General features: G+C 72.5%; 42 protein-coding genes (1 of these 42 running past the window's edge). 14 read left to right on the forward strand and 28 right to left on the reverse strand.

Annotated elements, in window-relative coordinates:
• Nucleotides 1–171: 171 nt before the first annotated feature.
• The 3 genes from ACFY0K_RS41460 to ACFY0K_RS41470 all read right to left on the reverse strand — a co-directional run bounded on the left by ACFY0K_RS41460 (nucleotide 172) and on the right by ACFY0K_RS41470 (nucleotide 2,989).
• A complete protein-coding gene (locus ACFY0K_RS41460) occupies nucleotides 172–948 on the reverse strand; it encodes a GNAT family N-acetyltransferase (RefSeq protein WP_390644229.1) in 777 nt (258 codons plus the stop codon).
• A 73-nt stretch (nucleotides 949–1,021) separates the two neighbouring features.
• A complete protein-coding gene (locus tag ACFY0K_RS41465; RefSeq protein ID WP_390644231.1) occupies nucleotides 1,022–1,876 on the reverse strand; it encodes a GNAT family N-acetyltransferase in 855 nt (284 codons plus the stop codon).
• A gap of 450 nt (nucleotides 1,877–2,326) precedes the next feature.
• A complete protein-coding gene (locus ACFY0K_RS41470; protein WP_390644232.1) occupies nucleotides 2,327–2,989 on the reverse strand; it encodes a chaplin in 663 nt (220 codons plus the stop codon).
• A 307-nt stretch (nucleotides 2,990–3,296) separates the two neighbouring features.
• Here ACFY0K_RS41470 and ACFY0K_RS41475 point away from each other — a divergent pair, with 307 nt between their 5' ends.
• Nucleotides 3,297–4,928: an alpha/beta hydrolase gene (locus ACFY0K_RS41475; protein WP_390644234.1), complete on the forward strand. Its 1,632-nt coding sequence runs from the start codon at nucleotides 3,297–3,299 to the stop codon at nucleotides 4,926–4,928.
• Between the two features lie 7 nt (nucleotides 4,929–4,935).
• Here ACFY0K_RS41475 and asnB read toward each other — a convergent pair whose 3' ends face one another.
• Both asnB and ACFY0K_RS41485 read right to left on the reverse strand, forming a co-directional pair.
• Entirely contained in the window at nucleotides 4,936–6,774 is a 1,839-nt protein-coding gene (gene asnB / locus ACFY0K_RS41480) for an asparagine synthase (glutamine-hydrolyzing) (RefSeq protein ID WP_390644235.1), read from the reverse strand.
• Nucleotides 6,775–7,098: 324 nt separating this feature from the next.
• A complete protein-coding gene (locus ACFY0K_RS41485) occupies nucleotides 7,099–7,878 on the reverse strand; it encodes an alpha/beta fold hydrolase (RefSeq protein WP_390644237.1) in 780 nt (259 codons plus the stop codon).
• Between the two features lie 168 nt (nucleotides 7,879–8,046).
• Between ACFY0K_RS41485 and ACFY0K_RS41490 the strand changes: the two genes are divergently transcribed.
• Both ACFY0K_RS41490 and ACFY0K_RS41495 read left to right on the forward strand, forming a co-directional pair.
• A complete protein-coding gene (locus tag ACFY0K_RS41490) occupies nucleotides 8,047–9,141 on the forward strand; it encodes a chemotaxis protein (RefSeq protein ID WP_390644239.1) in 1,095 nt (364 codons plus the stop codon).
• A 66-nt stretch (nucleotides 9,142–9,207) separates the two neighbouring features.
• Nucleotides 9,208–10,233, forward strand: coding sequence for a Gfo/Idh/MocA family protein (locus tag ACFY0K_RS41495; protein ID WP_390644240.1), 1,026 nt, complete (start codon nucleotides 9,208–9,210; stop codon nucleotides 10,231–10,233).
• On the opposite strand, the gene ACFY0K_RS41500 is transcribed toward ACFY0K_RS41495, so the two are convergent.
• Together ACFY0K_RS41500 and ACFY0K_RS41505 are read right to left on the reverse strand one after the other, a co-directional pair.
• Entirely contained in the window at nucleotides 10,223–12,256 is a 2,034-nt protein-coding gene (locus ACFY0K_RS41500; protein ID WP_390644242.1) for a phosphocholine-specific phospholipase C, read from the reverse strand. The two genes, ACFY0K_RS41495 and ACFY0K_RS41500, sit on opposite strands and share 11 nt — an antisense overlap.
• 140 nt (nucleotides 12,257–12,396) lie before the next feature.
• Nucleotides 12,397–12,810, reverse strand: a complete 414-nt coding sequence (locus ACFY0K_RS41505; protein WP_351960993.1) for an SsgA family sporulation/cell division regulator — start codon at nucleotides 12,808–12,810, stop codon at nucleotides 12,397–12,399.
• 348 nt (nucleotides 12,811–13,158) lie between these two features.
• On the opposite strand from ACFY0K_RS41505, the gene ACFY0K_RS41510 reads away from it, so the two are divergent.
• The gene (locus tag ACFY0K_RS41510; RefSeq protein ID WP_390644243.1) at nucleotides 13,159–14,580 is read left to right on the forward strand and encodes a PP2C family protein-serine/threonine phosphatase; all 1,422 of its coding nucleotides are present in this window, start codon (nucleotides 13,159–13,161) and stop codon (nucleotides 14,578–14,580) included.
• Nucleotides 14,581–14,660: 80 nt separating this feature from the next.
• On the opposite strand, the gene ACFY0K_RS41515 is transcribed toward ACFY0K_RS41510, so the two are convergent.
• Entirely contained in the window at nucleotides 14,661–16,157 is a 1,497-nt protein-coding gene (locus ACFY0K_RS41515) for a hypothetical protein (protein ID WP_382730105.1), read from the reverse strand.
• Nucleotides 16,158–16,422: 265 nt separating this feature from the next.
• Between ACFY0K_RS41515 and ACFY0K_RS41520 the strand changes: the two genes are divergently transcribed.
• Nucleotides 16,423–17,562: an aminoglycoside phosphotransferase family protein gene (locus ACFY0K_RS41520; protein WP_351960990.1), complete on the forward strand. Its 1,140-nt coding sequence runs from the start codon at nucleotides 16,423–16,425 to the stop codon at nucleotides 17,560–17,562.
• A 275-nt stretch (nucleotides 17,563–17,837) separates the two neighbouring features.
• Nucleotides 17,838–19,856 carry an N-acetylmuramoyl-L-alanine amidase gene (locus ACFY0K_RS41525; RefSeq protein ID WP_390644244.1) on the forward strand — a complete coding sequence of 673 codons (2,019 nt, stop codon included), beginning with the start codon at nucleotides 17,838–17,840 and terminating at the stop codon, nucleotides 19,854–19,856.
• A 6-nt stretch (nucleotides 19,857–19,862) separates the two neighbouring features.
• Here ACFY0K_RS41525 and ACFY0K_RS41530 read toward each other — a convergent pair whose 3' ends face one another.
• The 8 genes from ACFY0K_RS41530 to ACFY0K_RS41565 form a co-directional block, all read right to left on the reverse strand.
• Complete coding sequence (locus tag ACFY0K_RS41530) at nucleotides 19,863–20,360, reverse strand: hypothetical protein (RefSeq protein ID WP_351960988.1); 498 nt, start codon at nucleotides 20,358–20,360, stop codon at nucleotides 19,863–19,865.
• A gap of 259 nt (nucleotides 20,361–20,619) precedes the next feature.
• On the reverse strand, nucleotides 20,620–23,295 hold the full coding sequence (locus ACFY0K_RS41535; RefSeq protein ID WP_390644246.1) for an ATP-binding protein: 2,676 nt from the start codon (nucleotides 23,293–23,295) through the stop codon (nucleotides 20,620–20,622).
• Between the two features lie 131 nt (nucleotides 23,296–23,426).
• Nucleotides 23,427–24,326, reverse strand: coding sequence for a universal stress protein (locus tag ACFY0K_RS41540; protein ID WP_390644248.1), 900 nt, complete (start codon nucleotides 24,324–24,326; stop codon nucleotides 23,427–23,429).
• Between the two features lie 157 nt (nucleotides 24,327–24,483).
• Nucleotides 24,484–24,726 (reverse strand): DUF397 domain-containing protein, encoded by a 243-nt coding sequence (locus ACFY0K_RS41545; RefSeq protein ID WP_351960985.1) that lies wholly within the window; start codon nucleotides 24,724–24,726, stop codon nucleotides 24,484–24,486.
• 83 nt (nucleotides 24,727–24,809) lie between these two features.
• Nucleotides 24,810–25,976 (reverse strand): thiolase domain-containing protein, encoded by a 1,167-nt coding sequence (locus ACFY0K_RS41550; protein ID WP_390644249.1) that lies wholly within the window; start codon nucleotides 25,974–25,976, stop codon nucleotides 24,810–24,812.
• Complete coding sequence (locus ACFY0K_RS41555; RefSeq protein ID WP_390644251.1) at nucleotides 25,973–27,019, reverse strand: thiolase domain-containing protein; 1,047 nt, start codon at nucleotides 27,017–27,019, stop codon at nucleotides 25,973–25,975. Before ACFY0K_RS41555 ends, ACFY0K_RS41550 begins: the two co-directional genes overlap by 4 nt.
• Nucleotides 27,019–27,960 (reverse strand): Zn-ribbon domain-containing OB-fold protein, encoded by a 942-nt coding sequence (locus ACFY0K_RS41560; RefSeq protein WP_390644252.1) that lies wholly within the window; start codon nucleotides 27,958–27,960, stop codon nucleotides 27,019–27,021. The genes ACFY0K_RS41555 and ACFY0K_RS41560 overlap by 1 nt, the downstream gene beginning before the upstream one ends.
• A 138-nt stretch (nucleotides 27,961–28,098) precedes the next feature.
• On the reverse strand, nucleotides 28,099–28,899 hold the full coding sequence (locus tag ACFY0K_RS41565) for a crotonase/enoyl-CoA hydratase family protein (RefSeq protein ID WP_390644253.1): 801 nt from the start codon (nucleotides 28,897–28,899) through the stop codon (nucleotides 28,099–28,101).
• 210 nt (nucleotides 28,900–29,109) lie between these two features.
• Here ACFY0K_RS41565 and ACFY0K_RS41570 point away from each other — a divergent pair, with 210 nt between their 5' ends.
• Nucleotides 29,110–30,723, forward strand: a complete 1,614-nt coding sequence (locus ACFY0K_RS41570; protein WP_390644254.1) for an acyl-CoA synthetase — start codon at nucleotides 29,110–29,112, stop codon at nucleotides 30,721–30,723.
• A gap of 118 nt (nucleotides 30,724–30,841) precedes the next feature.
• On the opposite strand, the gene ACFY0K_RS41575 is transcribed toward ACFY0K_RS41570, so the two are convergent.
• The 4 genes from ACFY0K_RS41575 to ACFY0K_RS41590 all read right to left on the reverse strand — a co-directional run bounded on the left by ACFY0K_RS41575 (nucleotide 30,842) and on the right by ACFY0K_RS41590 (nucleotide 35,619).
• Complete coding sequence (locus ACFY0K_RS41575) at nucleotides 30,842–31,678, reverse strand: alpha/beta fold hydrolase (RefSeq protein WP_390644256.1); 837 nt, start codon at nucleotides 31,676–31,678, stop codon at nucleotides 30,842–30,844.
• A gap of 63 nt (nucleotides 31,679–31,741) precedes the next feature.
• Nucleotides 31,742–32,461, reverse strand: a complete 720-nt coding sequence (locus tag ACFY0K_RS41580; RefSeq protein ID WP_390644257.1) for a class I SAM-dependent methyltransferase — start codon at nucleotides 32,459–32,461, stop codon at nucleotides 31,742–31,744.
• Nucleotides 32,462–32,470: 9 nt separating this feature from the next.
• A complete protein-coding gene (locus tag ACFY0K_RS41585; RefSeq protein WP_390644258.1) occupies nucleotides 32,471–34,024 on the reverse strand; it encodes a metallophosphoesterase in 1,554 nt (517 codons plus the stop codon).
• A gap of 92 nt (nucleotides 34,025–34,116) precedes the next feature.
• Nucleotides 34,117–35,619 (reverse strand): acyl-CoA synthetase, encoded by a 1,503-nt coding sequence (locus tag ACFY0K_RS41590; protein ID WP_390644260.1) that lies wholly within the window; start codon nucleotides 35,617–35,619, stop codon nucleotides 34,117–34,119.
• 345 nt (nucleotides 35,620–35,964) lie between these two features.
• On the opposite strand from ACFY0K_RS41590, the gene ACFY0K_RS41595 reads away from it, so the two are divergent.
• The 3 genes from ACFY0K_RS41595 to ACFY0K_RS41605 all read left to right on the forward strand — a co-directional run bounded on the left by ACFY0K_RS41595 (nucleotide 35,965) and on the right by ACFY0K_RS41605 (nucleotide 41,541).
• Nucleotides 35,965–37,452 (forward strand): cytochrome P450, encoded by a 1,488-nt coding sequence (locus tag ACFY0K_RS41595; RefSeq protein WP_390644261.1) that lies wholly within the window; start codon nucleotides 35,965–35,967, stop codon nucleotides 37,450–37,452.
• A gap of 31 nt (nucleotides 37,453–37,483) precedes the next feature.
• Nucleotides 37,484–38,476 (forward strand): (-)-alpha-amorphene synthase, encoded by a 993-nt coding sequence (locus tag ACFY0K_RS41600; protein WP_390644262.1) that lies wholly within the window; start codon nucleotides 37,484–37,486, stop codon nucleotides 38,474–38,476.
• 155 nt (nucleotides 38,477–38,631) lie between these two features.
• Nucleotides 38,632–41,541 (forward strand): ATP-binding protein, encoded by a 2,910-nt coding sequence (locus tag ACFY0K_RS41605; RefSeq protein ID WP_390644263.1) that lies wholly within the window; start codon nucleotides 38,632–38,634, stop codon nucleotides 41,539–41,541.
• A 27-nt stretch (nucleotides 41,542–41,568) separates the two neighbouring features.
• Here ACFY0K_RS41605 and ACFY0K_RS41610 read toward each other — a convergent pair whose 3' ends face one another.
• The 6 genes from ACFY0K_RS41610 to ACFY0K_RS41635 all read right to left on the reverse strand — a co-directional run bounded on the left by ACFY0K_RS41610 (nucleotide 41,569) and on the right by ACFY0K_RS41635 (nucleotide 50,027).
• Complete coding sequence (locus ACFY0K_RS41610; protein WP_390644264.1) at nucleotides 41,569–43,122, reverse strand: acyl-CoA synthetase; 1,554 nt, start codon at nucleotides 43,120–43,122, stop codon at nucleotides 41,569–41,571.
• Nucleotides 43,119–44,228 carry a nitronate monooxygenase gene (locus tag ACFY0K_RS41615; RefSeq protein WP_390644266.1) on the reverse strand — a complete coding sequence of 370 codons (1,110 nt, stop codon included), beginning with the start codon at nucleotides 44,226–44,228 and terminating at the stop codon, nucleotides 43,119–43,121. Before ACFY0K_RS41615 ends, ACFY0K_RS41610 begins: the two co-directional genes overlap by 4 nt.
• A gap of 88 nt (nucleotides 44,229–44,316) precedes the next feature.
• Nucleotides 44,317–45,888, reverse strand: a complete 1,572-nt coding sequence (locus ACFY0K_RS41620) for a phytoene desaturase family protein (RefSeq protein WP_390644267.1) — start codon at nucleotides 45,886–45,888, stop codon at nucleotides 44,317–44,319.
• 172 nt (nucleotides 45,889–46,060) lie between these two features.
• Entirely contained in the window at nucleotides 46,061–48,295 is a 2,235-nt protein-coding gene (locus ACFY0K_RS41625) for a tetratricopeptide repeat protein (RefSeq protein WP_390644268.1), read from the reverse strand.
• A gap of 60 nt (nucleotides 48,296–48,355) precedes the next feature.
• On the reverse strand, nucleotides 48,356–49,153 hold the full coding sequence (locus ACFY0K_RS41630; protein ID WP_390644324.1) for an oxygenase MpaB family protein: 798 nt from the start codon (nucleotides 49,151–49,153) through the stop codon (nucleotides 48,356–48,358).
• A 304-nt stretch (nucleotides 49,154–49,457) separates the two neighbouring features.
• Nucleotides 49,458–50,027 (reverse strand): TetR/AcrR family transcriptional regulator, encoded by a 570-nt coding sequence (locus tag ACFY0K_RS41635; RefSeq protein ID WP_390644270.1) that lies wholly within the window; start codon nucleotides 50,025–50,027, stop codon nucleotides 49,458–49,460.
• Nucleotides 50,028–50,296: 269 nt separating this feature from the next.
• Here ACFY0K_RS41635 and ACFY0K_RS41640 point away from each other — a divergent pair, with 269 nt between their 5' ends.
• Nucleotides 50,297–51,670 carry a carboxypeptidase regulatory-like domain-containing protein gene (locus ACFY0K_RS41640; protein WP_390644272.1) on the forward strand — a complete coding sequence of 458 codons (1,374 nt, stop codon included), beginning with the start codon at nucleotides 50,297–50,299 and terminating at the stop codon, nucleotides 51,668–51,670.
• 561 nt (nucleotides 51,671–52,231) lie between these two features.
• Here ACFY0K_RS41640 and ACFY0K_RS41645 read toward each other — a convergent pair.
• The gene (locus tag ACFY0K_RS41645) at nucleotides 52,232–53,107 is read right to left on the reverse strand and encodes an LLM class F420-dependent oxidoreductase (protein ID WP_390644273.1); all 876 of its coding nucleotides are present in this window, start codon (nucleotides 53,105–53,107) and stop codon (nucleotides 52,232–52,234) included.
• A gap of 183 nt (nucleotides 53,108–53,290) precedes the next feature.
• Entirely contained in the window at nucleotides 53,291–53,434 is a 144-nt protein-coding gene (locus tag ACFY0K_RS41650; protein WP_390644274.1) for a hypothetical protein, read from the reverse strand.
• 895 nt (nucleotides 53,435–54,329) lie between these two features.
• Here ACFY0K_RS41650 and ACFY0K_RS41655 point away from each other — a divergent pair.
• The 3 genes from ACFY0K_RS41655 to ACFY0K_RS41665 form a co-directional block, all read left to right on the forward strand.
• A complete protein-coding gene (locus ACFY0K_RS41655) occupies nucleotides 54,330–55,025 on the forward strand; it encodes a response regulator transcription factor (RefSeq protein ID WP_390644275.1) in 696 nt (231 codons plus the stop codon).
• 6 nt (nucleotides 55,026–55,031) lie between these two features.
• On the forward strand, nucleotides 55,032–56,375 hold the full coding sequence (locus ACFY0K_RS41660) for a sensor histidine kinase (RefSeq protein WP_390644277.1): 1,344 nt from the start codon (nucleotides 55,032–55,034) through the stop codon (nucleotides 56,373–56,375).
• 703 nt (nucleotides 56,376–57,078) lie between these two features.
• Nucleotides 57,079–57,671: the 5' portion of an FAD:protein FMN transferase gene (locus tag ACFY0K_RS41665; protein ID WP_390644278.1), read on the forward strand. It continues 352 nt past the right edge of the window; the window shows 593 of its 945 coding nt (coding positions 1–593); its start codon is at nucleotides 57,079–57,081; the stop codon falls past the right edge of the window.

Genomic DNA, 57,671 nt, shown 5'->3' on the forward strand with positions numbered 1-57,671 from the left:
AGGTTCCAGTTGGTTCACCACTGAGCCCGGCGCCCGCGGGGGGTGGCGGCAAAACCCCCACCACGGGGGCCCCGGGGGGGGGGCCGGGGGCCCGGGGGGGGGGGGGGCCCCCCCCGGGGGGCCCCCCCCCGCCGCGCGGGCGCGCCCGGGACCCGGTCGTACCTCCTGCCGCTACTCCGGGGAGAGGTACGGCGTGGTCGTGGTCAGGGCGTGGAAGCCCAGCCGTTCGAGGATCGGCCGGCTCGTGGGCAACGCGTCCACCTGGAGGTACCGGCAACCGTGAGCGGCGGCGACCCGGGCCCGGTGGGCCACGAGGGCACGGTACACACCGCGTCCGCGCCACTGGGCCACCGTGCCGCCGCCCCACAGACCGGCGAACCTCGCCCCGGGCACCAGCTCCACCCGGGCGGCGCTGACCGGCTCGTCCCCGGCGAGCGCGACCAGGGCCACCATGCTGTCCGGCTGGTGGGCGAGCCGCGTCAGCAGCTGGTGGCGCAGCTGCGAACCGTCGGTGCCGAAGGCCTTCTCGTGCACGTCCACCACGAGTTCGATGCCCGCCCGGTCGGTGGCGGGCACCACGCGCACGCCGTCCGGCAGTTCGGCGTCCAGGCTCAGCCGGGCGACCTCGCCGATCATCAGCGTCTCCTGCGGCTCCGGCCTGAACCCGGCCGCGGTCAGCCGGTCACCGAGGTCCGACGGCAGGTCGTGACCGTAGACCTTCCACTCGAACTCCTGCCCGTGGGCGGCGAAGAACTCGACCTGCCCGGCGATCGCCCGGTCCGCGGTCGCTTCGTTGAGGTCCGACCAGAGCACGCCGTTCCATCCCCCGGCGTCCGAGACCTGGCGCACCACCGCGCCCACGCGTTCGACCCGGTCGCCGGGCCCGTCGGGCCGGGCGCCCTCGCGCATGTCACGGTCGTACAGGGCGAGTACGGCTTGGTGATCCATCCGAGCACTCCACCATCCGGGCGCGACGGCGGCAACACCTTTTCCCGTGGCGCCGGGTGCCCGGGCCCGCAGGTCAGCCCAGTTCGAGCGTCGTCACCCCGAAGACCCGCTCGCGGGCGTGGTCGCGCACCGGGCCGGTGTACATGCGGGCGGTCTCGAACGAGGGCGCGAACCCGGCCTCCTCCACGAGGGCGACCCCCGCCGTGCTGATCTCGGGTACGTCGATGGCGACCTGGCCGCCCGCCGCCTCGGCGGTGAGGGCGGTGAACAGGGCGCGGGCGTCCTCGGCGGTGTCGGCGAAGAGGGGGCCGATGCGCAGCGTGTCGCGGCCGGGGCGGATCACGCCGTAACCGGTGAGGCGCTCGCCGTCGTGGCGCACGAGCGCCCGGTGCCCGGGGGTGGTGAGCCACGCGGCCACGAAGCGCGGCCGGTCGGCCGGGCAGCAGGCGCTGTCGTACGACGTGACGGCGGCCAGGTCGGCGGCGCGCGCGGGCCGGACGCCGGTCGGGGTCCCGGCGGCGCGGGCCTCGCCCACGAACCGGGCGGTGCGGTAGGCGAGTTCGAAGCCGGACTGGCGGTAGTTGTCCTGCTGGGCCACCACGCCGTCAAGGCCGACGGTGCGGTTGCCGGCGTGGGCGAGTGCGGTCTTCCAGGTGGTGAGGCCGTGCCCCTGGCCGCGCAGGTCGGGGCGGACCAGGTACCAGCCCAGGAAGGCGTAGTCGGCGCCGTGGTTGACGACGGAGATGGCCGACACCGGTTCGCCGTCGACCCGGCCGACGAAGAACCCGTCGGGGTCCTGGGCGAAGAAGGCGGCAGTGTCCGACAGCCCGGGGTTCCAGCCCTCGTCCGCCGCCCAGCCGACGATCACCGGCCAGTCGTCGGGCGTGGCCCGGGTGACGACGAGGTCCTGCGGGGCCGGAGAGGTCATCGATGCGCTCCATTCCGTCACGGTGTCCGCTCGCGCGGCGACCGGCGCCGCGCGCCCGCAGCATCCTTCCCGATCACCGGGCGCCGCGCCACGACGGGATCAAGCCGTTGACGTACTACGTGGGCTTCGGGTCTGCCGGGCTGCTGACAGCCGCTTTGCCGGACAGTCGCTTTGCCGGACAGCCGGTCTGCCGGACAGCCGGTCTGATCTCCCGATCTGCCGGGCTGCCGGCCTGTCAGTCTGCCGCCCTGCCGGGCTGCCGGGGCTGCCCGGTCTGCCGGGCTGCCCGGTCTGCCGGGCTGCCGGTCCGCCGGTCCGCCGGTCCGCCGGTCCGCCGGCCGAATGCTCGGCGCCGGTGCCCCGGGGAAACGGCGGAGGCCCCACCGGTCATGTCCGGTGGGGCCTGCCGGTGCGCGGTGCGTCAGTCCGCCCCCGTATCACGCCGGCCGGTCAGCGCGTCCGGCCCGGGCGGAAGCGCCGGTGCAGGGCGGTCCCGGCGAGCAGCAGCGCCGCGCTGCCCGCCGCGGCGGCGCCGGTGAGGTCCGTGCCGGTGTGGGCGAGGGTGGCCTGGGCCGGCGGCACGGCGGGGTGGTGCGCCTTGGGCTCCGTGTGAGTCTTCGGCGGGGCCGGCGGCTTGACGGTGGGCGGCTCCGGGGTGGTCTTCGGCGGGCTCGGGTGGTCGCCGGAGGTGTCCACCGAGGTGTTGCCGGTGGCCGGGTTCAGGGCGCCGACCACGTTCACGCTGTTGCCGCTGACGTTCACCGGGAGGTCGACCGGCAACTGGATGCCGTTGCCGGAGATCACCCCGGGCGAGCCCTCCTCGGCTCCCTGTGCGGTCGTGCCGCCGGGCGCGCCGTCGGTGGCGTCGCCGCCGCCCTCGTTCGCGCAGGTGTTGCCGGCCGCCGGGTTCAGGAGCCCCACCACGTTCACGGTGTTCCCGCACACGTTCACCGGGAGGTCGACCGGCAACTGGATGCCGTTGCCGGAGATCACCCCGGGCGAACCGGCCGCGGTACCGTCCGCGCCGGCGTCGGCCCAGGCCGGAACCGCTACGGCCATCGCCCCGGAGGCGGCAGCGACGGCGATCACACCGTTTCGGGTAACCCGTTTCATAGGTTCCCTGCCTTCCAGACATGATTGCGGGCGCTCGCCCGCAACGGTTAAAACGCAGGCGAACCATGTGAGTTATGGCTTATCCACATTTCACCCCATCGAGCGACACTGATCTCGAACCGTCAGTAAAAGTATGCAAGGGCATCGAAAGGGGGCGGCCCCGCGGAGGCCAGGCGCGGACAGGCGGAGAGCAGGGCAACCCGGCCCGGCCCGGCCCGCTCGCCGGGAGGCGGGTCCCGCGGAGCCCGCTTATGGTGAGCGAAAGCCCTGTACCCGGTCCGCCACGGAGCGTCCCTGGAGGCCCTCGATGCCTGCCGTGCCCCGTACCCGGCCCGCCCTGCGGCGCTGCGCAGGCGCAGGCGCGGCAGCGCTGGCACTGCTGGGCGGCGGGCTGCCCGCGACCACGGCGGCCGAGGGCGGCGGGGAGCAGCCGGACCTGGCCCTGTTCTACCGGCAGAAGGTCAGGTGGGCGGCGTGCAAGGACGTGGAACTGCCCAAGGACATGCAGTGTGCCAGGGTCACCGTCCCCCTCGACTACGCACGGCCGGCCGCGGGCACCCTCGATCTGGCGCTGGCCCGCTACCGGGCGACCGGGAAGTCGCGGGGCTCGGTCCTGCTGAACTTCGGCGGCCCGGGCGGCTCGGGCGTCAGCCAGCTCGGGCAGGACGGCAAGGAGTTCATGAGCCTGACCAACGGCTACGACGTGGTCGGCTTCGACCCGCGCGGGGTCGGTCGCTCCTCCCCCGTCAGCTGCGGCGAGGGCACCGGCGACCCCTCGGACGGCGCGAGCGGCGACGAGCCCCCCGACGTCGCGCGCCCGCAGGCCCTGATGAAGGAGCTGAAGCAGCTCACGCTCCGGTGCGCCAGGAACTCCGGGCCGGTGCTCTCCCACATAGGCACCGTGAACGCCTCCCGGGACCTGGACGTCATCCGCCAGGCGCTCGGAGACAAGAAGCTGAACTACCTGGGCTTCTCCTACGGCACCAGGCTCGGCGCGGTGTACGCGGCGCAGTTCCCGTACAACGTGGGCCGGATGGCGCTGGACGGCGTGGACACCCTGACCGAGTCGCTGGCCGAGCAGGGGGTGGCCGGGGCCCGGGGGCAGCAGACGGCGCTGGACGACTTCCTGGACTGGTGCGTCACCGACCGGGGGTGCCCGTTCGGGCAGGACCGGCGCAAGGCCGGTGAGGCGGTCGTGAAGCTGGTGCGCTCCCTCGACGAGGACCCGGTGCCCTCCGACTTCGGCGGCCCGTTCACCGGCCAGGACCTGGTGTCCGCCATGGGGCAGGGGCTCTACGGCAAGGACCTGTGGCCGCAGATGGAGCGGGCACTGGCCTCGCTGATCGACGACGGAGACACCCGCGGGGTCCAGAACCTCGCCTCCGGCGGCTCCGCGCTGCCGCACGGACAAGGGCACGGACCCGGGCACGGGCACGGCGGCGGGCTCGTGGACAGCGCGGACATCCCCGTGGACAACCTCTCGGCCGCGCTGATGGCGATCAACTGCGCCGACGACCCGGACCGGCCGGGCGCCCTGCGGCTCACCCGGGACATCGCCCGGCTGAACCAGGAGTACCAGCAGGTGTCCCCGGTGTTCGGCCGGTTCCGGCTGACGCAGGTGCTGCTGTGCTACGGCCGGCCGCGCGGCACGGACTTCATCCGGGAGAAGGTGAAGGACGTGCCCTCCGCGCCGATGCTGCTGGTGGGCACCCGCGGTGACCCGGCGACGCCGTACAGCTGGACGGTCGAGACGGCGAAGCGGCTCGGTCCGTCGGCCGTGGTGCTGGACAACCGGGGCGACGGCCACACCGGGTACACGTCGTCCAGGTGCGTGCGCGGCAAGGTCGACGACTTCCTGCTGTACGGCACGCTGCCGCCCGACGGCAGCTCCTGTCCGGCGGACGGTGACGGCGGCTCCGTCACCGGCTCGCCGGGGTGAGGCCCGCTCAGGAGAGGGTGAGCTCCGGGTCGTAGAGATCGATCCAGTGGGCCAGGTCGAGGGTGCGTTCCAGGCCGCGCCGGTCGGCCTGGGTGCTCAGCTCGGTCCGGTGGGCCGCCCGGTCGGCCTTCTCGCGGTCGACGAGGTCGAACACCCGGTGGTCGGGCCGGGCGACCAGGTCCTTGACCTGCTCCTGGAGGGCGCGGCCGTACTCCGGGTCCTGGGTGGACGGGTAGGGGCTCTTGACCCGGTCGTACACGGACTGCGGGAGGACGTCCCGGGTGGCCTCGCGGAGGAGGGTCTTCTCGCGGCCGTCGAAGGACTTGAGGGCCCAGGGTGCGTTGTAGACGTACTCGACGAGCCGGTGGTCGCAGAACGGCACCCGGACCTCCAGGCCGACGGCCATGCTCGTGCGGTCCTTGCGGTCGAGCAGGATGCGGACGAAGCGGGTGAGGTGCAGGTAGCTCATGCGCCGCATCCGGAACTCGAAGTCGCTCTCGCCGTCCAGGCGTTCGACGCCGGTGACGGCGGAGTGGTGGGCGTCGGCGATGTAGTGCTCCAGGTCGAGGGACTTGGCGAGGTCCGCGCGCAGGACGCCGGCGTCGTCGCCGAAGTGCCGGGCGAACTGGACGAGCCAGGGGAAGGTGTCGGCGGTGCGCGCCTTCTCGTCGAAGAACTGCAGGTAGCCGCCGAACACCTCGTCGGCGGACTCGCCGGACAGCGCGACGGTGGACTGGTCGCGGACGGCCCGGAACAGCAGCAGGAGCGAGGTGTCCATGTCGCCGAACCCGGCCGGGAGGTCGCGGGCCCGGATCACCCGCTCGCGGACCGCGGGGTCGGCGAGGCTGGCCACGTCGAGGACGATGTCCTGGTGGTCGGTGCGGGCCAGGCGGGCCACGTCGTGCACGAAGGGGGTGTCGGGGGTGGTGCGCAGTTCGTCGGCGACGAAGTTGTCGGTCCTGCCGACGAAGTCGACGGCGAAGCTGCGGACCTTCTCGCCCTGCACGGCGAGCCGGCGGGCGGCCAGCGCGGTCATGGCGGAGGAGTCGAGGCCGCCGGAGAGCAGGGTGCAGCGGGGCACGTCGGCGACCAGCTGGCGGCGCACGATGTCGTCGAGGAGTTCACGGACGGTGGCGACGGTGGTGGCACGGTCGTCGGTGTGCGGGCGGGTCTCCAGCCGCCAGTAGACGCGGGTGCGCAGTCCGTGGCGGTCGACGGTGACGACGGTGCCGGGTTCCACCTCGCGCATGCCCTCCCACACGGCGTGTCCGGGGGTCTTCACCATGGTGAACAGCTCGCGCAGGCCGTCCAGGCCGACCCGGGGGCGGACCAGCGGGTTGGCGAGGATCGCCTTGGGCTCGGAGCCGAACAGGACGCCGTCCGGGGTCGGGTACATGTAGAAGGGCTTGATGCCCATCCGGTCGCGGATCATCACGAGCTGGTCGTGGCGGCCGTCCCAGACGGCGAAGGCGTACATGCCGTTGAGCCGCTCGGCGATGGCGTCGCCCCACTCCACATAGCCGCGGAGCACGACCTCGGTGTCCGAGTCGGTGGTGAACTCGTGGCCGCGGGCGGCGAGTTCGCGGCGCAGCTCGGTGAAGTTGTAGGCCTCGCCCGAGTAGACCATCGCGACGGTGCCGTCCGGGGTGCGGACGGTCATCGGCTGGCGGCCGCCGGGCAGGTCGATGATCGCGAGCCGGCGGTGCCCCAGGGCGGCGGGGCCCTCGCTCCAGGTGCCCCGGTCGTCGGGGCCGCGGCAGGCCATGGTCTCCGTCATTGCATCCAATGCGCGCTTCTCGGTGGTGAGGTCACGGTCGAAGGAGACCCAGCCGGTGATGCCACACATGCGTTACCTCCCGCTGCCGGCCAGCCGGGGAAATGCGCGCCACCTGCGGTTCCGCGGCGCAGGCAATTGCCCGAGCGAACCACTTGTATTCAGCACCTATATAGCGAGGGTGCGCCCGGGACCTCGGCCGGTCAACCTGGCCGTAACACGAACGGAGTACCCCACCCCCGCTTTCGGACGCGCTTTGCCCGCGCGAGGCCCGCAAAGACGCCTCACCGCGGGCTCCGAACGCCGCGAACAGGCCAAGCGCAAAGAGTTTCCCAAACGGGTCGGCGCCGCGGCTTTCGCCGGGCGCCGGTCACCTGGTGCTGTCGGGGGCTCGCGCTACGCGGCCGGGGACAGGAACCTGTCCAGCACCGCCGTCAGCTCGGCAGGCCGCTCCACCGGCAGCTCGTGGCCCGCGTCGATGATCCGGACCTCCGCGTCCGGGTAGGCCTTGGCCATCCGCAGCATCTGCCCCACCGGCAGCTGGATGTCGTGGTAGCCGTGCACCATCAGGGTGGGCGCGGTGATCTCGCCGGCCCGGTCGAGGACGTCGAAGGCCCGCATGGCGCCGTAGAGCGTCATCACGACCTCGCGCGGGGTGCCGGCGGACGCGCGGACGTACTCCCGGATCTGTTCGCGCGGGTAACCGGGGGCGAAGGCGCGCTGGATGTTGGCGGCGACGAACAGCTTGAACGGCACGAGGGTCGAGGCCGCCATCAGCAGCCCGCGACCGCGGCTGTACGTCATCCGGCCGATGGAGTTGACCAGGACCATCCGCTCGACCCGGTCGGGGTGGGCCAGGGCGAGGGTCTGGGAGATCATGCCGCCCATGGAGTGGCCGACGGGGACGAAACGGTCCACCTCCAGGTGGTCGAGGAGCGCGACCACGTCCTGGGCCAGCTCGGCGACCGTTTTCACCCCGGCCCCGGTGCTCTCACCGTGGCCGCGCAGGTCGAGCCGGATCACCCGGCGGTCCCCGGCGAAGTGCGCCACCTGGTGGTCCCAGCGGCGCCGGTTCGCGGTCCAGCCGTGGATGAACACCAGCGGCGCGGCGCCGCCGTCGCGGGGGCCCTCGTCGTCGTACGTCAGTGCCGCTCCGTCGACTTCGAGCTGCGGCATGCGGGCCTCCTGGGGCGTGATCCGGTTACTGCCGGGTACGGTAACCGGCCGTCCTGCCCGCCGTCACCGGTCGCCGGGCCTCAACACGGTTACGGCGCACCCCGGATCCGAAGGCGCCGGAGAATTACCCCAAATGCCGCAATGGCGAATCGGTCCTATGGTGCTGATATGGAGCACGCACTCAGTCCTTCGACCCTTGCCGAGCTGCGCCGCCCGCGCCCCTATCCGGCCGTGTCGGTGCTGACTCCCACGCACCGCCGTGAGCCCGACAACGCCCAGGACCCCGTCCGGCTGCGCAACGTCGTGGCCGAGGCGAAGAAGCAGCTGGAGGCGGATCCCGCGGTCACCCGGGACCGGCGCTCCGACGTGGTCGGCCAGCTCGAACAGGCGCTCGCCGAGGTCGACCTGACCTACACCGAGGACGGCCTGGTGATCTTCGCCGCGCCGGGTGAGCACCAGGTGTGGTCGCTGGCCCGCAGCGTGCCCGAGCGCGTGGTGCTCTCGGACACCTTCCTGACCCGCAACCTGGTCTCGGCACACGCCGCCGAGCGCCCGTTCTGGGTGCTCTCGATCTCGGCCGACCGCATCACGCTGTGGAACGGCGGCATCGACCGGGTCACCGAGAGCCGGTCCGGCGGTTTCCCGATGACCCGCCCGCGACGGAAGTTCGACGCCGAGCGCCAGGAGCAGATCGGCGACACGCCCAGCACCTTCCGCGACGAGGACACCAAGCACTTCCTGCGGGACGCGAACACCGCGATGGCCGCGCTGCTGCGCGACGAGCCGCGGCCGCTGTACGTCACCGGCGAGCAGGCCGCCCTCTCCCTGTGGGAGGAGCTCGGCAACGTCGCCAGGCACAGCATCCCCGTGCGGCACGGCGGTCTCTCGCACGCCGGCCCGGAGGCCGTGTGGCAGGCGATCACCCCGCTTCTCCAGGCGGAGTCCCGCCGGAGCATCGCGTCGGTGACCCGGGAACTCGATTCCGCACGGGGCCACAAGACGTTCGCGGCCGGTGTCGACGAGGTGTGGCAGAGCGCCCGCGAGGGCCGCATCCGGCTGCTCGCCGTCGAGGAGAACTACCGCACCACGGTCCGCGACGACGGCGACCACCTGGTCCCGGCCGCCAGCGGCGACCTCGACGCCCGCGACGACATCGTGGACGAGATCGTCGAGCAGTGCCTGGAGACCGGCGCCGACGTCCGCTTCGTGCCGGACGGCACCCTGGGCGACGAGGACGGCATCGCCGGCGTGCTGCGCTACTGACGGGCCCCTCACCCGGCCGACGTAGGCTCTGGAGCGTGATCGTCGGCCGAGAGGGAGTGTGTGGGCGTGGCTGAGTTGCTGGGCGTCGCGGTGCTGGGTGCCGGACACATGGGAGCCGACCACATACGACGGCTGGACCAGGTGGTGAGCGGTGCGCGGGTGGCCGCGGTGGCCGACCCCGACCTCGACCGCGCCAAGGAAGCGGTGGCCGACCTGGACGGCGTCACCGTGCACGCGGACCCGCTGGCCGCCCTGGCCGCGCCGGGCGTCGACGCCGTGCTGATCGCCTCTCCGGGCCCGGCGCACGAGGAACCGCTGCTCGCCTGCTTCGAGCGCGGGCTCCCGGTGCTGTGCGAGAAGCCCATGGTGCCGGAGTCCACCGGTGCGCTGCGGGTGGTGGAGGCCGAGGCGGGGCTCGGGCGCAGGCTGGCACAGATCGGGTTCATGCGCCGCTACGACGCCGAGTACGGGCGCCTGAAGTCGCTGCTGGACAGCGGCGGCCTGGGCCGGCCGCTGATGCTGCGCTGCACCCACCGCAACGTGTCCTCGCCGCCCGGCTTCACCAGCGCCATGCTGATCAACAGCTCGGTGTCGCACGAGATCGACGCCGCCCGCTGGCTGCTCGGCCAGGAGCTGACCGCGGTGACCGTGCTGCGGCCCCGGCCCTCCGCGGGCGCCCCCGAGGGGCTGCTCGACCCGCAGCTGGTGCTCTTCGAGACCGACGGCGGCGCCGTCGTCGACGTCGAGGTCTTCGTGAACTGCGGCTTCGGCTACCAGGTGCGCTGCGAGGCCGTGTGCGAGCAGGGCAGCGCCCGGATCGGCGAGGACCACACCATGCTGGTGACCGCGGCCGGCGGCGCCCGCGAGGAGGTGGCCCAGGACTACCTGGTGCGGTTCGCCGACGCCTACGACCGCGAGGTACAGGCCTGGGTGGACGCCACCAGGCAGGGCCGGGTCACCGGACCCAGCGCCTGGGACGGCTACGCCTCCTCCGTGGTCGCCGAGGCCGGGGTCCGGGCGCTGGAGAGCGGCGGCCGTACGGCAGTCGCTCTCGCCCCGCGCCCGGACCTGTACGCGGGCGTCAGCCGCTGACGCTGGCGGCGCCCGTCTCCAGATGGCCGGTGAACCGGCGCGACCAGGTCGCGTCGGAGTCCACCGTGACCGTGAAGTCGTACCAGCCGCTCTGGTACGCGACGGCGTTGAAGTAGTCCTCGGTGGCGGTACCCGCAGCGACCGTGTACGTCCAGGGGCCGTCGGTGCGGTAGTTGTTCGAGGTGATGGTGAACTTCACTGACGTGGAGCCGGTGTTGGCCAGCTTGAACCACACGGCGAGCTTGCCGGTGCCGGGCTCCACGGCGTAACGGGTGCTCACCTCGGCCGACTTGCCGGCCTTGGTGGCGTCGCCCTGGAAGCCTCGCAGGAAGCGGTTGGGGCCGACCATGGTGATGTCGTACTTGCCGGCGCCGTTCCCGGTGCCGATGTTGAAGTAGTCGGAGGCGGTGGCACCGGCGTCCACCGTGTACTGCCAGGGCGTGGTGCCCCGGTAGGCGTTCGGGTGGATGGAGAAGTGGGCCGGCCGGGTCGCCGGGGTGCCCTGGTTGGCCATGGTGAACCAGGCGCGGACGGTGCCGGCGGTCCCGAACTCCAGGTGGTCCAGGTAGCCGTTCGGCTGGTAGGGCAGCGCGCGGGCCGGGCGGGTGCCGGACTCCTGGCCGGGCAGGGCGTTGGTGGTGGGCACCGGGTTGGGCAGCGGGCCGCAGGTGGAGTACCCGATGACGCCGGTCGCGGGCAGTGCCACGGCGCCGTGGACCGGGTTGGCGAAGTCGAAGACGCTGGTGAGGTCGCCGCTCACGGCGCGCCGCCAGGCGCTGATGTTGGGGCAGTTAGCGGGCTTGCCGAGGGCCGCCGTCCAGGTCTCCAGGAAGCGCAGCACCGAGGTGTGCTCGAAGACCTCGGAGGAGACCCAGCCGCCGCGGGTCCAGGGCGAGATGACGATCATCGGGACCCGGAAGCCGAAGCCGTACGGCACGCCGTTCAGGAACTCGCCTGCCGTGCCGGCGGGCGGGGCCGGCGGCGGGACGTGGTCGAAGTAGCCGTCGTTCTCGTCGTAGTTGAGGAACAGGACGGTGGAGTCGAAGACGTCCGCGTCGGCCGCGAGGGCCTGGTAGACCAGGTTGACGAAGTGGGCGCCGTCGCCGGGCGGGGCGTAGGGGTGCTCGGAGAAGGCCTGGTCGGCGACCACCCAGGAGACCTGCGGGAGGGTGCCCGCGACGACGTCGGCCTTGATCGCGGCGGCGATGTCGTCGGGGGTGGAGCCGGTGACCGCGGGGACGGAGGACATGCCCCGGTCGTAGAGCGGGTTGCCGGCTCTGGCGTTCGCGAAGTTCTTGAAGTACGCGCAGCCGTTGTCCCCGTAGTTGTCCTGGGCGTTCTGGTAGACCTTCCAGGTCACTCCGGCGCTCTGCAGGGCCTCGGCGTAGTTCTGCCAGGTCAGGCCGGACTCGTCGCCGCCGTCGTAGCTGGCGGAGTCGACCTTTCCGCTCCACAGGTAGGTGCGGTTGGGGCCGGTGGCGCTGAGGGTGGAGCAGAAGTAGGCGTCGCAGATCGTGTAGTTGTCGGCGAGCGCGTAGTGGAAGGGGATGTCGGCGCGGTCCAGGTAGCCGAGGGAGCGTACGTTGCCGACGCCCGCGACCCAGTTGTCGAGGCGGCCCTTGTTCCAGGCGGAGTGCTGGGAGGACCACGAGTGCGGGAGGTCGCCGTTGCACTGGGCGAGGGTCTCGCCGTCCTTGCCGCCCGCGTCGGGGGTGGCGCTGAGCTTCCACGGGTACTGGCGGCCCGTGCCGTTCGGCTGGTTGAAGACCGGATGGCCGCCGCTCAGGGTGATGCCGCTGCGGTCGGCGAAGCCGCGGACGCCCTTGAGGCGCCCGAAGTAGTGGTCGAAGCTGCGGTTCTCCTGCATGAGGATCACCACGTGCCCGACGTCCGAGATCGTGCCGGTCGCCGTGCTCTTGGCCGCGGCCGTAGCAGCGGTCCGTGGGCCGGCGGCGCCCACCGTCATGCCCGCCGCAACGGAAGCGCCCAGTCCCACGAAGCCTCTTCGGCTGATCGGTGTCATTGGCCCCGTCCTCGTCACCGGTGCGCCCGTGCGGCGCACCGCGCGTCAGGGTGCACGGGGCGGTCGGCAGGCTCCGGGCCGGATCGGTGAGGCGGGAGTGAACAAAGGTCAAAGTCCGGGTCGGTAGCGCCCCGTGCGCCTCACACGCCCCCGAAGAGCGTGCTCAGGCCCCGCTCGACGACGGCCTCGACGTCCTCCTGCCCTGGGGCCACCACCTCGTGGGTGCGCTGCAGGAACCGGAACAGCGCCTGGGTGTCGAACTGGAGCAGGGCGAGGCCGTGCGGCGAGTGGAACTCCACGGCCGTCCGGCCCGGGCCGCAGGGCCAGATGTGGACGTCCCCGCGCCCGGCCGGGGCGCTGAGCCCCTGGTCGAGGAGCGAGCGGGCGAAGGTCCAGGTGACCTCCTCGCCGCCGAGGGTGACCTCGGCCGGGAAGTCGACGAAGACGGCCAGTGGATCACCCGAGGTGTACCGGAGCGTGGCGGGCACCGGGACCTCCTCGTCCTCGGCGGTGATCAGCCGGGCGCGGGCGGCTTGCTCGAAAGAGATGTCCATGCCTGTAGGACTCCGGGACGGCTCCTCGCATGACGCGAAATCCGGACAGAGTTGCCGCGGTTGGCCGAGACCGCGACACTGTGAACACACAGGCGTCGAACAACCGCCCGAGCGCGACACGAAGAGCCCGCGGAGTCCGCCGAATCACGTAGTCCCACTACGACTCGTGCCGCCACTCGCGTACACCTTTGATGGGCCTCGACCAGCCCATGAAGACTCTGGCATATGCCAGAAGCACCACCGTATCGTGTGTTGCCAAATCCCTTACGGGGCGTCGCAGGCTGTGCAACAGTCGTAACCGGTCCCCCCGTCCGCCCTGGCCGTTCAGTCCCCGCATCGGAGTGCGTCATGCCGTCCCATGTCTCCGCGGGCCGCCCCGCAGCGCAGCCGCCCGGGCGCGGCTCCGTCGAGGCGTTGATATCGCAGACGCGGCGGCTCAAGGGCGACGTGGACGCGGTGCGGCGGGACACCCGGAGCTCGGGTTCGGACTCCGAGGAGCGCTGGCAGCGGGCCCTGTACGACCTGGCACTCCATCAGCTCAACGACCTGGACGAGCACTTGGCCCAGCTGCGGGACGGACCGGCGCCCCTGCCGGCCGGCGCGGAGACGGCACCGGCCGGTGGCGCCGCGCCCGCCCCGGGCTCGCTGCTCAGCCGGGTCGGCAGCGCGGAGTGGAACCTCCTGACGGACGAGGCGAGCTGGTCCGGCGAGCTCTTCCAGATCCTCGGCCGCGACCCGGCCGCGTCCGCGCTCACCCTCGACGAACTGCCCACCCTGGTCCTGGACGAGGACCGGCCCCGGCTGACCGCGATGGTCACCGACTGCCTGGTCGACGCCAAGCCGATCGACGGCGAGTTCCGCGTCCTGCGGCCCGACGGGAACGTGCGGACCGTCCACATGATGGGCGAACCGGTGCTCGACGGCGACGGCGGCACCGCCTCGATGTGGGCCGTGCTGCGCGACGTCAGCGAACTGCGGCTCAGTCAGCGGACGGTGCGCGACACCCGCGACACGATGCAGCGGCACCGCCGCCGGGCCGAGACCGAACAGCGGCTCGCCGTCGAGTTCCAGGAGGCCGTGCTGCCGCCCGGGCACGATGCCCTGCGGCTGCCGGGCCGGGGTCCCGGCACGCTCGACGTCGCCGCCCGCCACCTGCCCGCGGCGGCCGGAACCCTGCTGGGCGGCGACTGGTACGACGCGCTGGAGCTGTCCGACGGCGACACCCTGCTGAGCGTCGGCGACCTCACCGGCCACGGCGTCGCCGTCGCCTCGGCCATGACGATGCTGCTGGGCGCCGTACGCGGGATGGCGATGGCCGGCACCCGGCCGGGGCAGCTCATGTCCCTGCTGAACCAGTTGCTCGACGCCACCGTGCAACCGGCGCTGGGCAGCGCGGTCTGCTGCCGCTACCGACCCGCCACCCGCACCCTGACCTGGGCACAGGCAGGACACCCCGCCCCGCTGCTGTTCCGCGGCGGGACGGGGCGTGCGCTCAGCGCACCCGACGGTGTGCTGCTCGGTGTCAGCTCGGGAGCCGGTTACGGGCAGGCCGAAGTCACCCTGGAACCGGGCGATCTGCTCCTGCTGCACACCGACGGAGTGGTGCCCGGGCACAGCGGAGCGGACTCCCTGGACGTACTCCTCGGCCTGGCACCCCGGTTCGGGGCGGCGCGCACCGCCCAGGACTGTGTCAGGGCCGTGGTCGAGGAGTTCGGCGAGAGCGGGCGCGCGGACGAGGCCTGCGTGCTGGTCGCCAAGGTGAGTGAATAGGCAGGCAGAACGCGGCGCAGGGAGAGGCAGCGGGTGCCGTCCTGCTGCGATCAGCCGGCTCGTGTCGAGCGCACCGGCCCCTATGCCTGCGCGCTGTTGTGGTTCCCCTTGGTCCTGGCCCTGGGCAGGGCCAGCTTGATCTCCTCCCGCAGTTCCTGGATCCTCGGGTAGCTCGAATACTCGGCGGTGAGCCGGTACATCTCGCGCAGCCGGTCCCAGGTGCGGTGGGAGGAATTCGACCCCATCGACATCAGGGCCAGCCGGGCGTAACGGTCCGCCTGCTCGGGATCGTCCGCGATGAAGCAGGCGGAGGCCATGGACAGGAAGTCGAAGATCTTCGACCGCTGCCGGCCGTCGACCCGCAGGGCCAGTGCCTTCTCCGCGTAGTGCTGGGCGTGCACGGCCGCGGCCGGGTCGTGCTCGGCCAGCGTGCGGTAGGCGAGGGCCTGCATGCCGTACAGGTCCTCTTCCTTGAACATCTGCATCCAGCTCGGCGGCGGCACGTCGCCCCGGTCGGAGACGAACAGGTCCTCCGCCTGGCCGAGGGTGCGGCGCATCGCCTGGCCCTTGCCCATCGACGCCTGTGCCCAGGCCTCGATGGTGTGGAGCATCGCCCGGGTGCGCGGCAGCACCTCGTCGCCGGAGCCGGACTTGGCGAGCTTCATCAGGTCCAGTGCGTCGTCGGGCCGGCCGAGGTGCACCATCTGGCGAGCCGCCCTGGAGAGCGCCTCCCCGGCACGCGGCCGGTCGCCGCCCTCACGGGCCGCGTGGGCGGCGATGACGAAGTACTTCTGGGCCGTGGGCTCCAGGCCGACGTCGTGCGACATCCAGCCCGCGAGGACGGCGAGGTTGGCGGCGACGCCCCACAGGCGCCGCTGGAGGTGCTCGGGGTGGCGGTAGGCGAGCATGCCGCCCACCTCGTTGAGCTGTCCCACCACGGCCTTGCGCTGGAGGCCGCCGCCGCGGGCCGCGTCCCAGGCGCGGAACACCTCGACGGAGCGCTCCAGTTCCTCCATCTCCTCGGACCCGATGGGGGCGGCCTCGTAGCGGTCGAACCCGGCGGGGTCGGCGTGCAGAGGATCGTCGAGGACGGGGGCGTCGGCCTTGAGTGTGGGGTCGGTGTGCAGCCACTCGTACATGGCGCTGCTGAGTACGGATCCCGCGGTGAGCGCGGCACCCGCGCCCACCAAGCCGCGTCGGTTGAGCATGAGGTCCATTCCCGTGAATTCGGTGAGGACCGCGGCGGTTCGTTCGGGCGCCCACGGCATGCCGTCGGGATGTTCCACGTTCCCGTCGTCCGGCCGTTTTCCCGTACGCCCGTGCCGTACCAGACCGAGGTCCTCGATGGTCACGACACGGCCGAGACGCTCGGTGAACAGAGCCGCCAGCACCCGCGGCACCGGATCGCGCGGGATCTCTCCCGTGTCGATCCACCGCCGCACCCGGGAGGTGTCGGTCGCCAGCTGGGGGTGGCCCATGGCCGCCGCCTGCCGGTTGACCAGCCTCGCGAGTTCGCCCTTGGACCAGCCGGCCAGGCCGAACAGGTCCGAGAGGCGGGTGTTGGGTTCTCCGGTCACGTCAAGCCCCCAGGTTCTCGGCTGAGTTGACAGTAGCCCCGTGCCGGTTGCCGGGCGACTATTCGCCATGGTTCGCCAGGGTGCGCCAGATGGTGTGCCACTGGGCAACGGGTGTCAGGTAGGAACGCGCCACCCCGACCCGGTCGCCACTGACGGGCACACTCCCCAGGGTGTGCCCGGGCGGCCGGGACGGGCTGGGCGCGAGAACCCCTCACAGGACTTCTCAGGCAGGCACCGCAGGCACACGAAGGGATCTGTATCTCCCATGTACGCAGCATCGTCCTCCGTGTCCGCTCCGCCCCGGTCGCTGCGCCCCCGCCCGGCGGGCGGCGGACCCTACCTCGACCCCGCGCGTCCGGGGGCCGCCGTACCGGTCGTGGGCCGGCAGCGCCGCCCCGCGGGTCTCGGCACCCAGCCGCTCAGCGGCAGACTCGACCTGTCCGGCCCCCAGGGCGCGCAGCTGCGCACCGCGATCGCGTCGGTGCACCGGATCTGCCCGGAGTTCGCTCCGGTGCAGGTGCTGCGCCGCACCGGCCGGTCGGTGATCCTCGTCGGCACGACGGGGCGCAGCACGGCCGTGGCGAAGTGTCTGCTGGACCACTCCCCCGCCTGGGCGGAGCGGACCCGGCACGAAATAGCCGCATACCGCTCGTTCGTCCGGCACCGGCCGCCGATCCGGGTGCCGAGGCTGATCGCGGCGGACCCGGACAACTGCACGTTGGTGATCGAGCGGATGCCCGGCCGGGTGGCGGCGGTCCAGCGCCACCCGGCGGAGGCTCCGCCCCGGGCGGACATCCGGGCCGCGCTGGGTGCGATCTGCCGGCTGAACGCGTGGCGGCCCCCGGCGGGCACCTTCGACGCCCCGGTGGACTACCCGGCCCGGATCGCCCGGTACCACGAGCTGGGTCTGCTCACCGACCGGGACATGGGTGACCTGCAGAAGCTGCTGCACGGCATCGCGGTCGCGGCGGGCCGCCAGGGGATGGGCCAGTTCTGCCACGGCGACGCCCTGCTCTCGAACATCCTGCTGTCCCCGGCCGGTCCAGTGCTGGTGGACTGGGAGCACGCGGGCTGGTATCTGCCGGGGTACGACCTGGCCACACTCTGGTCGGTCCTCGGCGACGCCCCGGTGGCGCGCCGTCAGATCAGCCAGATCGCCCAGTCGGCGGGGCCCGCGTCCCGGGACGCCTTCCTGGTGAACCTGATGCTGGTCCTCACCCGTGAGATCCGGACCTACGAGACCGCCGTGCAGCGTTCGATGCACGACGCGACCCCGGCGGCACCGGGTACGGCCCACCCGGGCGCCGCGCCGACCGGCGAGGAACAGCGGCTGCTGCTCCGGCGGCTGCACGACGACTGCCAGCTGGCCCGACGGGCCGTGCGTGCGGCGGTCGGCACTCGCTGACGGGGACGAGGATCCGCGGTGCGCTCGGGGCAACTGCGCGCCGCGGATCCTCGCATGTCCGGGGTGTCCGCGGGGGTGTCACGGCCGTCCACTGGTATACGCCACTGACGCTCCGCAGGCCTGCGGGGCGCCACCACGAAACTCCCACGATCATCGTATGACATGGGAATTCGAGCCTCTCTGGGCATGATTGACGGATCGTCGGCAAGCCGGTACCACTGAGCCACGCTCAGCCCCGCACGCCCCGTCGCGCGCCATCGCCCCAGGAGGCTGCATTGCGAGGATCCGTCACCGAGCCCGCACCCCCGCACAGCGGCAGACGCAGGCGCAGGACGGCCGGAGCCGTCGCCGCCGCGGCCCTGCTGCTGCCGCTGCTGGGCGCGGCACCCCCACCGGACACCAATGAGCCGTCCGCCGGACTGCTCCAGCAGGCGTTCGCGTCCGCCGCCGCCGAGTACCACGTGCCGCAGAGCGTGCTGCTCGCCGTCTCCTACCTCCAGTCCCGCTGGGACACCCACGGCGGAGCGCCCAGCGTGACCGGCGGCTACGGCCCGATGCACCTCACCGACGCGCACACCGCGCTGGCGACGGCCACCGAGCACTTCGCCGACGGCACCGAGGACGCCCGCGGCGACAGCGCCCGCCCCGCTCTCCACCCCAGCGTGCAGGTCCCGCGGAACTCCGCGCTCCCGGCGCGCCTCAAGACCCTGACGAAGGCCGCCGGGCTGACCGGGCTCCCGGCCGAGCAACTGCGCACCGACGCGGCGGCGAACGTGGCCGGCGGTGCCGCGCTGCTCGCCGCCGCCCAGCGGGGCCTGCACCAGCCGCTCAGCGCCGATCCGGCGGACTGGTACGGCGCGATCGCCCGCTTCTCCGGCGCCGACGACACGGCGACCGCGGCGGCGTACGCCAACGACGTGTTCGACGTCCTCCACACGGGCGAACGGCGCACCACCGACGCGGGACAGGTCGTCGCCCTCGCCGCCCAGCCGGAGCTGCGGGCCGACACCGCGCAGCTGGAGCTGACCGGGCTGCGCACGACGGCGGCGGACGACGGGACGGAGTGCCCGGCGACGGTGTCGTGCGAGTGGATCCCCGCGCCCTACGCGCAGTTCGGGGACAACGACTACGGCAACCACGACCTCGCCGACCGGCCGGCCTCGCAGAGCATCAAGTACATCGTCATCCACGACACCGAGGGCTCCTGGGACACCACCATCAAGCTGGTCCAGGACCCGACCTATGTGTCCTGGAACTACACCATCCGCTCCACCGACGGTCTGATCGCCCAGCACGTCAAGGCGAAGGACGTGGCCTGGCACGCGGGCAACTGGTACATCAACGCGAAGTCGATCGGCATCGAGCACGAGGGCTTCCTCGCCTCGCCGGACGCCTGGTACACGGAGGCGATGTACCGCTCCTCGGCCCGGTTGGTGAAGTACCTCTCCGAGCAGTACGGCATCCCGCTGGACCGGCAGCACATCCTCGGTCACGACACGGTGCCGGGCCCGACCACGTCGACGATCCCCGGGATGCACACCGATCCCGGCCCCTACTGGGACTGGCGGCACTACTTCGAGCTCCTCGACCACCCCTTCAAGCACAAGGCGGGCAAGAAGCACCGGGTGGTGACGGGCGGTGTGGTCACGATCCTGCCGGACTACGCCACGAACCAGCCGGCGTACACCGGCTGCGTCACCAAGGGCCAGCCCTGCGCCGCGCACGGGTCCGGCGAGGTCCGGCTGTACTCCGACCACGACGCGAACTCGGCCCTGATCAAGGACGTCGGCATGGGCACGACGCCGACGACCGACGTGAACGACCTCTCCTCGCGGGCCTCCACCGGCCAGCAGTACACGGTGGCGGACACCTGGGGGGACTGGACGGCGATCTGGTACCTCGGGCAGAAGGCCTGGTTCGAGAACCCGGCCGGCGCGCCGGCGGCGGTCGCCTCGACCGGGGTGGTGATCACCCCGAAGGCGGGCCGGACCAGCATCCCGGTGTACGGCCGGGCGTATCCGGAGGCGTCCGCGTACCCCTCCGGGGTACCGGCCCAGTCGGTCTCACCGCTGCCGTACACGATCCCGGCGGGCCAGAAGTACGTGGCCGGTGACGAGGTGCCCGGCGAGTACTACTACGCCGTCACCTTCAGCACCGACTCGCACAAGGTCGTGGTCGGCAAGGACCTGTACTACGAGATCCAGTACGGCCACCGGGTCGGGTTCGTCCGCGCGGCCGACGTCGACGTGGTGCCGGCCGCGAAGGCCGGACGGCACCACGGCCACGGGAGGTAGCCGGCCTCAGCCCTGCTGGAAAAGCTCCGCCGGGAGCGGCTTCAGCAGGGCGTACAGGTCGTCGGTGATCGGGCGGTCCCAGGCCGCGATGGTCACCAGGACGCCGTCGCTGCGGTCGAACTGGACGCAGGAGATCCGGCTCTCGGAGAGCTTGAGGCGGCGCACGATCAGCAGGTTGTCGCCCTGCAGGACCGGCATGTCCTCGGTGCCGACGACGGTGACGTCCTCGTCGTTCTCCAGCGCGAGGAGGAGCTGGCCGACCTCGAAGGGGATCTCGTCCTCCTCCACCTCGCGGGCCGGGGAGCCCTCGGGAAGATTGCCGATGATCATCGCGGGGCCGCGGCCGCCGAAGAGGTCGTAGCGCAGGAAGACGCCCTGGCAGGTGCCGTCGGGCGCGGGCAGCAGCCCGGCACCGAGGTTGCCGGGCCAGTCACCCGGGTCCATGGCCAGAACGTCGAATTCGGGGCCGGCGGGCGTGGCGCTGCGGCGACGGAGGAACGACATGCGGTCCATGGTACGGGGCCGGGGTTGTGGGGCGGGGATCAGTTCCGGCTGCGGGTCGGCCGGCGTCTCTCGGACACGTCGCGTCCACGCCGTGCCCGATCCGTCGCGACGGTGGTCGGCCACGACGGTGGTGTTCGACAGTGCAGGGCCGGGCGGCGGTGGCGGCAGTCGTGGGTTGCGGTCCTTCGGCGGGTGCGCCGGAGTCGTGGCTGGTCGCGCCCACGCGGCAAAACCGCACATCAAATACCGCCCCGCGCCCCTAGGGGGTTGCGCCCTCGGTCTGCTCCCTCGCTGCGGCCAGCTCCGCACGGGCCTGCACCGCCAGACCGTCCGCCTCGCACTGCACGGCGGTGTCCAGGCCCCTGCGCAGCAGTCCGGCGTCGCGGAGTTCCGTGCCCAGGCTCACCAGGGCGCAGGCCAGCTCGTAGGCCGCCGGGGAGCGCTCCAGGTGGGCTACCGACTCGCGCAGGTACGCCAGGCGGGCCTCGCCCGACGAGACGTCCGCCGCCGTACGCAGGGCCTGGCCGATCGCGGAGGGGGCGCCGAAGCGGCGGGCGTGGGCCAGGGCGGCCAGGGCGGTGGTGAGGGCGCGTTCCGGGGCGTCGTGGGCCTCGGCGCGGGCCAGGTGGAGCTGCCAGGGGCACCAGGAGGGGTTGCGGATGCCGCGTGGTTCGAGGCGGCGCCCCGCCGCGGCGAGCTCGGCCGCCGCGTCCTTCGGGAGGCCGCGGGCGAGCAGCAGTTCGCCGTAGACCGTCTGGGCGTCGGGGAAGACCACGGCCGCCGGGAAGGGCTCCCGGAAGGTGTGGTCCTCGGCGAGGCGGGCGGCCTCGTCGGTGCGGCCGCGGGCCAGCAGGGTCTGGATCAGGATGCCGACGGCGTACCAGTGCGCCGGGGTCCCGGGACCGACGCGTTCGGCGAGGCGCAGGCCGGAGCGGACGTGCTCCTCGGCCTCGGCGAGGCGGCCGCGCCGGTAGCGGACGTAGCCGAGGAGGGTGTACGCGAAGGAGAGGTGGGCGCCGCGCCAGCCCTGGCGTTCGTAGTCGGCGATCCCGGCGGCGAAGAGTTCCTCCGTGCGGTCCGGCCGGTCGGCGTACATGAACGCGAGGGAGACCAGGACCGGGACCTCGAAGCCCCGGTCGGATTCGGCCCAGCCGAGGCCGCCGGCGAGGGCGCGTTCGGCGTGGTGGAGGGCGACCTCGGCGGGTTCGCCGCGCTGGATCGCGTCCCAGGTGCGCAGCCCGATGACGTACCGCTCGGTGAGGTCGCGGCCGCGGAGGCGGTCGGCGAGCCGGGTCAGGCGGCGGGAGCGGGAGGGGTGGTCGGGTTCGTCGGCGCGGAAGGCGTCCCACATGAACTGTTCGGAGAGCATCCGGAGGCGTACGCGGGCGTCGCCGGTCACCTGGATCTCGCGGGCGAGGGTCTCCGAGGCCTCGGCGAGGCGGTCGCTGTGGGCGAGGACCTGGGAGAGGCGGTAGACGATCTGGTGGCGCAGTGCGGGCTCGGCGATGGGTTCCTGGAGGGCCGCGCGCAGGTGGTTGACGGTGGTGGCGGGCTCGGTGAGGAGGGAGGCGCTGCCCAGTTCGTGCAGGACGGCGGCGCGCTCCTTGGGCGGCGGGGGTTCGCGCAGGGCGCGGGCGAGGTAGGCGCGGGCCGTGTCGGGGGCGCCGGCCCGGAGGGTCTCGCCGGCGGCGGCGCGCAGCTGCCGGACGACCCAGGTGTCGCCTTCGGGGTGGGTCTCCAGGAGGTGGCGGGCGGCTGCGGTGGCGCCCTGGCCGTCGTCGGTCACGCACCAGGCGGCCTGGCCGTGCAGGGCGACCCGGGTGGCGGGCGGGATGGCCCGGTAGACGGCGGTGGCGATCAGGGGGTGGACGAACTCCAGGGTCTCGGCGCCGGTGAGGACCCGGGCGCCGCGCAGGGCGTCGGCGGCGTCCGCGGCCTCCTCGTGGCCGAGGCCGGCCACGGCGGCGGCGAGCGCGGGATGGATCTCGGTGCCGAGGACGGCGCAGGCCCAGGCGAACCGGACGGCGGAGGGGCCCAGGCGTTCGAGGCGGGCGATCAGCCCGCTGCCCTTGACGGCGGCGGCGAGGTCGCGCAGCAGGGGTGCGCCGGCCTCGGTGGGGTCCAGGCCCCGGTCGGAGACCTTCGCGGTCAGCTCGACGGCCTCGAAGGGGTTGCCGGCGGTGACGGCCCAGCACTCGTGGCAGAAGGCGTCGTCGGCGTGGTCGCCGAGGCTCTCGCGGACCAGGCCGGCGACGGCGTCGGCGCTGAGCGGTTCGAGGCCGCGCGGGCGGCCGCCTGCCCGGCCGGGCAGGCCGCGGAACGCGTCGGCGTGCTCGGGGAGTTCGTCGGGCCGGTACGCGACGACGACGAGCAGCGGGAGTTGCTCGGCGCGTGGTGCGAACGCGGCGAGCCAGCCGAGGGATTCGGGGTCGGCCCAGTGGGCGTCGTCGAGGACGAGGACCATCGGCGCCTGGCGCACGGCGAGGTGGGTGAGCACCCAGTCGAGGCCGTCGCGCAGGCCCTGCTGGTCGGGCGGGGCGCCCTCGGTGGGGGCGCACAGGCCGAGGGCGGGGCCGACGATGTCGTACCAACTGCCCAGCGAGGCGCGGAGTTCGGCCTCGGGTGCGCCGGCGAGGCGGGGTTGCAGGAGCTGGCGGGCGACGTGGAAGGCGACGCGCTGCTCCTGGTCACCGCCGCGCGCGGAGAGCACGGTGCAGCCCCGGGCGGCGGCGCGGCGGCGCACCTCGGCGAGCAGGGTGGTCTTTCCGATGCCGGCCCGGCCGGCGAAGGCGAGCAGCGCGCCGAGCGGCCTCTCGCCCGGTGCCGCGCCGTCCGCGCGCAGGCCGGTGAGTTCGGCCAACGCCTCGTCGACGGCCGCCAGTTCGCTGTCGCGCTCGTAGAGCGTCCGCCGGTTCCGCAGGACCCGCTGTCCCATGACCACCCCCCGCCACGGTGGTACGCGAGCGCGGGGAGCGGGCGCGCACCGTGGCTTGCAGGCAGCTCAGCGTACGCCCGACTTCGGTGATCCGCTCCCTACTGACGGTAACTGGGGGAAGGGACTTGACATCACTCCTGCGGTGCCGGCGGGACGACCGCGATGGGGGCGGCCGCGTGCAGCAGCACGGCGTGGGTGACGGAGCCCATCATGCGGGCCGGGGCGAGCAGCCGCCGGCGGTGCCGGCCGACGACGACCAGGGCGGCGTCCTTCGAGGCGGACACCAGCAGGCCGGCCGCGTCGCCGGGCAACGCGAGAACGTCGGCGCGCAGGTCGGGGCGGTCCTTGAGGTGCGGGGCGAGGAAGCCCTCGGCGAGGGTGCGGGTCTCCTGCTCGACCTCGTCCTGGCCGCCGGCCGGCGGGACGAGCTCCCCGGCCGCGAACCAGCTCTGCGCAGGCCACGGGTAGGCGGCGAGCACCTGGAGCCGGGCGCCGCGCCGGGCGGCCTCCGCGAGAGCGAAGGCGAGGGCGGCGTCGTCGGGGCTGTCCACGTTCAGGCCGACGACGACCCGGGGTCCGGGCTCGGCGGGCAGTTCCTCGTGCACCTCCCGCCCCGGCCGGGGTACGACGACCACCGGGCACGCGGCGTCGCGGGCGGCGGCCATGCCGCTGGAGCCGAGCAGCAGACTCGCGAAGCCTCCGCGGCCCCGCGAGCCGAGCACCAACAGCTGTGCGTCGGCGCCCAGTTCGGGCAGCAGTGCACTCGGCGCGCCCTCCAGGGCGACGTACTCGACGGTCAGCCCGACGGCACCGGTGGACAGCCGGCCCCGGACCTCGTCGAGCACGGGGTCGCCACCCTCGTCCGGTTCGCCGGCGACCAGGACGTCGGGCTGCCCCCAGGCGGCGTACTGACGGACGTGCACCACCCGCAGCGGTGCGTCCCGCTGCCGGGCCGCCTGTACGGCCCAGTCCAGGGCGCGCAGGCTGTCGTCCGACCCGTCCGCCGCGGCGATGACCGGCGCAGGGCTCATCGTTCCTCACCTCCGGATTACGACCTTCCCCGTCCGGGGCCAGCCTGTCTCAGGCGGCGGCCCCGGAAGGGCGCTGCTGGTCACGTGTCCGGAAATCCTTGCGGAACGCCCCCCCGGTTCACCTCTCTGCCGCAGTGGCGGCACCGGGGGCAGGCGCTCAGGTCAGGTCGAACTCGCCCTCCCGGGCCCCCGACACGAAGGCACCCCATTCGGCGGGGGTGAAGATCAGGGAAGGGCTCTGGGGACTGCCGCTGTTGCGCATCGCGATGAATCCCTCGACAAAGGCGATCTGGACATCCCCCAGGCCCCGGCTGCTGGACTGCCAATCGGCCCCGCTGAGGTCCAGCTCCGGCTTCTCCCAGCCCAGTACCGGCTGCTGCTGGATGGTGCTCTCGGCCACGTCCGTGCTCCTCCCGAATTCGTCGTCCGCGGCCAGCCTAGCTTTCGCTTCCGGCACTCAACAGGCCACGTGAACGGGTCCTTTCAGTTGTCGGGGGCCGTGGCGCCGACGAGCCACATGGAGAAGAACTGGGAGCCGCCTCCGTAGGCGTGCCCGAGCGCCTTCCGGGCGCCGTCCACCTGGTGTTCTCCGGCCTGGCCGCGTACCTGGAGGGCGGCCTCGGCGAACCGGATCATCCCGGAGGCGCCGATCGGGTTGGTGGACAGGACGCCGCCCGACATGTTGACGGGGAGGTCACCGTCGAGTTCGGTGACCCCCGATTCGGTGAGTTTCCAGCCCTCGCCCTCGTCGGCGAAGCCGAGGTTCTCCAGCCACATGGGCTCGTACCAGGAGAACGGCACGTACATCTCGACGGCGTCGATGTCCCGGCGCGGGTCGGCGATCCCCGCCTGCCGGTAGACGTCGGCGGCGCAGTCCTTCCCGGCCTGCGGCGACACCGCGTCCTTGCCGGCGAACAGGGTCGGCTCGCTGCGCATGGCCCCGCCCAGCATCCAGGCCGGCGGCTTCGTGGAACGGGCGGCTCCGGCGCGGTCGGTGAGGACCATGGCGCAGGCGCCGTCGGAGGAGGGGCAGGTCTCCGAGTAGCGGATGGGGTCCCACAGCATGGGGGACGCCTGGACCTTCTCCAGGGTGATGTCGTGCTCGTGGAGGTGGGCGTAGGGGTTCTTCAGCGCGTTGCGCCGGTCCTTGTAGGCGACCAGCGAGCCGACGGTGTCCGGGGCGCCGCTGCGCCGCATGTAGGCCCGCACATGGGGTGCGAAGAAGCCGCCCGCGCCGGCCAGCAGCGGCTGCTGGAAGGGGATCGGCAGGGACAGTCCCCACATGGCGTTGGACTCGGACTGCTTTTCGAAGGCGAGGGTCAGTACGGTGGAGTGGACCCGGGCGGCGACCAGGTTGGCCGCGACGAGCGCGGTCGAGCCGCCCACCGAGCCCGCGGTGTGCACCCGCAACATGGGTTTGCCCACCGCTCCGAGCGCGTCCGCCAGGTAGAGCTCCGGCATCATCACGCCCTCGAAGAAGTCGGGCGCCTTGCCGATGACCACGGCGTCGATGTCGGCCCAGTCCAGTTCGGCGTCGTCGAGGGCACGTCGCGCGGCCTCGCGGACGAGCCCGGCGATGGACACGTCCCGCCGGGCCGCCACGTGCTTGGTCTGGCCGATCCCGGTGACGGCCACGGGCTCCTTGCTCATCGCGGATCCCCTTCGAGTACGGCGACCAGGTTCTGCTGCAGGCAGGGCCCGGAGGTGGCGTGGGCGAGGGCGCGGTCGGACTCGCCGCGGTGGATGCGGGTGGCGGCCTCGCCGATGCGGATCAGCCCGGCCGCCATGATCGGGTTGGCGGCGAGGGCCCCGCCGGACGGGTTGACCCGCACGTCGTCGCCGAGCCGCAGCGCCTTGCGCAGCACGATCTCCTGCGAGCTGAACGGTGCGTGCAGTTCGGCGGTGTCCACGGGCCGTTCGAAGGCGCCGGCCTTCTCGGCGGCGAGCCGCGCGGACGGCGAGTCGGTCAGGTCGCGGACGCCGAGGCCGTGCGCCTCGATGCGGTGGTCGATGCCCCGGATCCAGGCGGGCCGGTCGCACAGCTCCCGGGCCCGCTCCCCCGCCGCGAGGATGACCGCGGCGGCGCCGTCGCCGATGGGCGGGCAGTCGCCGGTGCGCAGGGGGCGTACGGCGTAGTCCCCCTGCGGAACCGAACCCCTCAGCTGTGCGTGGGGGTTGGCTGCCGCGTCCGCCCTGCTGCGGGCGCCGACGGCGGCCAGCGCGGGCTCGTCGGTCTCCCCCGCGTCGATGAGCGCCTGGGCCTGGAGGGCGGCGAGGGCGACGGAGTCCGGCCAGAGGGGGGCCAGGTAGTAGGGGTCGAGCTGGCGGGTCAGCACGTCGCGCACCGAGCCGGGTGAGGACTTGCCGTAGGAGTAGACGAGGGCGGTGTCCGCGTCCCCGGTGAGCAGTTTGGTCCAGGCCTCGTACAGGGCCCAGGCGCCGTCCATCTCGACGTGCGACTCGGAGATCGGCGGCCAGGCGCCGACGCCGTCGAGGGCGAGGGTGAAGGAGAAGGCGCGGCCGGCCAGGTAGTCGCTGGAGCCGGAGCAGGTGAAGCCGATGTCGGCGGTCTTCAGGCCGGTCTGTCCGAGCACGTCGTGCAGGACCGGCATGAGCATCTCGACCTCGGAGAGGTCGTCGCTGGTGCGGCGGTGGTCGGTCTGTGCGAAGGCGACCAGTGCTATGTCACGCATCACAGCGACTCCTTGTACGTCTCGTAGTCCGCGTCGGGCTCACCGGTGGGCCGGTAGTGGTCGGGGAAGCGGGCCCCCTCGGTCCACACCGGTTCGACCCTGAGTCCCATCCGCACCTGGTCGTAGGGGATCCCGCCGATCCGGCCGTGCAGGGCGAGGCCGGCGCCGTCGAGGGCGATGTGGGCGTAGACGTAGGGCACCTCGATGTCGAGGTTCTTCGCCTTGATGTTGACGATGCAGAAGGTGGTGACCGTGCCGCCGGGCCCCACCTCGACCTGTTCCGATGTGGCCACCCCACATGTGGGACACGCACCCCTCGGCGGGACGTACACCTTCCGGCAGGAGGGACAGCGCTCGCCGAAGGTCCGCCGGGAGGAGAGCGCCTCGATGTAGGCGGACTGGGCACGGCCGGGCGAGTAGGTGTAGTCGAGGCGGGCGTGGGCGACGATGCCGTGCACCGGGTCCTCGAACTCGCCCGCATGGACGGTGACGAGGGTGTCCTCACCTTCGTACGGCTCGAAGCAGGCGATGTCGGTGATGGCGCCGGAGCGCTCCTCGGCCCAGCGGATCCGGACCCGCATCCCGGTGCGGACGGCGTCGGGGCCGGGGACGTCGAGGGCGTGCAGCAGGGCGGTGTCGGCGCCGTCGAGCCGGACCAGGACCCAGGCGAAGGGCGTACCGAGGGGCTGCCCGCGGCGGGGCTCGTGGTTCCAGGCCCAGGTGGTGACCGTGCCGGTGGAGGCCATGGGCACGAGGTCGCGGATCTCCTCGGCGGTGACGGGGTCGTACTCGACGGGCGGGACGAGGGTGCGGCCGTCGCCGGTCCTCACCCCGAGGACGACGCGTTCGCGCAGCCCGGTGAGAAACGCGCTCTGGACGGGCCCGAGGGAGCGGGTGAAGGGGAACTCGACGACGAGGGGTGCTCTGAGGACTTCGGGCATGGGGGCTTGCCTCCTTAAGGTCGGTGCGAGCGACGCCCTTGCTCTCAGGGGCGCTGGGGGTGCCCCCCGGCCGAAGGCTGGGGGAGGAACTGCGCGAGCAGCCACGTACGGCCCGCAGTGTCCGACGCACCCCGGGCCTCACTCGCGCTTGTAGACGGGCGGCCGCTTCTCCGCGAAGGCACGGGCACCTTCCTTCGCATCGGCCGTGTCGAAGACCGGCCACCCCCGCTTCAGTTCGGCGGCCAGTCCGTCCGCCTCCGTCATCTCGGCCGTCTCGTACACCGACGCCTTGACCGCCTCGACCGCCAGCGGCCCGCACGCGTTGATCTGCTCGGCGATCTCCAGCGCCTTGTCGAGCGCCGAGCCGTCCGGCACGACATGCCCGACGAGCCCGATGTCCGCGGCCTCCCGGGCGCTGTACGGTCGCCCGGTGAGCAGCATCTCCAGAGCGTGCGTGCGCGGAATCTGCCGCTGGAGCCGTACCGTGGAGCCGCCGATCGGGAACAGCCCCCGCCGGACCTCGAAGAGCCCGAACGTCGCGGACTCGGCCGCCACCCGGATGTCGGTCCCCTGAAGGATCTCCGTGCCGCCCGCGACGCAGTGGCCCTCGACCGCGGCGATCACCGGTTTGCGCGGGCGATGATGGCGGAGCATCGCCTTCCAGTGCAGGTCGGGGTCGGCCTTCAGCCGGTCGCGCAGATGCTCGCCCGCCATGTCCTGCCCGGCCAGCGCCTTGAGGTCCATCCCGGCGCAGAAGGCGCCCCCGGCCCCGGTGAGCACGACCGAGCGGACGCCGTCGTCCTCGTCGGCCTCGATCCAGCCGTCGTACAGGCCGACGAGCATGGAGATCGAGAGCGCGTTCTTCGCCTCGGGCCGGTTGAGCGTGAGCACGAGTGTGGCGCCCTCGCGCCGCACGGTGAGGTGTTCCGTCCCAGCCATGGACCGTCTCCCCTCCGGAGGGGATCGCCTCCCCTCCACCAGAACGAGAACAGGTTGCAGTAGCCGGGGAGGCACTTCAAGGGTTTTCTGACAGGCAGTCAGATTTTGTCGCGCGAACCCTTCACACTTGCCGCGCCCTTTGCTCTGATGACCGGCGAACGGACGGGTGCGCCTTTTTCTTCGTCACGGTTGCCGGGGTCAGGAGGAGCGGTGGAGTACAACCTTGCCGATCTGTTCGAGTCGGTCGTCGACGTGGCGGCCGACCGCGAGGCGCTCGTGTACATCGACCACCCCGGCACGGGTGCGGAGCGCCGGCTGACCTACGCGGAGCTGGACGCCGCCGCCAACCGCATCGGCCACCACCTCCTCGACAGCGGCATCAAGCCCGGCGAGCATCTCGGGCTGCACCTCTACAACGGGGTGGAGTACCTGCAGACGGTGCTCGGCTGCCTGAAGGCGCGGGTGGTACCGGTCAACGTGAACTACCGTTACGTCGAAGAGGAGTTGGTGTACCTCTACCGGGACGCGGACCTGGTCGCGCTGGTCTTCGACGCGGAGTTCGACGACCGGGTGGCGGCGGCCCTGCCCCGGACGCCGGGGCTGCGGCATCTGGTGCGGGTGGGGGAGCCGGTGGACGCGGGGCTCGGGGCTCTCGCCTTCACGGAGGCGGAGGCCGCCGGGTCGCCGGGACGGGGCTTCCCCGCGCGCTCGGCGGACGACCAGTTCATCATCTACACCGGCGGCACGACCGGGATGCCCAAGGGCGTGATGTGGCGTCAGGAGGACCTGTTCTTCGCGGGACTGGGCGGGGGCGCGCCGACCGGGGAGCCGGTGGGGCGGCCCGAGGAGCTGGCCGAACGGGTCGCGGCGGGCGGCAGCGGGATCACCTTCTTCCCCACTCCCCCGCTGATGCACGGCACGTCCACGCTCACCACCTTCATCGGGTTCAACTTCGGGCAGCGGGTGGTGATCCACCGCAAGTTCGTGCCCGAGGAGGTGCTGCGGACCGTCGAGCAGGAGAAGGTCACCAGCATGTCGCTGGTCGGCGACGCGATGCTGCGCCCGCTGGTCGACGCCCTCAGCGGGCCGCTGAAGGGGACCGACTGCTCCGCCCTGTTCAGCGTCTCCTCCTCCGGCGCGATCCTCTCCGAGACCGTGCGCCGGCAGTTCAGCGAACTCGTCCCGAACGCCATGCTGCTGAACAACTTCGGGTCCTCCGAGTCCGGTTTCAACGGCACCGCGACCGACGACTCCGGGGCCGGCAGCGGCTTCCGCGTCCGCGTCAACTCCCGCACCCTGGTGGTCGATCCGGCGACCCACGAACCGGTGGCGGTGGGCGAGGTCGGCCGGGTCGCGCAGACCGGGCACGTCCCGCTCGGCTACTACAACGACCCGGTGAAAACCGCCGAGACCTTCTTCGAGAAGGACGGCCGCAGGTGGGTGCTCCTCGGCGACATGGCGACGGTCGACGAGGAGGGTGTCGTCACCGTCCTCGGCCGGGGCTCGCAGTGCATCAACACGGGGGGCGAGAAGGTGTATCCGGAGGAGGTCGAACAGGCGCTGAAGTCGCACCCGGACGTGTACGACGCGCTCGTCGCCGGGGTTCCCGACGCCACCTGGGGCAATCACGTGGCGGCCGTGGTGCAGCTGCGCACGGGGGCCGAGCCACCCTCCCTCACGGACATCCAGACGCACTGCCGCAGCCGGCTCGCCGGGTACAAGGTGCCCCGTCAGCTGGTGATCGCCGAGACCATCCGGCGATCGCCGAGCGGCAAGGCGGACTACCGGTGGGCGCGGGAGGTGGCGGTGGCCGCCGACCGGTAGCCCGTGCGGGTGCGCGACCGCCGTGGGGCGGTCCGCGCCGGGACGTGCCGGTCCGGGCGGTGGTCCAGTCCCGCGACCGCCTCCTGACGGCCTTCGGGGCACAGGACCCGAGGGCCGCTCAGGTGTCCAGGAAGGCCACGGTACGGCGGACGAACCACTCGGGGTCGTCGAGCCAGGGGTAGTGGCCGGCGCCGGGCTGCACGGTGACCTCGGCGGCCGGGAAGGCCTCGGCGGCGCGCCGGGCCAGGGCGGGGCTGGGGCCGCCGTCGAGTTCACCGGCGTACACCAGGACGGGGGCGGCGAGGGCGCGCAGGGCGGCCCGGGTGGCGTCCGGGGTGAAGGCGCCCTCGGCGAAGTAGCGGTCGCCCGCCTCGAAGTTGGTCTGCTTCTCGGTGGCCGCGACGTGGGCCCGGGCGGCGTCGTCCCAGCGGCCGTGGAAGAACGGCATGAACACCTCGTCGAACTCCGCGGAGCCGGTCAGCCACGCCTCCAGCGCGGGGAACGCCTCCTCGAACCAGGGTTCCCCCGCCCGCAGCCGGGCCGCCGCCAGCCGGTCCTCGGGGGTGGCGCGCAGGCCGAGGGCCGAGGGGTTTCCGGTGATCAGCGCGAGCCGCCGCACCCGCTGCGGGTGCGCCGCCGCGTACAGGATCGCCAGGCTGGCGCCGGCCGAGTGCGCCAGTACGTCCATGTGGTCGAGGCCTATGTGGGCGCGCAACATCTCCACGTCGTCGACGAGCCGGTCGCAGCGGTACGACGCCGGGTCGGCGGGCACCGCGGAGTCGCCGGTCCCCCGCAGGTCGAGGAGGACCAGCCGGCGGTGGGCGGTCAGCCCGCCGAGGTCCCCGAGGTAGCCGGAGGCCCGCATGGGGCCGCCCGGCAGCACGACGAGCGGTTCGCCCTCCCCTCTGACGTGGTAGGCGAGGCGGGTACCGTCGGCTGCGGTGAAGGTGGGCATGGCGCCGATCTTCGGGGACGGCGGCGCGGTGCCGCAACGGGTTTCGGCGAACGCCTCCCGGTGTCAGGCAGACGGGGCCGGCTTGCGCACCCGGAACGCGAACTGGCCGCAGAACGTGAGCTTGCGGAGGTTCACGAGGGCCGTCTCCCGCTTGCTCTTGCGGGCCCAGGCGTCGATCTCCGTGTTGAGCGGCGACTCCGTCCGCCAGAAGCGGCCGTACTCCCTCCTCCGTGAGCCGTGGTAGGTGCGCATGATCAGTGTCACGCCGTCGAGCGAGGGCCGGATCTCCTCCAGGGCGAGCCCGGCGTCCTCGACGAGCACCCGGAATCCGTACGGCGTGTAGTTCCACAGACTGAAGGAGTGGTAGGGCTCGAACTGGGAGGTGCTGCCGATGAACAGCCCGCCCGGCCGGAGCACCCGGCTCACCTCCGCGAGCAGTTCCCTGGGCCTGGCCACGTGTTCGAAGACCTGGTGGGAGTAGACGAGCGGTACCGCGGCGGAGCGGAACGGCAGGTTGACGCCGTCGAAGTACACCACGCTGTCGCGCGCGGCGGTGCGCTGGGCGGCCTCCGGTGAATCACGGATGTCGACTCCCACCCAGCGGACGCCGGAGTCGTGTTTGCGGAAGAGCTCTGCCGACGCGCCCCGGCCGCAGCCGAGGTCGACCACCCGGTCCGGTGCCCGCGGCGAGCGCATCGCCTCGTCGAGGTAGTAGCGGGAGGTGACCTGACGGGCGTGGTCGTCAGGGATGCAGTCATGCATGAGTTCCCACAGGGTCGACATGTGGCCACGCTACGGAGGTGCCCTGCGCTGGGCCACGTCCAGGCGCGGGTTCGGGACCGCCGTCATCCCTTGGGGCGAACCGGACTGGGCGGACGGCGGGATGAGGCGGCCGATGCCGGACAGGTCGCGGGCGGCCACGCTGTTGCGGTCGGCGACCGTACGGCCCAGTGCGTGGTACGGCCACAGTCCCCCGGCCTGCCGGCGGCTGCGCTCGTTCCACTCCAGGGCCTCGGCGGCGCGCGCCCGGAAGAAGTTGAGCGCGAAGCCGCCGCTGTGGATCCGCAGCAGGAAGAAACCGCCGGGGTATTCCTTGGTGGCGCCGACCTCCTGAAGGGTCACCTGCGGGGCGAGAGGCACATGGGTGCGCTTGTTGCGGTGGGTGTGGCCCACATGGTGGAGGAACACACCCGGGGCGGCGGCGTAGGCCCGGAGGATCGCGCGGGCCTGGCGGCGGCCGAGGCGCTGCGCCGGGCTCACCGGGAAGAGGGCCTCCCGCACGGTCAGCGGATGGTGGCCGAAGACCATGGTGGGCTGTTCGCGGTGGGAGCGCAGCCGGCGCCGGAGCCAGGAGAGCTGTTCGGCGCCGAGGCCGCCCGCGTCGCCGCCGTTGCCCTGCTTGTCGTAGGTGTCGAGGCCGATGATCCGCAGTCCGGCCACGTCGTGCTCGAACCAGCCGGGCCCGTCCGGTACGCCGAACTCGCGGTGGAAGGCGTCGCCCTCGCCCGCGGCGCGGTCGTGGTTGCCCCGCACGACGAAGTAGTCCCGCCGGTGGGTGCCGAAGCCGTCGAGGATGCGTCTGGCCTCCGCCAGGTCGCGCGGTCCGCCGCCGGCGGAGATGTCGCCTGCGGCGAGCAGCAGCTGGGCGCCGCGGCGGCGGGCCTCGTCCACCACGGCGCGGCTCATGAGTTCGGGGTAGGGGGTCTGTCCCGTCCGTTGCGCCACTCCGCGCAGGAAGGGGACGCCGGCCACGAGACCGGCGACGGTCTCGCCGATGTGCAGGTCGTTGCAGAGGGCGAGGGAGAGCAGGTGGCGGCCGGGCGGGGGCTGCGGGGTGGTGAAGGAGTAGGGGCCGCCAGGTGTGCCGAGACCGTGGCGGGAGGTGCCGGCCGCGTTGCCGCGCACCAGGTGCAGCGCTGTGGGGGTGGCGGGCACGCCGTGGGAGCGGGCCTGGTAGTAGTACGTCTGTCCCGGTTCCAGGCCGGTCAGTTCGACGTGGTGGTGCGCCGTGGGCCGGTCCTCGCCCGCGGTGCGGTTGAGGCGGGCCGGGTGGGTGCCGTACACGATCTCGCCCTCGGTGACGGCGGGCAGCATCCGGCCGGTGCCGTCGTCGGTGCCGGGCAGGGCGGTGTGCCAGGTGATGACGGCGCGGTCCTCGGTGAGGGTGACCAGCTCCAGGTGGAGGGCGGCGAGCGAGCGGGGGTGCCGGGGGCGGGAAGCGGTGGCGGAGTGGAACAGTGCGGGTGCGAGGAGGAAGCCGGAGCGCAGCATCTCGCAGGGGCCGGGGACGCCCGCGAGTGCGCCGAGGGGGACGGGGAGACAGCAGCGCATGTCTGCTGTGTGCACGCCGCCGGTGAACGGCGGACGTGGTGCCGGAAGCCGCGCAAGGTATGGAGCCGGACTTCTTGGGTCGTGCCGGGTGCGGCGTCCCCGGGTCCTCAGGAGGCGTGGCCGAACCGGTCCCGCAGTTCCCGCTTCAGGATCTTTCCGCTGGCGTTGCGGGGCAGCTCGTCCACGAACAGGATCCGCTTGGGTGCCTTGAAGGCGGGCAGTTTCTCCTTCACGTGGGCGATCAGCCCGGCCTCGTCGATCTCGCCGCGCGGTACGACGACGGCGGTGACCGCCTCGATCCACCGCTCGTCGGGCAGTCCGATCACGGCGGCCTCGGCGACCGCCTCGTGGGTGTAGAGGGCGTCCTCGACCTGCCGTGAGGCGACCAGCACGCCACCGGAGTTGATGACGTCCTTCACGCGGTCGACGATCGTGTAGTAGCCGTCGGCGTCGCGCACCGCGAGGTCGCCGGAGTGGAACCAGCCGTCCCGGAAGGCCGCTTCGGTCTCCTCGGGCTTGTCCCAGTAGCCCTCGCACAGCTGCGGTGAGCGGTAGACGATCTCGCCGGGGGTGCCGTCGGGCACGTCCGCGCCGTCCTCGTCCACCACACGGGCCTCGACGAACAGGACGGTGCGGCCGCAGGAGTCCAGCCGCCCCTTGTGCTCCTCGGGGGCGAGCACGGTGGCGAGCGGCCCGATCTCGCTCTGCCCGAAGCAGTTGAACAGGGCGAGGTCCGGCAGCCGTTCGCGCAGTCGCTCCAGGACGGGCACCGGCATGACCGATGCCCCGTAGTAGGCCTTGCGCAGTCCGCCGAGGTCGCGGGTGGCGAAGTCGGGCCGGTTGGAGAGTCCGATCCACACGGTGGGCGGCGCGAACAGGCTGTCCACGTCCCCTGCCTCGACGAGGCCGAAGAGGGTGTCGCCGTCGGGCCCGTCGAGGATGACGTTGGTGGCGCCCACCGCGAGGTAGGGCAGCAGGAACACGTGCATCTGGGCGGAGTGGTAGAGCGGCAGTGCGTGTGCGGGCCGGTCCCCGGCGCTCAGGTCGAGGGCGGCGATCGCGCTCAGGTACTCGTGCACGAGCGCCCGGTGGGTCATCATCGCGCCCTTGGGCAACGCCGTGGTCCCCGAGGTGTACAGCAGCTGCACGAGGTCCTCGGTGCGCGGTTCGGGCCCCTCGTACGGCGCCGCGTCCGCGAGCCGGGCCAGCAGCGAGCCGTCGGCGTCCCGCAGGGGCAGCGCCGGTACGCCCTCGGGAAGGCGGCCGGCCAGATCCGGGTCGGCCAGCACCAGCGAGCTGCCCGACTGGCCGACGATGTAGGCGAGGTCGTCGCCTGTCAGGTTCTGGTTGACCGGGACGTGCACGAGGCCCGCGCGGGCGCAGGCGAGGAAGGCGATCAGGTAGGCGTCGGAGTTGTGTCCGTAGGTGCCGACCCGGTCACCGCGGTCGAGGCCCTGGCCGAGCAGGACGCTCGCCGCGCGCGAGACCGCGTCGTCGAGTTCCTCGTACGTCCAGCGCCGTTCGCCGTACCGCACCGCCACCCGCGCGGGAGTGCGCCGGGCGCTGCGCCGCAGCACCCCGTCCACCGTGCTGCCCTGTCCCTGCGTCATGACTCATGATCCTCGGCCCGCGGCCGTGACAGGTCAAGCGACCGCGAAGGCCGACGCCCAGAACCGGCGGGTCCGCTCGGCCGCCGCCGCTTTCCCGCCGGTCCTGGCCGGAAGGCGGCACGGGATGGAACCGCACGGGAGTGACAAAAGGAATCACAGTCGATGCCTCATGCATCAAGAGGTCTCCACCGCATGGGCTTTCTGCTTCAACGTGCCCCTGTGCGCCCCTTTGGAGAAAGGCTTCCGGAAACCCTGACGTGATTGAACTGGGCAGGACTTGTCTCGGACTGTCAGCCTCGAAGCAAGTTCGTTCATTTCACATGTCGTACTGGGCAGGAGGTTTCCATGAACGGTGCCGTGTCTGAACAGAAACGAACGTGGACGACAGGTACTGCTCCCGGCATATTCCCACTCCTCGGCCACGGTATCGCCTTATACCGTCGCCCGCTGGCTTTTCTCAATTCTTTGCCCGCGCACGGGGATCTGGTCGAGATACGGCTTGGCCCCCGCCGTGCCTGGATGGTGTGCCACCCGGAGCTGGCCCACGAGATGCTCATGGACCCGCACACCTTCGACAAGGGGGGCCCGCTGTACGACAGGCTGGGCCATCTGATGGGGGACGGACTGGTGACCTGCCGTCAGTCCGCGCACCGGGACAAACGCCGGCTGCTGCAGCCGGCGTTCCGTCCCTCCCACGCCGCCGCCTACACGGAACTCGTCGCCGAGGAGGCCGAGTCGGTGTGCGAGGGGTGGCAGGCGGGCGGGACGGTTCCCGTCACCGAGGCGATGACGACCCTCACGACCCGCGTGATCAGCCGGGTCCTGCTCTCCGACTCGCTGGACGACACGACCGCCGCCCAGGTGCGGGACTGTCTCGCCGACGTCGTCCGCGGCCTGTTCGTCCGCACGGTCGTTCCGGTCGACGTGCTGTTCCGGCTCCCGACCCCGGCCAACCGCCGCTACCGGCGGGCGCTCGCCCGCCTGCACGCGATCATCGACGCGGTGATCGCGGAGCGCCGCCGGGGCGCCGCCCGCGACGACGTCCTGGGCACCCTGCTGGCGGCCCCCCACGGCGACGGCGAGACCCCCGCCCGCACCGACCAGGAGATCCACGACCACCTGATCACGTTGCTGCTCACCGGCGCCGAGACCTCGGCCCTGTCCCTGGCCGCGGCCTTCAGTCTGCTGGCCCGCCATCCCGAGGCCGAACAGCGCCTGCACGCCGAGCTCGACACCGTCCTGCCCGGCGGCCGCCTGCCCGGCCCGGACGATCTGCCGGACCTGGTCCAGACCCGGTGCGTGGTCTCCGAGACGCTGCGGCACTCCTCCCCCGGCTGGCTCTTCACCCGCGTCGCCACCCGGGAGACGGAACTCGCCGGCCGCCGGCTGCCCGCCGGAGCCACCGTGCTCTACAGCCCCTACCTGCTCCACCACGACCCGTCGTCGTTCCCCGACCCGGAGCGCTTCGACCCCGACCGCTGGCTGCCGGGCCGGCCCACCGCCGCACAGCGGCGCGCGATGATGCCGTTCTCCGCGGGCAACCGCAAATGCCTCGGCGACGAGTTCGCCATGGTGGAGGTCACCGTGGCGCTCGCCACCATCGCAGGCCGCGTCCGCCTGCGCCATCTGCCCGGGTATGTCGACCGGGCACCGCGCCCCGCGATCACGCTGGGGCCGCGCTCGCTGGTCATGCTCCGCGAGACCCGTCCGCACCGGCCGCCGGACACATCGTCGTCCCGCCCTCCGCTCCCGCGCCGCGCGGTCTGCACCCGACAGGCTCGACAGGCCCCGGACTACCGATCGGCAGGTGACCACGGTGTCGACAACGCATGAGGAAGTTGCGTTCGGCGGACCGGACGGACAGGTGACAGCCAGCCTCAAGGACCTCATCGACACCCACCTGCACATGCCGTTTCCGTTCCGGCGCAACCCCCATGAACGAGAGGCCTCGGCCAGTGTGGACATATGGCTGAGTACCTGGGGGCTGACCGCGGAACCGGGTGTGGCGGCGATGATCACCCGCACTCGCCCCGCCCAGCTCGCGTCGTTCACGAGCCCCGCCGTGGACCCCGGGATCCTGCGCATCGTGGCCCACCAGATCGCCTATCAGTTCGTCTTCGACGACCGGGCGGAGGACATCGGCCGGCACTCCCCGGCTGCGCTCGTGCCCATGCTGTGCGAGAGCATCGCCGTCCTGCGGGACGGCTGTGCGCCCAGCACACCGCTCGGAGCGGCCCTGACCGACCTGTACCGGCAGGTGCAGGAGCGGTGCACGCCCGATCAGGCGGCACGGTGGGCCTCGCACAGCCGGGAATACGTGCACGGCCTGCTGTACGAAGCCGTGGCCCAGACCCACTCCGTGGCCCTGCGCACGGGAGACTGCGCCTCGATACGGTCACTGACCGCGGGTGTCGAGCCGTTCTACCCGCTGTACGAGGCCGCGGCATCCGCCGATCCGACCCCCGCGGAGATCGACCACCCGGCCGTACGGCGGCTCAGGAGGCTCTCGGCCGACGCGGCGGTCTGGACGGCCGACCTGTTCTCCGCCGTGAAAGAACAGCGCGCGGGCGAAATGATCAACCTCGCCCTGGCCTACCAGCGCGAACACCGCTGCTCCCTGCAGGCCGCCGTCGTCCTGGCCATCCGGCGGATCAACAGCACGATCCGCGAGTTCGAGCGGCTCCACGCGGAGGTCGAACCGGAGTTGAGCCCCGCGGGCGCCGAGTACGTGGAGGGCATGACCGGCTGGATCCGCGGCTGTTACCACTGGTCCCGAACCGTACCCCGGTACGCGGACGTGGCGTCGGTGCCCGCCGTGACACAGCTGTATTCGACACGCACCCGCGAACGCACCTGAGGAAGGCGGCGATCAGGGACTCTTACCCAAAGAACGGACATTATCCCTTCTGCAGTTCATGATTCACCCGATAGTACTCAGTCCGGCCTGCCCCCACCGCAACAAGGCGTACGCTCGGCTCTCCCCGGGCCGAACGAAAGAAAGCGGTACGGCATATGGCGACGGAGCCCCGGCAACCGATCACGGACCAAGAGATCCTGATCGAACGCCACCGGGAACTTCAGGCCCTCGACGCGGCGTTCCGGGAATTGCGGCGCACCACGGGCGGCGTGCCACGCGCACGGAGCAAAGGGCTGCTCGCCTTCTCCGGGGCGGCCGGACTGGGCAAGACCGCGCTCGTCACAGAAGCACGTGCCCGGGCCGTGGCACACAAGTTCACGGTGTTGTCGGGCAGGGGCAGTGAGACGGAACAGGGCTCGGCGTTCCGCGTGGTACGCCAGCTGATGCAGCCCTCGCTGGCACGGATGGACGAGGCGGAACTCCGCGTCTTCCTGGGCAGCTGGTACGACACCGTCGCCGCCGTCCTCGGGCTCGAAGCGACCGGGCCCGCCCCCGCACCGGACCCGACCGGAGTCCGCGAGGGTCTCGACTGGGTCATGACGCGCCTCACGATGAAGAAGGCTCCCGTCGTCCTGATCCTGGACGACCTCCACTGGACCGACCCGGAGTCCCTGAGCTGGCTCACCTCCTTCGCACCACGGGTCGAGGATCTCCCCCTGCTGATCGTCGTCACCTACCGGCCCGACGAACTTCCCCCCGAGGCGGGCGAGTTCCGCACGCTCGTCGCAGACCACGGGAACCGCCCGCACAACCTGGCCCTGCTCACCCCGGAAGGCGTCGCGCAGATCGTCAGGCACGAGATCGGGGAGGCTGCCGGGGACCGGTTCTGCAAGGAATGCTGGTCGGCCACCGGCGGCAGCCCCTTCGAGACGGTGGAACTGGCCATCGGACTCGGTGAGCGCGAACTGGGCGGCACCGACCACGACCTGCCCACGATGCGTGAGCTGGCCGCCGCGATCAAGGGCCCGGGGCTGATCGAACGCCTGGAACGGCTCGGCACCGCGACCGTGCGCTTCGCGCAGACCGCGGCCGTACTGGGTTCGCCGTTCGCGCCGGAGCTCGCCGCGGCCATCGCCGTGCTGGGTGACGAGGCCGCCGCCGAGGCAACCGAGAAGCTGCGCGCGGCGCGGATCCTGAAAGACGGGCACGGTCACGAGGGTGAGCTCGAGTTCGTGCACCCGCTCATCGCCACGACGATCTACCGGTCCATCCGCACGGGCTTCCGGACCGGTCTGCACAACACCGCGGCGCAGGCCGTCCTCGCCGCGGGTTACGGACCCGCCAAGGCCGCCCGGCATCTGCTGGAGGTGCCCTGCGAAGACCGCCCCGAGACCGTCACGTGTCTGCGCGAGGCCGCCCGTGAATACCTCCGTGCCGGAGCCACCGACGCGGCGCGGCGGCTGCTGACCCGCGCGCTGCAGGAACCGCCCCCGCCCGAGGACCGTGCCGCGGTCCTTCACGAACTCGCCTGCGCCACCTTCCTCATCGAACCCACGGCCACGGTGCGGCATCTGCGCCAGGCGCTGGCCCAGCCGCACGTCGACCCCGATCTGCGTGCCTCCATCGTCTACCGGCTCACCACGGCCATGGCCCACACCGATCAACTGGCCGAGGCCGTGAACGTGGCCGTCGAGGAGGCACGGAAGGCCACGAATCCACGCGTCAAGCTCCGCATGCAGGCCGATCAGTTCGTCTGGAGCATGGTGCGCCCTGACGACCACGACTCACCCACCCGCTCCCGGACGCTGGCGCGCCTGGCCGAGCAGCTGCCCGGCCGCAGTCTGGAGGAACGCTACATCCTGGGACTGCGGGCCTGGGACGCCGCCATGCGGGGCGAACCGAGGGAGACCTCCCTCGCGTACGCCGACAAGGCCCTGCACGGCGGCATGAGCTGGACCGACGAGAACCGGGGGTTCGAGGTACCCCTCTCCGTCGCCCTGGTGTACATGTACGGCGACCAGCCGCGGCGTGCCGAGGAGTTGTTCAGCAAGGGCATCGCCGAATGCGTGGCCAAGGGCTGGCACGGCTCCCACCTGGCGTTCGGCCAGACCATCGCGGGGTACGTCCACTATCGCCGCGGCAGTCTGGCCGAAGCCGAGGACGCCGTACGGGAGGGCCTGCGGATCGCCGACAAGGTGGACGGGGTGGTGGCCGCGCAGTGGTTCGGCGTGAGCATTCTCATCAAGACCCTGCTGGCCCGTGGGCGCATCGCCGAAGCGCGCGACTTCGCCGACGGACACCACTTCGGCGCGGCCCCGGTCAACGCCGTCATCTACCCCGACCCCCGCACCGTCTACGCAGAACTCCTCCTCGCCGAGGGGAAGCACGCCGAGGCGGCGCAGCTGCTGTCCGCGGTCGGGGAGTGGCTGGACGGGCGGGGCTGGCGGAACCCGGCCTGGTGCCCGTGGCAGCTGCGGCTCGCGACCGCGCTCGCCCCCACCGCGCCCGGGGAGGCGGTGGGTCATGCCGAGGAAGCCGTGCGCAGGGCCCGTGAGTTCGGTGCCGCCTCGGCCGTCGGGCAGGCCCTGCACACACTCGCCGAAGTGACCGGTGGGCCGTCGGCGGTCGACCTGTACGCGCAGGCCGTGGAGCAGCTGGAGCAGTCGCCGGCCGCCTACGAACTCGCCCGCGCCCAGGTCGGACACGGTGCCGCGCTGTCCCTGGCCGGCCGGCTCCAGGAGGCCGCCGAGCGGCTCTACCAGGGGCTGGAGGGAGCCGTCCACTGCGGGGCCGGGGCGCTCGCCGCCCGGGCCCGGGAGGAGCTGTCGGCGGCCGGGCTGCGGCCGCTGCCGTTGCGGTACGCGCAGGTGGAGACGCTCACCGCGGCGGAGCTGCGGACCGCCGAACTGACCGTCCAGGGGCACGCGGTGGGCGTGGTCGCCAAGGAGCTGCACCTCACCGAGCAGGGTGTGCGGCAGCTGCTGTCCAGCGTCTACCGCAAGCTCGGCACCGATGCCGCCGGCCTCGCCGGGTTCCTGGAGGCGCGGCACCGGACGGGCGCCTGACGCGCCGGGTCACCGGATCCCGGCCGGTCACACCGGCCTGGTGCGTCCCTCCCAGTACGGGTCCCGCAGCCGCCGCTTGTACAGCTTGCCGTTGGGGTCGCGGGGCATCTCGGCGATGAAGTCGACGGTCTTGGGGCACTTGTAGCCGGCGAGTTGTCCGGCGCAGTGGGCGAGCAGGCCGGCGGCCAGGTCCGGGCCTGGCTCGTGTCCGGGGGCGGGTTCCACGACGGCCTTGACCTCCTCGCCCCAGTCGTCGTGCGGGATGCCGAAGGCGGCGGCGTCGGCGACGGCGGGGTGGGAGAGGAGCACGGACTCGATCTCGGCAGGATAGATGTTGACGCCACCCGAGATGATCATGTCGATCTTGCGGTCGCGGAGGAACAGGTAGCCGTCCTCGTCGAGGTAGCCGAGGTCGCCGACGGTGAAGAAGTCGCCGATGCGGTTCCTCTTCGTCTTGGCCTCGTCCTTGTGGTAGGCGAAGCCGCCGGTGTTCATCTTCATGTAGACGGTGCCGAGTTCTCCGGGCGGCAGCCGGTTGCCGTCGTCGTCGAAGATCGCGAGTTCGCTGATGGGCCAGGCCTTGCCGACCGTGCCGGGTTTCTTCAGCCAGTCCTCGGCGGTGGCGAAGGCGCCGCCGCCCTCGCTGGCCGCGTAGTACTCCTCGACGCTGGGGCCCCACCAGTCGAGCATGGCGCGCTTGACGTGGTCCGGGCAGGGGGCGGCGCCGTGGATGGCGTGCCGCATGGAGGAGACATCATGGCGTGCGCGCACATCCTCGGGGAGGGCTAGCAGGCGGTGGAACTGGGTGGGGACCATATGGGTGTGGGTGCACTTGTGTGTGTCGATCAGGCGCAGCATCTCCTCGGGGGTCCACTTGTCCATGAGGACCAGGCGGTGGCCTATGTGGAGGGACGCGCCCGCGAACTGGAGGACGGCCGTGTGGTACAGCGGCGAGCAGACCAGGTGGACGTCGTCGCCGAAGGGGCGGATGCCGAAGATGCCGAGGAAGCCGCCGAGGTAGGCCTCCTCGGGGAGTTTGCCGGGCAGCGGGCGGCGGATGCCGCGGGGGCGGCCCGTCGTACCCGAGGTGTAGTTCATGACCCAGCCGAGTTCGCGGTCCGCGGGCGCCGACTCGGGCTGTCCGGCGAGGAGTTCGGCGTACGGGCGGAAGCCGTCGATCTCGCCGACCGCGTACCGGTGGGTGGCCGGGAGGCCGGCCTCGTCGGCGGCGTGGCGGACCGGGCCGGCGAACCGTTCGTGGGCGATGAGCACCTTGGCGGCGGAGTCGGCGACGATCCAGCCGATCTCCGGGCCGACGAAGTGGTGGTTGACCGGGACGAGGTAGAGGCCGGCCTGGGAGGCGGCGAGGTAGGCGGTGAAGAACTCGGGCCCGTTGGGCAGGACGACCGCGAAGGCGTCGCCGCGCTCCAGGCCGGCGGCCCGGAGTCCGTGGACGAGCTGGTTGACGGCCGCGTGCAGGCGGCCTGCGGTCCATTCCTCGCCGTCGGGTGCGACGAGCACCGTGCGGTCGGGATCGCTCGTGGCCTGGGCCCAGAATCCGGCGGGGGGCGTGCTGGTCACTTGCCGCTCCTTCCGGCGATGCGGTTGATGCGGTCGACGGCCTGTTCGAAGCCCCGGGTGAGGTCGTCGAAGACGGCCTGGACGCTGCGTTCGCTGGTCATGCAGCCGACGATCTGGCCGACGGGGGTGCCGAGCAGGGGCTCGACCTCGTACTTCTGGATGCGGGTCAGGGCCTCGGCGACGAGCAGGCCCTGGAGGGGCATGGGGAGAGTGCCGGGGCCGTTCGCGTCGTCCCAGGCGTCGGTCCACTCGGTGCGCAGCTGGCGGGCCGGTTTGCCGGTCAGGGCGCGGGAGCGGACGGTGTCGCCGGAGCCGGCGGCGAGCAGTTTGCGGGTCACAGCGGGCGAGGAGAGGTCGGCTTCCGTGACGGTCAGCCACATGGAGCCCAGCCACACTCCCTGAGCGCCGAGACTGAGCGCGGCGGCCACCTGGCGGCCGCTGCCGATGCCGCCGGCGGCCAGGACGGGCAGGGGGGCGACGGCGTCGACGACCTCCGGGGTGAGGACCATGGTGGCGATCTCGCCGGTGTGGCCGCCGGCCTCGTAGCCCTGGGCCACGACGATGTCGATGCCCGCGTCCCGGTGCTTGACGGCGTGCCGGGCGCTGCCGGCGAGGGCGGCGACGAGGACGTCCCGGTCGTGGGCGCGGTCGACGACGTCGGCGGGCGGGGAGCCGAGGGCGTTGGCGAGCAGCCGGATGGGGTAGTCGAAGGCGACGTCGAGCTGGGTGCGGGCGACCTGTTCCATCCAGCCGGTGATGCGCCAGCCGGACGCCTCCCCCTCGGCCAGCTCGGGCACGCCGTACTTGGCGAGGGTGTCCCGCACGAACTGCCGGTGCCCCTCCGGGATCATCGCCTCGACGTCGGCCTCGGTGACGCCTTCCACCTTCTTGGCCGGCATCACGACGTCGAGCCCGTACGGCTTCCCGTCGACGTGCGCCTCGATCCAGTCGAGGTCGCGTTTGAGGTCGTCGGGTGCGGTGTAGCGGACCGCGCCGAGCACTCCGAAGCCGCCGGCCCGGCTGATGGCCGCGGCCACGGCGGGAAACGGCGTGAAGCCGAAGACGGCGTGCTCGACTCCCAGGGTCTTGCTCAGCTCCGTCTGCATGGGCGCAGGATGCCGCAGTCGTGCGGCCGACGGAAGACATTTTCTGATGCCCCGTCAGATTCTTTGGCCGTGTTGTTCCGGCCAGGGGTCAGTCGGCCCGCTGTTCCAGGACCGCCATCGCCGCGTTGTGCCCCGGCACCCCGCTCACCCCTCCCCCGCGCACCGCGCCCGCCCCGCACAGCAGGACGTTGGCGTGCCGGGTCTCCACGCCCCAGCGTCCGGTGCCGTCCTGGGCGTAGGGCCAGGAGAGGTCGCGGTGGAAGATGTTGCCGCCGGGCAGGCGCAGGTCGCGTTCGAGGTCGAGGGGGGTCTTCGCCTCGATGCAGGGGCGGCCGTCGGCGTCGAGGGCGAGGCAGTCGACGATCGGCTCGGCGAGGTGGGCGTCGAGCTGGGCGAGGGTGGACTTGAGGAGTTCGTCGCGTACGGCGTCGTTGTCGGCGGCGAAGAGCCGGGCCGGGGTGTGCAGGCCGAAGAGGGTGAGCGTCTGGTAGCCGCGTTCGGCCAGGTCACGGCCGAGGATGGTGGGGTCGGTCAGGGAGTGGCAGTAGATCTCGGAGGGCGGGGCCGCGGGCAGCCGGCCGGCCGCCGCCTGGGCATGGGCGGTGGCCAGTTGCCCGTAGCCCTCGGCGATGTGGAAGGTCCCGGAGAACGCCTCGCGCGGGTCGACGGCGGTGTCGCGCAGCCTGGGCAGCCGCTTGAGGAGCATGTTCACCTTGAGCTGGGCGCCCTCGGCGGGCTCCGGGGCCGGGTCGCCGGTGAGGGCGGCGAGTTCCTGCGGGGAGGCGCCCACCAGCACGTGCCGGGCGGCCGCGACGCCCTCCCCGTCCCCGGTGCGGTAGGCGACCTCCGCGGTCCGGCCGTCCGTCTCGATCCGTACCGCCTCGTGCCCGGTGGCGAGCACCGCGCCCGCCGAGCGCGCGGCGGCGGCCAGTGCGTCGGTGAGGGCGCCCATGCCGCCGACCGGTACGTCCCAGGCGCCGGTGCCGCCGCCGATGACGTGGTAGAGGAAGCAGCGGTTCTGGCGCAGCGAGGCGTCGTGGGCGTCGGCGAAGGTACCGATCAGCGCGTCGGTGAGGACGACCCCGCGCACCAGGTCGTCCGTGAAGTTCTCCTCGATCGCGACCCCGATCGGCTCCTCGAACAGGGCCCGCCAGGCCGCCTCGTCGTCGATGCGGCGGCGGAGTTCCTCACGCGTGGGCAGCGGTTCGGTGAGCGTCGGGAAGACGCGTTCGGCGACCCGGCCGGTCGTGCCGTAGAACCGCTGCCAGGCCTGGTACTCCGCCTTGCCTCCGGTCAGCCGTTCGAAGGCCTCGCGGATCCGCCGCTCGCCGCCGCCGACCAGCAGGCCGGTGGGCCGCCCGTCGCGTTCCACGGGCGTGTACGAGGAGATGGTGCGGCCGCGGACGCGGAAGTTCAGGCCGAGGTCGCGGACGATCTTCCGCGGCAGGAGGCTGACCAGGTAGGAGTAGCGGGACAGCCGTGCGTCGACGCCGGCGAAGGGGCGGGTGGAGACCGCGGCGCCGCCGGTGCGGCCGAGCCGCTCCAGGACCAGGACCGTGTGGCCGGCCCGGGCCAGGTAGGCGGCCGCGACGAGGCCGTTGTGGCCGCCGCCGACGATGATGGCGTCGTAGGTGCGGGAGGGTTCCGTGGCAGCGGGCATAGCTCTTCGTAACACACGATGATCTACGTAGGTAAGAGGCATGCCGGTTCGCTCCGCGGGGAGGGCCGGTTTTCACGTGCGGGCCGTGCGGGGCTGGTCGCGCAGTTCCTCCCCCAGCCTTCGGCCGGGGGTACCCCCAGCGCCCCTTCGGGGGCGCGTTGTGGGGCGCGTTTCAGAGTCGACCTCCGGATGCGCGCTGTTGACGGAGGACCGCCACCCTCCGGTACAGCTCGACCGCCTCGGCCCCCCGCCCCAACTGCTCCAGACAGTGCGCCTCGTCGTTGCGGCTGGCGAGGGTGTCCGGGTGGTCGGGGCCGAGGACTCGTTCCCGGGCGCCCGCCACCCTCCTGTACTCCGTCAGCGCGTCCGCCCAGCGTCCCAGCCACCCGAGGCCCACCGCCACCTCGCGGCGGCTCACCAGCGTGTCGGGGTGGTCCGGGCCGAGCACGCGTTCCCGGATCGCGCACACGTCGCGCGACTCCGCCAGGGCCTCCTCCCAGCGGCCCAGGCGGCCGAGGTTGACGCCGAGGCCGTGGCGGGCTCGCAGGGTCTCGGGGTGGGCGGGGCCCTGGACGCGGGTGCGGTCGTCGATCAGCGCGCGGTAGAGGGTGAGCGCGTCGGCGCTGCGGCCCAGGCGGCCCAGGCTGATGCCGACCTCGTAGCGGGCGGCGAGGGTGTCGGGGTGGTCGGCGCCGAGGGCGCGGCCGCGGGCCTCGGCCACCTCGCGGTAGGTCTGCAGGGCCTCTTCCCAGCGACCCAACTGCCCTAACGCGTAGGCGACTTCGTAGCGGGTGACCAGGGTGTCGGGGTGGAGCGGGCCGAGCACCCGGGCGCGGGCCGCGGCCACCTCGTGGGCCATGCGGTACGAGTCCTCCAGGCGGCCCAGCCTGCTGAGGTTGAAGGCGAGGTTGTGGCGGCAGCGCAGGGTGTCCGGATGGTCGGGGCCGGTCAGCCGCTGCCGGGTGGCGAGGACGGCCGTGTACACCTGGTGGGCGTCGAAATGGCGGCCCAACTGGCCGAGCACGTAGGCCGTTTCCTGGCGGGCGGCGAGGGTGTCGGGGTGATCGGCGCCGAGGGTGCGCTCCCGGGCGGCGGCGACCTCGGTGTACTCGCGCAGCGCGTCGGCGGGACGGCCGGTGCGGGTGAGGGTGAAGGCGATCTCGTAGCGGCTGGCGAGGGTGTCGGGGTGGTCGGGGCCGAGGAGACGGGTGCGTTCGGCGGCGACGGCGCGGTGTACGTCGCCGGCCTCGGCCCAGCGGCCGAGCCGTCCCAGGGTGAGCCCGGCGTTGTGCCGGCCGGCGAGGGCGGCGAGGATCTCCGGGGAGGGCGCGGGGACGGCCGGGAGCGGTTCCGCGACGCCGGCGGCCGGGCGGGCGGCCCACTCGCCGGTGAGGCCGGCACCGGGGTCGGGCGGGGTGGTGCGCAGGGCGGCGCCGGTCGCCTTGTGGCCGGTGGTCATGCCACGGGTCCAGGACGGCAACCGCGGCTCGCGGGCGCCCGGTTCCGCGGTCCGGAGCCGGGGCTGCGCGGTGACGACGGTGGGGACGTAGGTGGGTGTCGTCCGCCCGGAGATGATCCGGCGGCCCAGTTCCCCGGCGTCGTACGGCCGTTGTTCGGGCCGCTTGGCCAGCAGGTCGAGGACGACCCGCTCGAACCAGCCGGGCAGCTCGGGGCGGTGGCTGCGCGGCGGGGCGGGCGGGGTGTCGCGGTGGCCGACGAGGATCGCCCAGGCGTCGTCGAGGTCGAACGGCGGTGCCCCGGTGGCGATCTCGTAGAGGACGCAGCCCAGCGAGTACAGGTCGCTGCGCTGGTCGACCTCGGTGCCGCCGATCTGCTCCGGGGACATGTAGTGCGGGGTGCCCATGGCGATGCCGGTGCCGGTCAGCCGGGAGGTGAAGCCGATGTCGTGGCCGAGGCGGGCGATGCCGAAGTCACAGATCTTCACCGTGCCGTCGGTGAGCCGCATGATGTTGGCCGGCTTCAGGTCCCGGTGCACGATGCCCCGTTGATGGGTGTAGGCGAGGGCGGCGGCGACCTGCTCGGCGATGTCGACGACGTCGCCGACGGGCAGCGGGTGGTGCTTGTCGTCTTCCAGGAGCTGGCTCAGGTTGCGGCCGTTCAGCAGCTCCATCACCAGGTAGAGGATGCCGTCGTACTCGCCGAAGTCGTGGACGACGGTGACCCCGCGGTGCGAGAGGGCGGCGGCGACTCTCGCCTCGCGCCGGAACCGCTCCCGCAGCACCCGGGTGAACGCCTGGTCGTGGTGCGGGCCCAGCGGTTTGAGGCACTTCACGGCGACCTGCCGGCCGAGTGACTCGTCGCGGGCCCGCCACACCTCGCCCATCCCGCCCCGCCCGATCAGGTCGAGCAGCCGGTACCGTCCCTGGACCAGCCTGCTGTCAGCCATCGCGCGCCGTCGCCCCCCGTCGCGGTCCGTGACACCCCCCTGCCCGCCCAGTATGGCTGTCTATCGCCCGACTTTGTACGGTGCGGGGCGCGTGTCCGGGCCGAGCCTCGCCATGGCGCGCAGGATGTGTTTGGGCGGGAGTTGCCAGCGCAGACGTGCGGGAACGCAGCGCAACAGGGTGCCGGTGGCGCGCAGTCGGCGGGTGACGACGGCGGGTCGAGGGGCCGGTCTGCCGTACAGCTCGTGGGCGTACGGCGGCAGAGAGGCGTACGCGAGGCGGGCCACGCGCCGCCACAGTGCTGCGCGCGCCGGTATCAGGAGCGGGTGTGCCGGCGGACTGAGCAGGAAGTCGTCGACCGCGTGTGCGTCGGCGCCGGCGGCGAGCAGCGGTCGCACCTTCTCGAAGTAGGCGGCCATCTCCTCCTGGTCGCCCGGCACGGCGGCGGGGTCGAGGCCGACCAGGCGGCCGCTGACCCGGTGTTCGGCGATGTAGCGGTCGGCCTGTGCGTCGGTGAGCGGGAAGCCGGAGCGGCGGACGACGTGCAGATAGGAGTCGATCTCGGCGCAGTGCACCCACAACAGCAGGTCGGGTTCGTCCACGCCGTACCGTTCGCCGGTGTCCGGGTCCGTCGCGCCCAGCATGCTGTGGATCTTCCGGATCCGCGCTCCGGCCCGCTCGGCGGCCTCGGTGGTGCCGTAGGTCGTCGTACCGACGAAGTTCGCGGTCCGCATCAGCCGGCCCCAGGCGTCGCGGCGGAAGTCGGAGTTCTCCATGACACCGCGCACCGCGCGAGGGTGCAGGGCCTGGAGGTAGAGCGCCCGGATGCCGGCGACCCACATCATGGGGTCGCCGTGCATCTGCCAGGTCACGGAGTCGGGCGTGAAGAGCCCCGGGTCGCCGTCCGTACCGGCGGGCGGGGCCGGCGCCGCTCGATGTCTCCGGAGCACGATGTCGACCTGCGTTTCTGCCAAGCGGTTTCAGCACCGGGTGGGGCTGCCCGCCGAGGGGGCCTGGCGCATCGGCACGGATCCGCGGACCTGCCCGAACCGCCCCACGGCGTCACCCCGAGTTCTTCCCCGAGTGCCCCTGGAACACTCCGGTCAACACGGTCCGGAGTCTGCCGTACGGCTGTGCCACCGGGCGCGGACGGGGGGCACCGGCTCAGTCGGCCGCCGCGACCGCGCCCTTGATGAGCCGGCGGGCGGCCGCGTCGGTACGGGCGGCGTCATGGGTCACCAGGCGGTCCTGGCACAGACCGCGCAGTCCGGAGACGAGGAGCGTGGCCGCCGCCCGCGCCTCCCGAGGCGGGTGCCCCAGCCGGACGTAGGCCGCTGCGATGGGGCCGACCATGACCTCGACGGTCTCGGCCGCGACGGCGCCGTACTGCTGGGGATCGGTGGCGGCGAGGCTGAGCAGCTGCAGCAGCATGCGGACCGGACCGGACTGCTCCCCGACCGTCATCGCGTCCCACAGGGTATGAGCCGCTTTCCGCAGTCCCTCGCTGTCGCGAACGCCGTCGAACATGGCGTGGGCGTCGGGGCGGCTGGCGGCCAGCGCCTGGGCCAGCAGGTTCTCGCGGCTGCCGAAGTAGTACAGAAGCATGCGCTTGGTGGTGCCGATCGACTGGGCGAGCGGACTGAGCGACATCTGTGCGACGCCGTGGTGCTGGAGGTGGTGCACCACCTGTTTCAGCAGCTCGGCACGCTTCTCGGCATTGACGGGGCGCGACACTCTTTGACTGTACCGATCGGTACGCGTAAGGTCCAGCAAAGATAGATGTTCCGATCGGTACATGAATCGGGTGGCGCCCTGACGATGCCCGGGCGCGGCACAGTCGGGAGAGGCGTCGTGAAACTGTTCGGACCGCGGATACCGCAGGCCCACCGGGGCCGGGGAGGCGGCCTCGGGACTGCCGGGCGTCCGGTCGCGTCCCGCGTGCCCCGCGGCGGGCGAGAGGGGGTTCTGTGAAAGCCCGGATCGAGCGGCCTGGGGGCGCTTCCGTGGCCAGAGTCCTCGTCGAGACCCTCACGATCCCGGTGACGCTCTTCCTGGGCCTGCTGTTCTGCTTCCCCCTGGCCTTCCACCAGCCTCAGCCCCACCACGCCAGAATCGCGGTCGCCGGTCCCGCGGTGGAACGCAAGGTCGACACCGCGCTGCAGCGGGAGCACCGCGGCGGGTTCGACGTCACCGCCGTGGCAGACGCCCAGGAGGCCCGCCGGGCGGTGCTGGACCGGGACGCCGTGGCAGGCTTCGCCGCCGACGGCAAACACGCGGTGCTGTACGTGGCCAAGGCCAACGGCTCGGCCCTGGAGCAGGCGCTGACCAAGGGCTTCACCCAGCTTGCGACGCACAACCACCAGAAGCTCACCGTCACGGACGTGGCCCCCACGGTCGGCAAGGACGGCCCCGGCACGACCCTGGTCTACTTCGGGATCGCCTGGAACGTCCCCGGCTACATACTCGCCACGACCCTGCTGCGGGCGGTGACCTTCACCCGGCGCAGGAAACTGATCACGATCGCGGGCGTCGCCGGCCTCTTCAGCGTCGTGGGTTTCCTCGTCGGCGTGGGACTGGACCTCTTCCCCGACGACCCCACGGCCCTGGCGATCGCCTTCCTGCTCACGACGGCCGTGGCCACGTTCTCCCTCGGCATGGCACCGTTCGTCAGGCACTTCTTCCCACTCGCGGGTCTGGGCCTGTACGTGGTGCTGAGCGTTCCGTCCAGCGGCCTGGTCCCCGTCCAGCTGCTGCCGCGGTTCTTCCAGGGCCTGCACGCGGTCATGCCGCTGGGCAATGCGGTCGACGCCTTGAGGGGCGTGATGTACTTCGACGGTGCGGGGGTGCTGAGGCCGATCCTCGTGCTCTGCGCGTGGATCACCGCGGGGACGGCGCTGCTGGGCCTGGACGCGTGGCGGCAGCACCGCGCCGCCGCGGCGCCGGGAGCCGAGGACGAGCAGGAGGACGTTCCCGAGCCGCCGGTGGAGGACCCCTCCGTGGAGACACCCACCCCCACCGCACTGCCGGTCCGCCCGCACCACTTCGGCGAGCTGTTGCCGATGCTGGAGGGCACCGTCCGCGACACCGCGCAGCAGCCCGTCCGCCATGCCGCGGTGACCGTCATGGACACCGGCGGCCGGCAGTTGGTGCGCACCACGACGAACGCGCAGGGCGAGTACGCCGTGACCGGCCTGCCCGAGGGGTACATCAGCATCGTCGCCTCGCACCCCGCACGAGACCCCCTGGTCCACCAGAGGCTGCTGCAGTCCGGGGTGGCGGTCCGGGCCGACTTCACCCTGCACGACCGGCGCAGCCGGACACCGGTCGGCACAGGCGCCGAACACTTCGGTCCCCGGCACGCGCGACACGGATCGTGAGACAGGGACCGTGAGACAGGGATCGTGAGACAGGGATCGTGACCACGCGGACGGTGCCGGGCGGCACCGTCCGCGTGGCGGGGGCCTCCGGCCCCCTCTCACGCCGGAGGATGCGGCCGAGCCCACCGCTCTCTTCGCTGGACATGAGCGAAGACAAGAACGCCGGGATGTGCAGCGGCCCGGGCTGGAAGGAAACAGGGGTCTGACACGAATCACGCCACGGCGGCGGTCACCGGGGTCACCGGTGCGCTCGGCAGCCGGATCGCGGCCCGACTCGCCGGCCACGGGGTCCCGCAGCTCCTCGTCGGACGTAGTCCCGACCGCATGCCCATCGGCGCGGTCGGGCCATGGCGTTGGCGTCGGCCCAGTCGACGGCATGTCCGGGGTGGTCGTGCTCGCCGTGGGCGGCGGTGATGCGGTCGATGATGTCCAGCTCGCGGCCGTGCTCGGACGAACTGAAGGTGGTGCGGAACCTTCACCGTCACCACCACGATGAGCACGCCCTGAGCAGCAGGTTCAGCCACGTGCCGGCCGGTTCGCCGTTCGTCTGCTCCGAGGGCGTCATCCCCACAGAGCAGCGACCCTGCGCCATTCCTCCCTCGGCAACCGCCCCCTGTGCGTGCCGGTGACCACCTGGAGGGCCACGTGGTCTCCGCCTGCCTGGTGGAAGGTGTCGATGCGGTCGCGGACACGGTCCTCGTCGCCCCAGGCGAAGACCGCGTCGATCAGGCGGTCGCTGCCGCCCCCGGCCAGGTCGGCCTCGGTGAAGCCGTGCCGCAGGAAGTTGTCGGTGTAGTTCGGCAGCGTGAGATACATGGCGAGGGCGTCGCGGGCAAGGGCGCGGGCCCGGGCCGGGTCGGTCTCCAGGACCACCTTCAGCTCCGGGGCGAGCAGCGGTCCCTCGCCGAGGATCCCTCGGGCCCGGGCGGTGTGTTCGGGCGTGACCAGGTAGGGGATGGCGCCGGCCGCCCGCTCACCGGACAGCTTCAGCATCTTCGGGCCCAGCGCGGCCAGCACCCTGCTGTCGGCAGCCAGGCCGGCCTCGTCCAGCTCGTCGAGGTAGCGGGTCATCGCCGCGTACGGACGGCTGTACCCCTTTACCAGCGGGCCGTGGCTCACGCCGAGACCCACCAGGTAGCGGCCGGGGTACGCCGATTCCACCTCGGCGAAGCCGGCCGCGGTGGCGGCGGCCTCCTGCTGCCAGATGTTCAGGACGCTGGTGCCGACGACGACGCGGCGCGTCGCCCCGATCAGCGGGGCGGCGTGGTCGGCGGTGCTGTTGTTGCCGAGCCAGATGGCGCCGTACCCGAGTTCCTCCAACTCGGCCGCGGCCTCGTTCAGTTCGCCGCGCCGGGCCGGGTCATCCGAGCGCAGTTCGATGCTCCAGGCACCGTAGCGGCCGACTCGCTGCTTCAGGGGGACGGCGGCATCGCTCATCGGGTGTTCCCTCCAGGTGGTGGGCGGTGCCGTGATCATCACGTCTCCGGCCACCGCGGGCCGGAGGGCGTTCCGGCCGGTTCCCGCCGTTCCCTCGGTCGGCCCAACGGTGGTACGCCAGTTCCGGCGCTCGGGAGACGGGTCGATGCCTGCGCGGTCGCCGGGAGGCGGGGACGCGTGCTGTCAGGGCCGCAGAAGCCTGACGGCAAGGAAGCACGGAGCCTGGTGCAGCATCAACGCGCATGCGACTTCGTCGAACAACGCGTCGTCGATGAAGTCCAGCGGCTTCTCCACGTCATGGATGCGCAGTTCGGCCCGGTCACCCACTCGCTCGCGCATCCCCCGTCAGAGCGAGCATCGCCGGCCTGTCGGTGTGCGCGCTTCAGGGGCTGGTGTCAGCGTTCCTTGCGACGTAGCCGCCGACTTCGTCCGGGTAAGCGGTCTCTGCAGGCATCCTGACAGCATCGCGCCGGTAGCTGCCCGGCGCGAGCGGTTTCCGGCGGTAGGGACGGCGGCACGGGCGGTCCGGCCAGGGAACGTACAGTGCGAGCCCGGGGGCCGCCCCGTCACGGACGGGGCGGCAGCGATGGCAGGACGGGTCGTGGCGGAGGACATGCGGGCCGGCATCGGCGTGGCTCCTCACATCCGGCGACCGTTGCCTGCGCCGTGTGAGGGGTGCGGGGCACGCCCCGGCCCCCCTGACGCACCGCGATGCCCGCACGCCGACGGTGGGAACCGGGGGTCAGGACGCTCCGGTCGTCGTCTGCGCCGGCTGTGTGGTGGAGGTGGGAGCGCCGGCCCGGGGCTGCGGGAGGCTGCGGGAAGAGTGCCCAACCGCATCGGACACGGGTCCCGGGTTGCTCGGCAGCATGTGGGCGTAACCAACCCCGAGCAGAAGGGCTACGGCCGTCGCAGCGGTGGCGGTCCGGCGGGTCGTGGTGCTCACACGCCGAAGTCCGCGTTCGCGCCGCCGCACCGGGTCGGAGTCGTGTGTGGGTCCAGGCATGGACATGGGCCGGCCTCCTTCGGGCGAAGACAGCGCCGCGAGGCGATCCTCCGGCTCGCGTACGCCATGTCATCAGCTTGCGTCGCGCCACATCGGAGAGCCGTTCAGGAAAGCTTCAGATGTGGCAAAGCCAGGCGGATGCGGCAGCGGCTCCTGCGCGTGCCTTGCCCATCCGCCGGCCCGGAGACTCGTCCACGTCGTCCTAGGCTTGGTGCTGTGGAACAGAAAACCGGCCCCAGGGCGGATCCCGACGCGCTCACGGTGCTGGTCGTCGAGGACGATCCAGGGCTCGCCAGGTCGCTGGTACGCGGCCTGGACCGAGCCGGATACCGGGCGAGCAGCGTCGGCTCCGGACGCGGTGCGCTCACCCATGTACCGCCGCCCGATGTGGTCCTGCTCGACCTCGGTCTGCCGGACATGGACGGCATCGAGGCCTGCCGCGTGCTGCGGCGCCGGTCCGACATGGCGATCATCGTGGTGACCGCCCGCGGCGAGGAGGGCGACCGGGTCGCCGCCCTCGACGAAGGCGCCGACGACTACCTGGTCAAGCCCTTCGGCCTGGCGGAGCTGCTGGCACGCATCAGGGCCGTACTGCGCCGCATCCGCCCTGCAGGGCCCGAACTGCTGACCCACGGCCCGCTCGTCGTCGACCCACGCACCCGCAAGGTGATGGTCGGCGGCGAGGACGTAGCGCTGACGCCCAAGGAGTTCGACATCCTCCAGTGCCTCGCCGCCGATCCGGGTCGGGTCGTGACGCGTCAGGAGATCCTTGAACGCGCCTGGGACGCCCACTGGTACGGGCCCACGAAGGTGCTGGACGTCCATATGGCCGCGTTGCGCCGCAAGCTGGGCGTGCCCGGACTGGTCGAGACCGTCTACGGGCGCGGCTTCCGCCTTGGCGAAGTCGGCTGACGCGCCGTGACCCGCCGCATCGCGCTCAGTGTCCTCGCCCTGATCACCGCGGTACTGGTGCTGGCGGTGGTACCGCTCGGGCTGCTCATGACCCAGCGCGAGCAGACCTCGTTCCGGGAGGAAGCGGCCGCGAAGACGAGGTCGATCGCCTCCGCTGCCGAGGAGTACCTGTCCGATCACAAGACGGATGCGGTGGCACCGAGCCTGGTCGAGGAGGCCCACAAGAGGGGCGACTGCGCGACCGTCTACGACAGGGCGGGCCATGTCGTGCTGTCGACCGCGTGTTCCGACGTGGCCGGGGACGACTCCAAGGGGCTGGTCCTCTCCGTGCTCGCCCACCCCGACAGCCGGGTGCGCCAGGACGATCAGTGGCTGACCACCGCCGTACCGATCGGTGACACCTCGGACCCCGTCGGGGTCGCCGTCCTGAGCCGGTCCGCCGATCCGCTGCACGACCGGATTCTGGTGATGTGGGGCTGGCTCGCGTTGATCGGAGTCGGTGGACTGGGTGCCGCCGTGCTGATGTCGGTGCTGCTGGCCCGCTGGGTCGGTCGTCCGCTGCGGGTGCTGGACGAGGCGGCACAGCGGCTGGGCGAGGGGGCGCTGGACGCGCGGGCGCCGGCCGGGGCAGGGCCGCAGGAGGTGCGGCGCCTCGCGGCGACGTTCAACACGATGGCCGGGCGCACCGAGGCCCTGGTGCACGGTCACCGGGCCGTGGTCGCCGATGTGTCGCACCAGCTGCGCACCCCGCTGGCGGCCCTCCGGCTGCGGCTCGACCTGCTCGCCGCCGACGCCGAAGGGGACACGGCGGCGGAACTGGCCGACGCGCAGGGCGAGATCGCCCGGCTGTCCCGGCTGGTGGACGGCATGCTGGCGGTGGCTCGCGCCGAGCACGCGGTGCCGCGACCGGTGCCGGTCCGGGTGGACCGCGTCGTGGCCGAACGCGTTGCCGCCTGGGAGCCCGTCGCCGACGCGGGCCAGGTCCGGCTCACCGCCGACTGCCGCCCCGGGCTCACCGCCTTCCTCGGCGAGGGAGATCTCGAGCAGGTGCTCGACAACCTGATCGCCAACGCCCTCGACGCGGTCCAGGAGGGCGGCCGGGTGCTGATCACCGGTAAGCGGCACAACGGATCGGTTCAGCTGCGGGTCGTCGACAACGGCCCCGGGATGACCCGGGCCGCGCGGGAGAGCGCGTTCCGCAGATTCGGCAACCCCGAGGCGAGCGGTACCGGGCTGGGCCTGGCCATCGTCCACCGACTGGTCACCGCCAACGGCGGCACCGCCGACCTGCTGGACTCGCCTGGCGGCGGTGTGACCGTGGTGCTGTCGCTGCCCGCGTCCCGGCGCTGACGCGACCGCAGCAGCAGCCAGTCCGAGTGGCGCTACGCGGACCATCGACGCCTGAGCCGCCCCAGGACAACTCCGAGCACCCGCCGGCCTCTCCGTGACACCTCGCATCACCGTCCCGACCAGCATGTTTGCTGATCTTTGCGGGTTCTGAAGGATTCCTGAACCGGTTCCCGACGGGTGCCCGCGCAGGCTGGTGGATGGATACCCACAGGCGTGGCCGCAAGGTGTCGAGCGCTTCACGACGGCACATCGACGGCCGAGGAGGAACCATGTCCCACCCCGACCACCCCACATCGGCCGGTGCCGTGCGTCGCCGGGAGCGCGGCCTGCGCCGGGTCGGAAGCACCACCCGCTGGGTGGCCGCCGCGGCCGCGGCCGGCTCCGTGGTGCTCGCCACGGGGTACGCCCGGGCTCTGCCCGGGAAGTCCTCGTCCGCGCCCGGGAGCACCTCCCGGCCGTCGACGCCCGCATCCGCCCCCACGTCGAGCACACCTACCACCCCGCGGACTCCGTCGCACTCGGCGGACCCGTCCGGGACCGCCACCTCGACCTCCCGCCCGGCCCCGCATACGACCGTGCCGAAGCAGCGGACGGCGCCCGTCCTGCCGTCCGCCACCGGTCCGTCCAACCCCGCATCCGCGCATATCACGACGAAGCCCCCGGCACCGGCTCCACAACCGTCGCACACCACGTCGGGTGCGTCATGACCGCCGCCACACGTCCGGCATCGGTCTCCTTCCCTGCGCTGGGTACCACCGCCTCGCTTCTCGTCGCCGACCCGGACGGGATGGACGCGGCACGGCAGGTGCTCGAGGCCGAACTCTCCGCCGTCGACGCGGCGTGCAGCCGCTTCCGGCGCGACTCGGAACTCTCGCGCGCCAATGCCGCGGCGGGTGCTCCCCGTCATGTGAGCGCCCTGTTCGCCGAGGCACTGGACGTGGCGCTGCTTGCGGCGGAGGTGACCGACGGCGTCGTGGATCCCACCGTCGGAACCGCCGTGAACGCGCTCGGCTACGACGTCACGTTCGCCGCGCTGCGACCGCAGGACGTGGGCCCCGTACGCCTTGCGGGAGCGACCCCGGGCTGGCGGGCGGTGGAATGGGACAGCGCCGCCCGCCGGCTGCGGATGCCGCCGGGCATCGCGCTCGACCTCGGCGCGACCGCCAAGGCCCTCGCCGCGGACCGAGCCGCCCACCGCGCCACCGAGGTGGCGGGCTGCGGCGTCCTGGTCAACCTTGGCGGTGACCTCTCCGTCGCGGGCCAGGCGCCACCGGGAGGCTGGCGCGTCGCCCTCGC

The organism is Streptomyces sp. NPDC001507, from assembly GCF_042894765.1.
Taxonomy (GTDB): Bacteria; Actinomycetota; Actinomycetes; order Streptomycetales; family Streptomycetaceae; genus Streptomyces.

Excerpts from the sequence above, each read along its gene's own strand:
- ACFY0K_RS41460 (WP_390644229.1), bottom strand. The coding sequence starts at position 948 with ATGGATCACCAAGCCGTACTCGCCCTGTACGACCGTGACATGCGCGAG.
- ACFY0K_RS41465 (WP_390644231.1), bottom strand. The coding sequence starts at position 1,876 with ATGACCTCTCCGGCCCCGCAGGACCTCGTCGTCACCCGGGCCACGCCC.
- ACFY0K_RS41470 (WP_390644232.1), bottom strand. The coding sequence starts at position 2,989 with ATGAAACGGGTTACCCGAAACGGTGTGATCGCCGTCGCTGCCGCCTCC.
- ACFY0K_RS41475 (WP_390644234.1), top strand. The coding sequence starts at position 3,297 with ATGCCTGCCGTGCCCCGTACCCGGCCCGCCCTGCGGCGCTGCGCAGGC.
- asnB (WP_390644235.1), bottom strand. The coding sequence starts at position 6,774 with ATGTGTGGCATCACCGGCTGGGTCTCCTTCGACCGTGACCTCACCACC.
- ACFY0K_RS41485 (WP_390644237.1), bottom strand. The coding sequence starts at position 7,878 with ATGCCGCAGCTCGAAGTCGACGGAGCGGCACTGACGTACGACGACGAG.
- ACFY0K_RS41490 (WP_390644239.1), top strand. The coding sequence starts at position 8,047 with ATGGAGCACGCACTCAGTCCTTCGACCCTTGCCGAGCTGCGCCGCCCG.
- ACFY0K_RS41500 (WP_390644242.1), bottom strand. The coding sequence starts at position 12,256 with ATGACACCGATCAGCCGAAGAGGCTTCGTGGGACTGGGCGCTTCCGTT.
- ACFY0K_RS41505 (WP_351960993.1), bottom strand. The coding sequence starts at position 12,810 with ATGGACATCTCTTTCGAGCAAGCCGCCCGCGCCCGGCTGATCACCGCC.
- ACFY0K_RS41510 (WP_390644243.1), top strand. The coding sequence starts at position 13,159 with ATGCCGTCCCATGTCTCCGCGGGCCGCCCCGCAGCGCAGCCGCCCGGG.
- ACFY0K_RS41520 (WP_351960990.1), top strand. The coding sequence starts at position 16,423 with ATGTACGCAGCATCGTCCTCCGTGTCCGCTCCGCCCCGGTCGCTGCGC.
- ACFY0K_RS41530 (WP_351960988.1), bottom strand. The coding sequence starts at position 20,360 with ATGTCGTTCCTCCGTCGCCGCAGCGCCACGCCCGCCGGCCCCGAATTC.
- ACFY0K_RS41535 (WP_390644246.1), bottom strand. The coding sequence starts at position 23,295 with ATGGGACAGCGGGTCCTGCGGAACCGGCGGACGCTCTACGAGCGCGAC.
- ACFY0K_RS41540 (WP_390644248.1), bottom strand. The coding sequence starts at position 24,326 with ATGAGCCCTGCGCCGGTCATCGCCGCGGCGGACGGGTCGGACGACAGC.
- ACFY0K_RS41550 (WP_390644249.1), bottom strand. The coding sequence starts at position 25,976 with ATGAGCAAGGAGCCCGTGGCCGTCACCGGGATCGGCCAGACCAAGCAC.
- ACFY0K_RS41555 (WP_390644251.1), bottom strand. The coding sequence starts at position 27,019 with ATGCGTGACATAGCACTGGTCGCCTTCGCACAGACCGACCACCGCCGC.
- ACFY0K_RS41560 (WP_390644252.1), bottom strand. The coding sequence starts at position 27,960 with ATGCCCGAAGTCCTCAGAGCACCCCTCGTCGTCGAGTTCCCCTTCACC.
- ACFY0K_RS41565 (WP_390644253.1), bottom strand. The coding sequence starts at position 28,899 with ATGGCTGGGACGGAACACCTCACCGTGCGGCGCGAGGGCGCCACACTC.
- ACFY0K_RS41575 (WP_390644256.1), bottom strand. The coding sequence starts at position 31,678 with ATGCCCACCTTCACCGCAGCCGACGGTACCCGCCTCGCCTACCACGTC.
- ACFY0K_RS41580 (WP_390644257.1), bottom strand. The coding sequence starts at position 32,461 with ATGTCGACCCTGTGGGAACTCATGCATGACTGCATCCCTGACGACCAC.
- ACFY0K_RS41590 (WP_390644260.1), bottom strand. The coding sequence starts at position 35,619 with ATGACGCAGGGACAGGGCAGCACGGTGGACGGGGTGCTGCGGCGCAGC.
- ACFY0K_RS41595 (WP_390644261.1), top strand. The coding sequence starts at position 35,965 with ATGAACGGTGCCGTGTCTGAACAGAAACGAACGTGGACGACAGGTACT.
- ACFY0K_RS41605 (WP_390644263.1), top strand. The coding sequence starts at position 38,632 with ATGGCGACGGAGCCCCGGCAACCGATCACGGACCAAGAGATCCTGATC.
- ACFY0K_RS41615 (WP_390644266.1), bottom strand. The coding sequence starts at position 44,228 with ATGCAGACGGAGCTGAGCAAGACCCTGGGAGTCGAGCACGCCGTCTTC.
- ACFY0K_RS41620 (WP_390644267.1), bottom strand. The coding sequence starts at position 45,888 with ATGCCCGCTGCCACGGAACCCTCCCGCACCTACGACGCCATCATCGTC.
- ACFY0K_RS41625 (WP_390644268.1), bottom strand. The coding sequence starts at position 48,295 with ATGGCTGACAGCAGGCTGGTCCAGGGACGGTACCGGCTGCTCGACCTG.
- ACFY0K_RS41630 (WP_390644324.1), bottom strand. The coding sequence starts at position 49,153 with ATGCACGGCGACCCCATGATGTGGGTCGCCGGCATCCGGGCGCTCTAC.
- ACFY0K_RS41645 (WP_390644273.1), bottom strand. The coding sequence starts at position 53,107 with ATGAGCGATGCCGCCGTCCCCCTGAAGCAGCGAGTCGGCCGCTACGGT.